At 65.3% G+C, this 57,671-nt stretch carries 51 protein-coding genes (1 of these 51 running past the window's edge); 12 read left to right on the top strand and 39 right to left on the bottom strand.

Annotated elements, in window-relative coordinates; translation table 11 throughout:
* The 11 genes from dprA to rpsP all read right to left on the bottom strand — a co-directional run.
* Positions 1-941: the 5' portion of a DNA-processing protein DprA gene (gene dprA, locus VVR41_RS00255; RefSeq protein WP_368523118.1), read on the bottom strand. The gene continues 241 nt to the left of window position 1, outside the view; only the first 941 of its 1,182 coding nucleotides appear in the window; it begins with the start codon at positions 939-941; the stop codon falls past the left edge of the window.
* A complete protein-coding gene (locus tag VVR41_RS00250) occupies positions 938-2,461 on the bottom strand; it encodes a YifB family Mg chelatase-like AAA ATPase (protein WP_368523117.1) in 1,524 nt (507 codons plus the stop codon). The genes dprA and VVR41_RS00250 overlap by 4 nt, the downstream gene beginning before the upstream one ends.
* Positions 2,448-2,822, bottom strand: coding sequence for a YraN family protein (locus VVR41_RS00245; protein ID WP_368523116.1), 375 nt, complete (start codon positions 2,820-2,822; stop codon positions 2,448-2,450). Before VVR41_RS00245 ends, VVR41_RS00250 begins: the two co-directional genes overlap by 14 nt.
* Positions 2,823-2,973: 151 nt before the next feature.
* Positions 2,974-3,282 (bottom strand): DUF2469 domain-containing protein, encoded by a 309-nt coding sequence (locus VVR41_RS00240; RefSeq protein WP_321103900.1) that lies wholly within the window; start codon positions 3,280-3,282, stop codon positions 2,974-2,976.
* Positions 3,279-3,926, bottom strand: a complete 648-nt coding sequence (locus VVR41_RS00235) for a ribonuclease HII (protein WP_368523331.1) — start codon at positions 3,924-3,926, stop codon at positions 3,279-3,281. The genes VVR41_RS00240 and VVR41_RS00235 overlap by 4 nt, the downstream gene beginning before the upstream one ends.
* A gap of 10 nt (positions 3,927-3,936) precedes the next feature.
* Positions 3,937-4,686 carry a signal peptidase I gene (gene lepB, locus VVR41_RS00230; protein WP_368523330.1) on the bottom strand — a complete coding sequence of 250 codons (750 nt, stop codon included), beginning with the start codon at positions 4,684-4,686 and terminating at the stop codon, positions 3,937-3,939.
* A gap of 216 nt (positions 4,687-4,902) precedes the next feature.
* Complete coding sequence (gene rplS, locus VVR41_RS00225) at positions 4,903-5,250, bottom strand: 50S ribosomal protein L19 (protein ID WP_321104014.1); 348 nt, start codon at positions 5,248-5,250, stop codon at positions 4,903-4,905.
* 116 nt (positions 5,251-5,366) lie between these two features.
* Positions 5,367-7,694 (bottom strand): Tex family protein, encoded by a 2,328-nt coding sequence (locus tag VVR41_RS00220; protein WP_368523115.1) that lies wholly within the window; start codon positions 7,692-7,694, stop codon positions 5,367-5,369.
* Positions 7,695-7,704: 10 nt separating this feature from the next.
* A complete protein-coding gene (gene trmD / locus VVR41_RS00215; RefSeq protein WP_368523114.1) occupies positions 7,705-8,796 on the bottom strand; it encodes a tRNA (guanosine(37)-N1)-methyltransferase TrmD in 1,092 nt (363 codons plus the stop codon).
* The gene (rimM, locus tag VVR41_RS00210) at positions 8,789-9,289 is read right to left on the bottom strand and encodes a ribosome maturation factor RimM (RefSeq protein ID WP_368523113.1); all 501 of its coding nucleotides are present in this window, start codon (positions 9,287-9,289) and stop codon (positions 8,789-8,791) included. The genes trmD and rimM overlap by 8 nt, the downstream gene beginning before the upstream one ends.
* 169 nt (positions 9,290-9,458) lie before the next feature.
* Positions 9,459-9,983, bottom strand: a complete 525-nt coding sequence (gene rpsP / locus VVR41_RS00205; protein ID WP_368523112.1) for a 30S ribosomal protein S16 — start codon at positions 9,981-9,983, stop codon at positions 9,459-9,461.
* Positions 9,984-10,341: 358 nt separating this feature from the next.
* Between rpsP and VVR41_RS00200 the strand changes: the two genes are divergently transcribed.
* On the top strand, positions 10,342-12,474 hold the full coding sequence (locus VVR41_RS00200; protein WP_321104019.1) for an acyltransferase family protein: 2,133 nt from the start codon (positions 10,342-10,344) through the stop codon (positions 12,472-12,474).
* 32 nt (positions 12,475-12,506) lie between these two features.
* Here the strand turns inward: VVR41_RS00200 and ffh are convergent, their stop codons facing one another.
* The 12 genes from ffh to gdhA all read right to left on the bottom strand — a co-directional run bounded on the left by ffh (position 12,507) and on the right by gdhA (position 27,727).
* A complete protein-coding gene (ffh, locus tag VVR41_RS00195) occupies positions 12,507-14,144 on the bottom strand; it encodes a signal recognition particle protein (RefSeq protein WP_368523111.1) in 1,638 nt (545 codons plus the stop codon).
* 83 nt (positions 14,145-14,227) lie between these two features.
* Positions 14,228-14,572 (bottom strand): P-II family nitrogen regulator, encoded by a 345-nt coding sequence (locus VVR41_RS00190; RefSeq protein WP_321103904.1) that lies wholly within the window; start codon positions 14,570-14,572, stop codon positions 14,228-14,230.
* A gap of 2 nt (positions 14,573-14,574) precedes the next feature.
* Entirely contained in the window at positions 14,575-16,011 is a 1,437-nt protein-coding gene (locus VVR41_RS00185) for an ammonium transporter (protein WP_368523110.1), read from the bottom strand.
* A gap of 160 nt (positions 16,012-16,171) precedes the next feature.
* The gene (gene ftsY, locus VVR41_RS00180; protein WP_368523109.1) at positions 16,172-17,812 is read right to left on the bottom strand and encodes a signal recognition particle-docking protein FtsY; all 1,641 of its coding nucleotides are present in this window, start codon (positions 17,810-17,812) and stop codon (positions 16,172-16,174) included.
* A gap of 45 nt (positions 17,813-17,857) precedes the next feature.
* Positions 17,858-21,325, bottom strand: coding sequence for a chromosome segregation protein SMC (gene smc, locus VVR41_RS00175; RefSeq protein WP_368523108.1), 3,468 nt, complete (start codon positions 21,323-21,325; stop codon positions 17,858-17,860).
* Between the two features lie 48 nt (positions 21,326-21,373).
* Positions 21,374-21,658, bottom strand: a complete 285-nt coding sequence (locus VVR41_RS00170; RefSeq protein WP_321100773.1) for an acylphosphatase — start codon at positions 21,656-21,658, stop codon at positions 21,374-21,376.
* Between the two features lie 136 nt (positions 21,659-21,794).
* Entirely contained in the window at positions 21,795-23,291 is a 1,497-nt protein-coding gene (locus tag VVR41_RS00165; RefSeq protein WP_368523107.1) for an alanine/glycine:cation symporter family protein, read from the bottom strand.
* A gap of 50 nt (positions 23,292-23,341) precedes the next feature.
* Positions 23,342-24,166, bottom strand: a complete 825-nt coding sequence (mutM, locus tag VVR41_RS00160) for a bifunctional DNA-formamidopyrimidine glycosylase/DNA-(apurinic or apyrimidinic site) lyase (RefSeq protein WP_368523106.1) — start codon at positions 24,164-24,166, stop codon at positions 23,342-23,344.
* 3 nt (positions 24,167-24,169) lie between these two features.
* Positions 24,170-24,943 (bottom strand): ribonuclease III, encoded by a 774-nt coding sequence (rnc, locus tag VVR41_RS00155; RefSeq protein WP_321100777.1) that lies wholly within the window; start codon positions 24,941-24,943, stop codon positions 24,170-24,172.
* Positions 24,940-25,476 carry a YceD family protein gene (locus tag VVR41_RS00150; protein ID WP_321100779.1) on the bottom strand — a complete coding sequence of 179 codons (537 nt, stop codon included), beginning with the start codon at positions 25,474-25,476 and terminating at the stop codon, positions 24,940-24,942. Before VVR41_RS00150 ends, rnc begins: the two co-directional genes overlap by 4 nt.
* A gap of 32 nt (positions 25,477-25,508) precedes the next feature.
* On the bottom strand, positions 25,509-26,276 hold the full coding sequence (locus tag VVR41_RS00145) for a DivIVA domain-containing protein (RefSeq protein ID WP_368523105.1): 768 nt from the start codon (positions 26,274-26,276) through the stop codon (positions 25,509-25,511).
* Positions 26,277-26,380: 104 nt separating this feature from the next.
* Positions 26,381-27,727, bottom strand: coding sequence for an NADP-specific glutamate dehydrogenase (gene gdhA / locus VVR41_RS00140; RefSeq protein ID WP_368523104.1), 1,347 nt, complete (start codon positions 27,725-27,727; stop codon positions 26,381-26,383).
* Positions 27,728-27,973: 246 nt separating this feature from the next.
* Between gdhA and VVR41_RS00135 the strand changes: the two genes are divergently transcribed.
* Positions 27,974-29,101: a glycerate kinase gene (locus tag VVR41_RS00135; RefSeq protein ID WP_368523103.1), complete on the top strand. Its 1,128-nt coding sequence runs from the start codon at positions 27,974-27,976 to the stop codon at positions 29,099-29,101.
* Here the strand turns inward: VVR41_RS00135 and VVR41_RS00130 are convergent.
* Positions 29,071-29,469 carry a hypothetical protein gene (locus VVR41_RS00130; RefSeq protein ID WP_368523102.1) on the bottom strand — a complete coding sequence of 133 codons (399 nt, stop codon included), beginning with the start codon at positions 29,467-29,469 and terminating at the stop codon, positions 29,071-29,073. The two genes, VVR41_RS00135 and VVR41_RS00130, sit on opposite strands and share 31 nt — an antisense overlap.
* A 31-nt stretch (positions 29,470-29,500) precedes the next feature.
* On the opposite strand from VVR41_RS00130, the gene VVR41_RS00125 reads away from it, so the two are divergent.
* From VVR41_RS00125 to VVR41_RS00105, 5 genes are all read left to right on the top strand, one after another.
* Positions 29,501-30,817 carry a DUF4921 family protein gene (locus tag VVR41_RS00125; protein ID WP_368523101.1) on the top strand — a complete coding sequence of 439 codons (1,317 nt, stop codon included), beginning with the start codon at positions 29,501-29,503 and terminating at the stop codon, positions 30,815-30,817.
* A gap of 154 nt (positions 30,818-30,971) precedes the next feature.
* Complete coding sequence (locus tag VVR41_RS00120; protein ID WP_368523100.1) at positions 30,972-32,237, top strand: amidohydrolase; 1,266 nt, start codon at positions 30,972-30,974, stop codon at positions 32,235-32,237.
* Positions 32,238-32,459: 222 nt separating this feature from the next.
* The gene (locus tag VVR41_RS00115) at positions 32,460-34,853 is read left to right on the top strand and encodes a glycogen/starch/alpha-glucan phosphorylase (RefSeq protein WP_368523099.1); all 2,394 of its coding nucleotides are present in this window, start codon (positions 32,460-32,462) and stop codon (positions 34,851-34,853) included.
* Positions 34,850-36,886, top strand: a complete 2,037-nt coding sequence (gene pabB, locus VVR41_RS00110) for an aminodeoxychorismate synthase component I (protein WP_368523329.1) — start codon at positions 34,850-34,852, stop codon at positions 36,884-36,886. The genes VVR41_RS00115 and pabB overlap by 4 nt, the downstream gene beginning before the upstream one ends.
* A complete protein-coding gene (locus tag VVR41_RS00105; protein WP_368523098.1) occupies positions 36,883-37,623 on the top strand; it encodes an aminotransferase class IV in 741 nt (246 codons plus the stop codon). Before pabB ends, VVR41_RS00105 begins: the two co-directional genes overlap by 4 nt.
* Here the strand turns inward: VVR41_RS00105 and pyk are convergent.
* The 13 genes from pyk to hisD form a co-directional block, all read right to left on the bottom strand.
* Positions 37,620-39,062 (bottom strand): pyruvate kinase, encoded by a 1,443-nt coding sequence (gene pyk / locus VVR41_RS00100; RefSeq protein WP_368523097.1) that lies wholly within the window; start codon positions 39,060-39,062, stop codon positions 37,620-37,622. The genes VVR41_RS00105 and pyk overlap by 4 nt on opposite strands.
* Before the next feature lie 15 nt (positions 39,063-39,077).
* Positions 39,078-40,031 carry a prolipoprotein diacylglyceryl transferase gene (gene lgt / locus VVR41_RS00095; protein ID WP_368523328.1) on the bottom strand — a complete coding sequence of 318 codons (954 nt, stop codon included), beginning with the start codon at positions 40,029-40,031 and terminating at the stop codon, positions 39,078-39,080.
* A gap of 74 nt (positions 40,032-40,105) precedes the next feature.
* Positions 40,106-40,933, bottom strand: coding sequence for an indole-3-glycerol-phosphate synthase (locus VVR41_RS00090; RefSeq protein WP_368523096.1), 828 nt, complete (start codon positions 40,931-40,933; stop codon positions 40,106-40,108).
* Between the two features lie 105 nt (positions 40,934-41,038).
* The gene (locus VVR41_RS00085; RefSeq protein ID WP_368523095.1) at positions 41,039-41,776 is read right to left on the bottom strand and encodes a TIGR02234 family membrane protein; all 738 of its coding nucleotides are present in this window, start codon (positions 41,774-41,776) and stop codon (positions 41,039-41,041) included.
* Entirely contained in the window at positions 41,769-42,140 is a 372-nt protein-coding gene (hisI, locus tag VVR41_RS00080) for a phosphoribosyl-AMP cyclohydrolase (protein ID WP_368523094.1), read from the bottom strand. The genes VVR41_RS00085 and hisI overlap by 8 nt, the downstream gene beginning before the upstream one ends.
* Positions 42,137-42,910: an imidazole glycerol phosphate synthase subunit HisF gene (gene hisF, locus VVR41_RS00075; protein WP_368523093.1), complete on the bottom strand. Its 774-nt coding sequence runs from the start codon at positions 42,908-42,910 to the stop codon at positions 42,137-42,139. The genes hisI and hisF overlap by 4 nt, the downstream gene beginning before the upstream one ends.
* Before the next feature lie 54 nt (positions 42,911-42,964).
* Positions 42,965-43,756, bottom strand: coding sequence for an inositol monophosphatase family protein (locus VVR41_RS00070; protein WP_321101663.1), 792 nt, complete (start codon positions 43,754-43,756; stop codon positions 42,965-42,967).
* Positions 43,757-43,809: 53 nt separating this feature from the next.
* A complete protein-coding gene (gene priA, locus VVR41_RS00065) occupies positions 43,810-44,565 on the bottom strand; it encodes a bifunctional 1-(5-phosphoribosyl)-5-((5-phosphoribosylamino)methylideneamino)imidazole-4-carboxamide isomerase/phosphoribosylanthranilate isomerase PriA (protein ID WP_368523092.1) in 756 nt (251 codons plus the stop codon).
* Between the two features lie 10 nt (positions 44,566-44,575).
* Entirely contained in the window at positions 44,576-45,229 is a 654-nt protein-coding gene (hisH, locus tag VVR41_RS00060; RefSeq protein WP_368523091.1) for an imidazole glycerol phosphate synthase subunit HisH, read from the bottom strand.
* A gap of 10 nt (positions 45,230-45,239) precedes the next feature.
* On the bottom strand, positions 45,240-46,547 hold the full coding sequence (locus tag VVR41_RS00055; protein ID WP_368523090.1) for an MFS transporter: 1,308 nt from the start codon (positions 46,545-46,547) through the stop codon (positions 45,240-45,242).
* 45 nt (positions 46,548-46,592) lie between these two features.
* Entirely contained in the window at positions 46,593-47,195 is a 603-nt protein-coding gene (hisB, locus tag VVR41_RS00050) for an imidazoleglycerol-phosphate dehydratase HisB (protein ID WP_368523089.1), read from the bottom strand.
* Positions 47,188-48,306 (bottom strand): histidinol-phosphate transaminase, encoded by a 1,119-nt coding sequence (locus VVR41_RS00045; protein WP_368523088.1) that lies wholly within the window; start codon positions 48,304-48,306, stop codon positions 47,188-47,190. The genes hisB and VVR41_RS00045 overlap by 8 nt, the downstream gene beginning before the upstream one ends.
* Positions 48,307-49,632 (bottom strand): histidinol dehydrogenase, encoded by a 1,326-nt coding sequence (hisD, locus tag VVR41_RS00040; protein WP_368523327.1) that lies wholly within the window; start codon positions 49,630-49,632, stop codon positions 48,307-48,309. It lies immediately after the preceding gene.
* Positions 49,633-49,874: 242 nt separating this feature from the next.
* On the opposite strand from hisD, the gene VVR41_RS00035 reads away from it, so the two are divergent.
* Positions 49,875-50,954: a YbjN domain-containing protein gene (locus VVR41_RS00035; protein ID WP_368523087.1), complete on the top strand. Its 1,080-nt coding sequence runs from the start codon at positions 49,875-49,877 to the stop codon at positions 50,952-50,954.
* Here VVR41_RS00035 and VVR41_RS00030 read toward each other — a convergent pair.
* Positions 50,932-51,594, bottom strand: a complete 663-nt coding sequence (locus tag VVR41_RS00030; protein WP_368523086.1) for a hypothetical protein — start codon at positions 51,592-51,594, stop codon at positions 50,932-50,934. The genes VVR41_RS00035 and VVR41_RS00030 overlap by 23 nt on opposite strands.
* A gap of 70 nt (positions 51,595-51,664) precedes the next feature.
* Positions 51,665-52,354, bottom strand: coding sequence for a hypothetical protein (locus VVR41_RS00025; protein WP_368523085.1), 690 nt, complete (start codon positions 52,352-52,354; stop codon positions 51,665-51,667).
* 169 nt (positions 52,355-52,523) lie between these two features.
* Between VVR41_RS00025 and VVR41_RS00020 the strand changes: the two genes are divergently transcribed.
* From VVR41_RS00020 to VVR41_RS00005, 4 genes are all read left to right on the top strand, one after another.
* Positions 52,524-53,078 (top strand): TetR family transcriptional regulator, encoded by a 555-nt coding sequence (locus tag VVR41_RS00020; RefSeq protein ID WP_368523084.1) that lies wholly within the window; start codon positions 52,524-52,526, stop codon positions 53,076-53,078.
* A gap of 71 nt (positions 53,079-53,149) precedes the next feature.
* Positions 53,150-55,321, top strand: a complete 2,172-nt coding sequence (glgX, locus tag VVR41_RS00015) for a glycogen debranching protein GlgX (protein WP_368523083.1) — start codon at positions 53,150-53,152, stop codon at positions 55,319-55,321.
* Positions 55,322-55,493: 172 nt separating this feature from the next.
* Positions 55,494-56,999, top strand: a complete 1,506-nt coding sequence (locus VVR41_RS00010; protein ID WP_368523082.1) for an exonuclease domain-containing protein — start codon at positions 55,494-55,496, stop codon at positions 56,997-56,999.
* Between the two features lie 76 nt (positions 57,000-57,075).
* The coding region (locus tag VVR41_RS00005; protein ID WP_368523081.1) for a hypothetical protein at positions 57,076-57,671 on the top strand (596 nt) is incomplete at its 3' end.

Raw genomic sequence — 57,671 nt, 5'->3', positions numbered from 1 at the left:
TCGACGTCGGTGTCGCCGATGCTGGAGAGCATCTCGTGGATGTCGTCTGCGCTCAACGCCATGGCGGCCTTGCCGTCGCGGATAGCTAAGTTCGTCCCCAGCGAGGCGGGCCCGAGGATCGGCCCCGGCACGGCAAACGCGGTCCGCGCGTAATAGTTTGCCCAGTTCAGAGTGTTCAAAGCTCCCGAGCGAAACGCCGCCTCGACGACCACCGTGCCCTGCGTCAGTGCCGCCACGAGGCGGTTGCGAGTAAGGAAACGGTGCCGGTCGGGTGCGACGTTGGGCGGATACTCCGTCACAATCGCGCCGTTGTTCGAGACAATTCGGTCGAACAGGCCCGCGTTGCGTCGCGGGTAGACCACCCCCGGCCCGCAGGCGGCCACCACCACGGTGGGCGCGGCGTTTGCCAGCGCCGCCTCGTGCGCGACCGAGTCGATTCCAAGGGCTCCGCCAGAGACCATCGCGTACTGGCGCTGTGCCAAGCCCCTCGCCAAATCCGCAGTGGCGTGGTGTCCGTAGGCGGACGCGGCGCGCGTGCCGACGACGCCGACCGCGTTGGCGAACAAGGCTCCCAGATCTGTGCGCCCGCGCACCCACAACGCGTGGGGCGCGACCCCGTGTTCGCGGAACGTCTCCATGTTCGCGGTGCTGGCACGGACTCCTATGTCGAAGGCCTGCTCAATCTCTGCGGCGGGCCACCCGGGGTGCCCGGGGTGGATGAGGGCGAATCCCTGTTCGGCGGCATCGTGAAGGTCGGTTTCCGCCCGCTCCCAGGTGTGTCGCGCTTCCGTCTCCGGGCCCAGGCGCCCGAGCCAGCTCGCGCGGGCGCGTACCCCTGCGGCGATCTCGTCGGCGTCGCGCCCGGCGCGCAGCAGCTGCTGCAGTGCGTGGCTGGGCCCTTCCACGACCCGGCTCAGGTATGCCCAGGACGTGGCGCTCATACCGCCACCCCCACTGCCCCGAACGAGCGCAGCTCCACAGCGCGCGCGACGTGGTCGAGGTCGGGCCGCGCTGCCCCATCGAGGTCAGCCAACGTCCAGCACAGTTTCAAAACGCGGTCGATGCCCCGCTGGGTCACCTCCCCGTCAGCCAGAAGCGCCGACAGGTACGCCATGGCGTCCTCGGTGGCCGGGTAGTCCCGGCGCAACAGCGGAGCTTCGACCCGCGCGTTGGTGCTCGCGGTGGTTTCTGCACCCGCCCACCTGTGCTGAGCACGCTCGCGGGCCTCGGAGACGCGCTGAGCGATCGAGGCCGAGCTCTCAGCGTTGTCCGGGGTGAGCACGGCATCGTGTGTGCTCGTGGCCAAGCGAATATCGATGCGGTCGCGCAACGGTCCCGAGATGTTGCGCAAGTGAGATGCCCTCTCGTGTGCCCGGCACACGCACTGAGAGGGAACGGGTGCCGCGCACTTGCAGGAGTTTGCGGCGAGCACGAGCTGGAAGCGCGCCGGGTAGACGACCTCCCGGCGCGCGCGAGTGATCCTGACTTCGCCGGTCTCGAGCGGGATCCGCAATGCGTCCAGAACTGACGCGGAAATCTCCGAGGCTTCGTCGAGGAAGAGCACTCCGTGGTGTGCGTGGCTGACCGCGCCGGGGCGAGGGACGCCGGAGCCTCCGCCGATCAGCGCGGCTTGCGTGAGGGACGGGTGCGGCGCAACGAACGGGCGGTGCGCGATGACACCGCCGGAACGGGCAGCCCCCGTGGCGGAGACGGAGTGGATCGCGGTGGCGTCGACAGTTTCTGCCAAGCTCATCTCCGGCAGGATGGACGGCAACCGCTCCGCCAGCATGGACTTACCGCTGCCAGGTGGGCCGACCATGAGGACGTGATGCCCGCCGGCTGCCGCGACTTCGAGGGCGAAGCGCTCCCGCGCTTGGCCGGCGATGTCGCTGAAATCCGGGCCCGCCGGCGACGGCGCAGCGGGTGACTCCTGCGGCCGCGACAGCTCCCCCGCCCCGATCAACCAGTTCCACACCTCGCTCAAGCTGTGCGCCACGCGGATTCGGTCAGACCCCAGCAGCGCCGCCTCGGCAGCGTTGTCAGCCGGGATAACGATGTGCTCTATGTGCGCGGGCGCTGCCAGGAGCATGGGTAGCACTCCGTCAACCCGGCGCAGCCTCCCGCCGAGGCCTAGCTCTCCGAGTGCAAGGACCGACTCGAGGCGCCGCTGCGCGAGCGGGTGCATTCCCGCAATGACCGCGAGGGCCACCGGCAGGTCAAACTGCGATCCGGATTTCGGCACGTGGGCCGGGGAAAGCGAGACCATCACCTTGGTGCGCGGCCACGGTAGCGAGGCGTTGGCGACGGCAGTGCGGATCCGGTCGCGGGATTCTTTCACAGCGGCGTCACCAAGACCCACCATGTACATCCCGGGCAGCCCTGGACCGATGTTCGCCTCCACCGTCACGACGCGGGCACTGATGCCCTCGAGTGTCGCGGAGGACGTGCTAGCGAGCGCCATTGTCCACATCCTCGAAGATCTCGATTTGCACGTCTTCAGGGCGGAAGATGACCTCAGCGACATCGAAACGCACAGCCTTCCATTCCTGTCCATCGAGCCACTCGGCAGCGCAGCGGCGCATGGTGGTCAGCTTCTTCTGCGTCACGGCCTCAGCTGCTCCGAAGGCGCGGCTCCGCCTAGCTTTCACCTCGACGAACACGACCGTTCCGTCCGGCGCTTCCAGGATCAGGTCCAGCTCACCGGAGCGGGTGCGAACCCGGGAACCGAGCAGCTCGAAGCCTGCGCCCTCATAGAACCCCAGCGCGAAGCTCTCGCCCGCTATCCCCAGCAAACTGTTGTGTGTGTCGGTTGCGTGTGTCATTCCATCCCCCCGAACGGTTGTCGTCACTCGTGTGGACGTATTAGACGCCCACACCACCGCGCAGGTTCCCGGGTGGGATGCTTACCGCATGAAAAACGGGGCGTGGCTACCAAGCGCACGCCCCGTGTCACGGCCGGGAAAGCCCGGGAGCTTAAGGCTCCGGGAAGGTCAACTCCGGCTTGTCCAGCTCCTCGATGTTGACGTCCTTGTAGGTGATGACGCGGACGTAGCGCACGAAACGCACGGCGCGGTACATGTCCCACACCCAGCAGTCCGACATGCGGACCTCGTAGTAGACGTCCTTGCCCTCGGTGTGCGGGATGAGCTCCACGGCATTGGCGAGGTAGAACCGGCGATCGGTCTCGACGACGTAGGAGAACTGGCTGACCACGTCCCGGTACTCCCGGTACAGGGAGAGTTCAACTTCGGCCTCGTAGTTGTCCAGATCTTCTGCGCTCATTGTGACCTCTCGAAATGCTCGTGGGCGGTTCTCACGTTGGCATAACTATAACGATGTTCCCGGCTCGCGCCGTGGCGGCGCACCGCGTCCATGTGCGCCGCCGTTCCGTAGCCTTTGTGACCGGTCAGCCCGTATTCGGGATAGGTGCGCGCCAGCTCGACGATGAGCCGGTCACGGCTGACTTTCGCCAGGATGCTCGCGGCCGCGATGCAGCGCGCTGTGTAATCCCCGCCGATAATCGGCAGCTGCGGCACGCTCAGGCCGGGAACGCGGAAGGCGTCGACGAGGACGTATCCGGGTTGCGTCGATAAGCGGGCGATCGCCCTGCGTGCCCCGTCGAGGTTGGCGTGCTGGATTCCGCGGTGGTCAATCTCCGCAGCCGGGATATGCACGACCGCGTAGCTCACCGCATCTGCCGTGATCGCTTCAAACAAAGCCTCTCTGCGCCGCGGGGTGACTTGCTTGGAATCTGTCAACCCCTCCAGGCTGGGAAGCGGGTTCGGCGGCAGGATGCACGCCGCGACCGTCACAGGCCCGAAACAGGCTCCGCGACCTGCCTCGTCGATGCCCGCGACAGGACCGAGCCCCGCCTTGTGCAGCGCCACCTCGTAGGTGCGCAGCTGCTTGAGACGTCTCACTGTCAGGTGTCTGCCCTTACCCGCCAGCCTGGATTGCGGGAGATTCCACTGTGCCCATCCGGCTCAGCGGGAAGACGATGGCGGCGACCTTGCCACGGATGTTGTCTTCGGGGATCGCACCCTGGTACTCGTCGCCAAGGTGGTAGCGCGAGTCGAGCGAGTTGGTACGGTTGTCGCCCATCATGAAGTACGTGTTCTCGGGGACCTGGACTGGGCCGAAGTAGTCGCCGCCGCAGGCCTCGGAGCCGGTATCCGGGTTGACCGGGTAGAAGTTCGGGGACAAAACGTAGGACTGGTCGATCGGTTCGCCGTCGACCATGATTGCCGGGTCGCCCGCCTGGCAGGAGACCGTCTGACCTCCGGTGGCGATGATTCGCTTGACCAGGTTGTTCTGGTCCGGAGGGACGAGGCCCGCCCAGGATCCGACCTCTTGGATGCCAGCGATGACGGGGTTGGCGGAGCGGTTGGAGACGTACTGCGTGTTCCACGAGTCGGTGCCCTGGAACACGATGACGTCGCCCGGCTCCGGGTCAGTGAAGTAGTAGCTGATCTTCTCCACCGCGATGCGGTCGCCCTTGCCATCCTGGCCGTGCAGGGTCGGTTCCATGGAGGCGGAGGGAATGACATAGACGCGCCCGATGAACGTCTGGATCACAAGCATGAAGAACAGGGTCAACACGATGACGAGCGGAATCTCGAAGTACCAGGGCATCGTCTTCACCTCTGGCTCGGCAGCGGGGGCCGCGTTCACAGCAGGTGAAGTCATTGCGCCGCGCACGGAAGCCGAACCTCCGCGCACAGTGTTTGCGCGGCGGGTGCTGTCCGGTTGCTGTCCGGAGCGTCCACCGGGGGTCATTTCTGGATTCGGATTCGTCACCCGCAACACTCTAGCACTGCGCTGCAACACGCCCGGAACAGGCGAAAGCCCCGCCTGCCGGGGTATGGCGGGCGGGGCGAAGCGCTACTCGGAACGAGCCCGAAACTAGCGGCGCTCCTTGATGCGGGCAGCCTTGCCGCGCAGCTCGCGCATGTAGTAAAGCTTCGCGCGACGGACGCGGCCCTTGCGCAGAACCTCGATCTTCTCGATGTTCGGGGAGTGCACCGGGAAGGTACGCTCGACGCCGATACCGAAGGAGACCTTGCGGACGGTGAAGGTCTCGCGGATTCCGGAGCCCTGACGGCGGACGACGAAGCCCTCGAAGAGCTGGGTACGGGTGACGGAGCCCTCGATAACCTTGACGTGAACGCCGAGGGTGTCGCCGGGGCGGAAGTCGGGAATGTCGTCGCGCAGCTGGCCTGCGTCAACAAGATCAATAATGCCGTTGCTCATGAAAGCAATCCTTTACGTTTAAGGACAGAGGACCCTAGCGGCTACTCCCCATTCACGGGGCGCTCGGCTGGTTCATGTCTCCTACAACAACCTGAGCAATTCTACATACCCGCCGGTCACTCACCAAATCCAGCCTTCTTCAGAGCGTCCGCCATCGAGCCGCTTGCTTGACGACGCCCACCGGCCCCGCCCCGGCCATTACGATCACCCCGGCCACTACGGCTGCCTCGGGTGTCGCCCGCGCCCTCGCGCCGCCCGCGCTTCTTTCCCGCGCTGCGGCCCTGGGCCTTAGCTCCGGATTCGTCATCAAGCCGCAGGGTCAGCCCGATGCGCTGGCGCTCCACGTCGACATCGACAACTTTGACCTTGACCACCTGGCCAGAGCGCACGACGTCGTGCGGATCGGAGACGAACGTGTTGCTCATCGCGGAGACGTGCACGAGTCCGTCCTGGTGCACCCCGACGTCGACGAACGCACCGAAGGCCGCGACGTTGGTGACGGTTCCCTCCAGGATCATCCCGGGGACGAGGTCGGCGACCTTGTTCACGCCTTCCTTGAACGTCGCGGTGACGAACTCCGGGCGCGGGTCACGGCCAGGCTTGTCCAGCTCGGCAATGATGTCGGTGACGGTGGGGACGCCGAACGTGTCGTCGGCGAAGTCGGCGGGGTTGAGCGCGGCAAGTGCGCCGGAGTTGCCGATCAGCTCGCGCGTCGCCGTGCCTGTGGCCTGTGCTATGCGCTCGACGACCGGGTAGGCCTCCGGGTGCACCGCCGAGGCGTCGAGGGGGTTGTCCCCGCCCCGGATGCGCAAGAAGCCCGCTGCCTGCTCGAACGCTTTCGGCCCGAGGCGCGCGACCTTGTTCAGCTCTTTGCGGGAGGCGAACGAGCCGTGCTCGTCACGGTAGGCCACGATGTTGCGCGCGATGGTCGGCGAGAGCCCGGAGACACGCTCGAGCAGCGGCACCGAAGCGGTATTGAGGTCCACGCCGACGGAGTTGACCGCATCCTCGACCACGGCATCGAGCGAGTTGGCAAGGGCCACCTGATTCACGTCGTGCTGGTACTGGCCCACGCCGATCGACTTCGGGTCGACCTTGACCAGCTCCGCCAGCGGGTCCTGCAGGCGACGTGCGATCGAGACCGCGGAACGCAGCGAGACATCCATGTCCGGAAACTCTGCCGCAGCGATCTCGGAAGCGGAATAGACAGAGGCACCGGATTCGGACACGACCACCGGGGTCGGGCGCGCTCCCCCGGCCTGGGCGATGAGGTCGGCGACCTCCCCGGCGAGCTTCTCCGATTCGCGCGACGCGGTGCCGTTGCCGATTGCGATCAGCTCAACGCCGTGGGTTGCGGCCAGCGAGGACAGCTCGCGGACGGCTTCCGCCCAGCGGTTCTGGGGCTGGTGCGGGTAGACGATCGTGGTGTCGAGGACCTTGCCGGTGCTGTCGACCACGGCACACTTGACGCCATTGCGGTAGCCGGGGTCCAGCGCGAGGGTTGCGCGCTGTCCGGCGGGCGCGGCGAGTAACACGTCGCGCAGGTTCGCGGTGAACACCTCGAGTGCGCCCTGTTCGGCCTTCTCGCGCAGGCGGGTGCGCGTGTCCAGGTTGGATGAGACCTGCAGCTTGGTGCGCCAGCCCCACCGCACGGCCTTGGCCAGCCACGGGCTGTCCTTGACGGCGAGCCCAAAACGCGCGGCGATCATCCCTTCGTAGAAGTCCTCCTCGCCCGGGTCGAGCTCGAGAGAGAGCACACCCTCGGATTCCCCTCGGAACAGCGCGAGGATGCGGTGGCTGGGAAGGGTGCGGAACGGCTCCGAAAAGCCGAAGTAGTCGCGGTACTTAGCGCCCTCTTGTTCCTTGACCTCGACTGCCTGGGCGTTCATTGTTCCGACAGTGAAGAAACGCTCGCGCACCTCACCGACGAGGTCTGCGTCAGTGGTGAAGCGGTCGACCAGAATGGCGCGAGCGCCGTCGAGCACGGCCTTGGTGTCGGTGAATCCTTCGGTGATGAACTGCTCGGCGGCCGCCTCCGGATCGGCCGAGGGAGTGGTGACGAGCAGATCGGTGAGCTCCTCGAGCCCTGCCTGGCGCGCAATGTCTGCCTTGGTGGTGCGGCGCTTCTTGTAGGGCAGGTAAAGGTCTTCGACGCGCGCCTTGGTCTCGGCGTCGGCGATTGCGCGGCGTAGATCGTCGTTAAGCTTGCCCTGCTCCTCGATGGCGGCGATGACCGCATCCTTGCGCTCCGCCAGCTCCACCAGGTACGCGTTGCGTTCCTCGATGTGACGCAGCTGGGCGTCGTCAAGCCCGCCGGTGGCCTCTTTGCGGTAGCGCGCGATGAACGGGACGGTGTTGCCCGCCGCCAGAAGCTCAAGCGCCGCGGAGACCTGCGTCGGGGCAACCCCTAGTTCGGTCGCGATGGTGTCTGCGATGAATCTCATTGGCGCAATTCTAGTTTGCGCGGGTTTCGCCTTCCCAGGCACTACCCATGCGCGCCGCCTTTGCGACGGCCGCAGTCGCCGCCTCCAACGGCATCGCGGTGCGCCCGCGCACCTGAATCACGCTCTCACCTACAACGATCTCGGGCTCGCGGTAGCCAGCCTTTTTGAGCTCTCGACGCATGCGCTTTGCCGCGTCCCCGCCGCGTGGCACAGACCCGCGGACAACAGTCTCCACCGCGCGGCCGTTGAAGGCGAACTCGTCGTCGGCGTCCAGGTCGACGCCAGCGAGGAGGTCGGGGCGCACCTTACGGGTGCGAAGCAGCGCCTGGTCCCGGCGCCATCGTTCGACCTTGGCGTGGTCGCCGGAGAAAAGAACGTCGGGAGCATCCAGGCCGCGCCATGTACGCGGCTTCGTGTAGGACGGCCCCTCGAGCAGCCCGTCGGAGAAGCTGTCCTCCTCGTGGCTTTCGGTATTACCCAGCACACCCGGGATCAGGCGCGTGACGGCTTCGGCGATGACGAGCGCCGCCACCTCACCACCGATCAAGACGTAGTCACCGATGGACACCTCGCGGACCCGGTAGCGGTTGCGCGCGTCCTCAAAAACGCGCTGGTCGATACCCTCGTAGCGCCCGCAGGCGACGACGATGTGGCGCTCACGAGAAAACGCTTGGGCGTCGGCTTGGGTAAACGGCGTTCCGGCCGGGGTGGGAACGATCAGCAGCGGCGCGGACGAGTCCTCGCTCGGCGCCCCGTCGTGTTCTGCGTCGTAGGGGCGCGCCGCGACGTTGGCGACATCGTCGTGGCGCAGTCTGTCGTTGCGGTGGGGTGCCGCCGAATCCAGGGTGGCGCCGGCGCGGCCCGCGGCGACGTCGTCAAGCGCAGGTCCCCACACCTCCGGCTTCATCACCATGCCGGGCCCGCCACCCAGCGGGGGCGCATCCACCGACTTGTGGCCGCCGACGGCCCAATCGCGCAGGTTGTGCACGCCGACTTCGATAATGCCCTGCTCGATCGCCTTTCCCAGAAGCGCGTGGCGCAACGGCTCGAGGTACTCGGGGAAAATGGTGACGATGTCGAGTCGCAGCTGCGGATCAGACATCCAACAGACCCTCCGGCGGGGTGATGGTCAACGTCTGCGCGTCCAGGTCAATGTCCGGCACGAAGTTCATGACGAAGGGAACGAGCACCTCGCGCCCGGAGTAGTCGATCTCGAGGATCTTGCGGTTCGGGGTATCCATCACGCCGGTCACTTCCCCGACCTCGGCACCGTCGTGGATGACTTTCAGCCCGATGAGCTCGTGGTCGAAGTACTCATCGCTGTCGTCGTCGCGCTCGAGTGGCTCGGCGAAAAACTTCATGCCCCGCAGCGTGTCGGCCTCGGTGCGGTCTGCTACCTCGCGGAACTTCACCAGAAGCCGGCCTTTGTGGGGGCGTGACGACCCGACAGTCAGGGTGCGCTCCTTACCGGCCTGGGTGCCGTTGAGCACCGCACCGTCAGCGAATCGCACCTCCGGAACGTCGGTCATGACATCGACGACAACCTCCCCGCGGATGCCGTGCGACTTTGTTACCCGGCCTACTTGCACCTTCATGGAGCACGATTCTACCTGGGCGCCGCTGGCTGACACTCGACTGCCACTCTGGGACGCTCAGCGGACTTTCAAGGGCGCAGTTCGGTGTTCTGGGGCGCACGCGGTGGCGAGCATATCGCGCAAAAACGCCCGCAGACCGGTGGGTGTGCGGGCGCGTAAGCGGGAGAGATTAGTTCTCCTCGTTCTCCTCAGCCTTGTCCTCGGTTGCCTCGTCGGCAGACTCGGACTCAGCCTCAGCGGCCTCGGCGGCCTCAGCAGCAGCCTGTGCCTCAGCCTCAGCAGCGGCCTTGGCCTCGGCCTCTTCCTTGGCCTTCTTGCGCTTCTCGGTGATGGCCTCGGCGGACGGGCCGTTGTTGGCCTCCTCGAGAGCCTGGTTGAACAGCTCGAGCTTGGACGGCTTCGGCTCAGCAACCTTCAGGGTGCCCTCTGCACCCTCGAGGCCCTTGTGCTTCTGCCAGTCACCGGTGATCTTCAGCAGTGCGAGGACCGGCTCGGTCGGCTGTGCGCCGACGCCGAGCCAGTACTGGGCGCGCTCGGAGTCGATGCGGATGAGCGACGGCTCTTCCTTCGGGTGGTAGATACCGATGTTCTCAATAACCTTGCCGTCGCGGCGAGCGCGGGCGTCGGCGATGACGACGCGATACTGTGCGTTGCGGATCTTACCGAGACGCTGGAGCTTGATCTTTACAGCCATGGAATGTCCTTAGCGAGTCACTGGGCAGTTCAGACACCCGCCGCGGTTCGGCGGGCCGGTTCAACCCTTCTTCTTTAACCTGCGTGTGACGGGCCGGCCGACCGTTCACGGCACATCGCTTGACGACGCCACCGCGAATCAGACGAACACGACGCTAACGCAGAATGATTGCGCGAAGCGTACGCGACCTTGCCAGGCCGGTACACAACCGCAACTACATTACCGGTTGCACCACTGCCGTCCAAAACCGCCATTCGTAATTATTTGCTGTGGTCGCTGCATGGGTAAGGTTTTGTGGACCATAGCTCCATTGCGTGAGCTGATACAAAGGGGAAAAGGACACAAGGGGTTGAAACTTATGGGCGGCGTCGCTCCCCAAAATCTGGCATCTTCCCATCGCCTTGACCTCGACGGACTGCGCGGTGTGGCCATCGCGCTTGTGGTTGTCTTCCACGTGTTCGTGGGCCGGGTTTCCGGCGGCGTGGATGTCTTCTTGCTCCTGTCGGGATACTTTTTCCTCGGATCCCAGCTGCGCTACGCGCTGCGCCCGGATCCCAGCCTGAATCCGTGGTGGCCTCTGTGGCGAACTGCCCGCCGCCTCGTGCCGGCTCTCGCGATCGTGCTCATCAGCGTGTACGTGCTGGTGCGCACGCTGACACCGCCTCTGATGACCGGCGATCTCGCCCGCCAGTTCACCGCGTCGATGTTCTACTTCCAGAACTGGGAGTTAATGTTCCAGGACGCGGACTACGCAGCTGCCGGTGTGGATACCTCGCCTCTGCAGCATTTGTGGTCGATGAGTGTGCAGGGGCAGTTCTACCTCGTTGCCATCCTTTTCGGTATCGCTGCCGCTGCGCTTTCGTCCCTCACGCGGATCTCCACCCACGCCGTTCGTACCACGGTGATTGTGGTTCTCGCCGCCGCCACCGTTGTTTCTTTCGCCTGGGCGTCGCGCTTCGGGTTGATGGGGACCCCGGAGAACTATTATTCAAGCTTCTCGCGCGCGTGGGAGATGACTCTCGGTGCGCTGCTCGCCCTTGCCCCCGCATGGTTGCGCGTTCCCGCACGCTACTCGGCCGCCTCGGCCGCGGGTGGTTTGCTGCTGATCGGGTCGACGGGTTTCCTGATCGCAGATTCGCTTGCGTTCCCCGGCCCCCTTTCTCTTCTTCCTCTCAGCGGCGCGATTCTGGTGATCTTGTCCGACCCCGGCAATCTGTTCTCCCGGGTCTTAGCTTCACGTCCCGCGACGTGGCTGGGTGATACCGCGTACTCGCTGTACCTGTGGCACTGGCCGCTGTTGATCATCGCCACACAACTTGGCGGGTTCGAGGTTCCTCCGGCGTGGGTCGGGGCGACAGTCATCGCCGTATCGCTTGCCCTCGCACACATCACGCATCAAGTCATCGAACGTCCGCTGCGCCAGCACAACAGGCGGCTCAAAAGGACTGACTCGCCCGTCAAAAGCGCGATCGCATCCTTGCGCACGGCACCCGGAGCTGGCCGCGCGGCTGGCGGTGTAGCCGTTACCTGCGTGGTTGCCGCAGTCGCCGCTGTCCAACCGATGTGGGTGCTCAAGGTCGATGAGGCCTCGGGCCCGCTGGATCCGAACCGCTATCCGGGAGCGATGGCAATGCGCGGCGCGCAGGTCCCCGATCTAAGTCCCATGCCCTCACTCGAGCTCGTTTCCAGCATCTACCCGCCCATCGGCTCGGACGGATGCATGATTTTCATGAACCAGGATCCCACTGACATGCCCGGCCCAGAGTGCGTGTACGGAGACCCGGAGGCCGAAACCACGGTGGTTCTGCTTGGCGGCTCTCACGCGGAACCGCTCGGTATTCCCCTCGACACCCTCGGGCGCGAGCACGGATTCAAGGTTGTGCCGTTCGTCCGGCAGGAATGCCCGATGGTGTTGAGCCTCGACGGAGTTGTTTCCCCTGAATGCGCCGAGTGGTCGAATCGTGTGATGGATATGCTCCCCGACCTCAACCCGGATCTTGTGGTTTCTAATTCGACCCGACCGGGCGGCAGTGCCGGCGGCGCCGAGATGAGCGTCGATCTCGTTCCCGACAGTTATCTCGAGGTCTGGCAGCGCCTTGCCAACATGGGCATTCCATTCGTGGGGCTACGAGACAACCCCTGGATCTTCACGCCCGAGGGCGATCTCATGGATCCTAACCTGTGTCTTCTGGGCGGGGGTTCTTTCGAGGAATGCTCCATGAGCGCCTCCGACGCCTACGGCCCGGTCGATCCTTCGGCGGCTTACTTGGACGGAACGAACCAGATGTGGAGCGTGGACACATCGTCGTGGTACTGCACAGACGAGGTCTGCCCGCCGACGGTCGGCAACGTTCCCGTCTACCGCGACCAAAACCATATCTCTAATGCTTATGCCGCCAGCCTTACTCCCCTGATGTGGGAGGCATTGCGCCCGATCTTCGACGAACTGGAAATCCCCCACAACGACGAACCCGCCGCCGAGACCAGCTAGGTCGTCGGGGGCGGGTGGCTTATGGCGGGAAGCTACTTGCGCTTCTTGCCCAAGTTCTTCATCGCCTGATCGAAGTCCAGGTTATTCAGGTCCAACCCGTCCATGCCGGGCGGAAGCTGCTCCTGCAGCTTCTTCAGCTCATTCATGTCCGGCATGCCGCCGCCCATTCCCGGCATCCCCGGCATTCCACCCATGCCGGGCATGCCCGGCATCTGCGGGGAACCGCCGGGACGACGCTTCGCCGGCTTGCGCTTACCACTCTTGGTCTTGCGGCCCTTCGGCTTCTTCTTCGTGGCGGAACGACCGCCGCCCATGCCGGGCATACCGGGCATGCCGAACTGGTTGGCCATCTGCCCCATCATCTTCTTCGCCTCGAAGAAACGCTCGACGAGCTGGTTGACCTCAGAGACGGCGACACCGGAACCGTTAGCGATGCGCTTACGGCGAGACGCATTGAGGATCTTCGGATCCTCGCGCTCAGCCGGCGTCATACCGCGAATGATGGCCTGGATGCGGTCGAGCTGCTTCTCATCGACCATGTCCGCCATCTCGTTCATGGCTTTGCCACCCGGCATCATCTTAAGCAAATTGCCGATCGGTCCCATACGGCGAACCATGAGCAGCTGGTTGAGGAAGTCCTCGAGAGTCAGCTCGCCCGAACCGAGGCGCGATGCAGCCTCCTCGGCTTCCTTTTCATCAAAGAGCGTCTCGGCCTGCTCGATGAGGGAGAGCAGGTCGCCCATACCGAGGATGCGGCTGGACATGCGATCCGGGTGGAAAACATCAAAGTCATCCAGCTTCTCGCCGGAGGAGGCGAACATGATGGGTTTTCCGGTGACCTCGCGGATGGACAGCGCGGCACCGCCGCGGGCGTCACCGTCAAGTTTGGTCAAGACCACACCGGTGAAGTCGACTCCCTCGGCGAAGGCTTGGGCCGTGGACACGGCGTCCTGACCGATCATGGCATCGATGACGAAAAGCACTTCGTCGGGGTTGACAGCGTCGCGAATGTTGCGCGCCTGCGTCATGAGCGTCTCGTCGATGCCGAGGCGACCTGCGGTATCGATGATGACAACGTCATTCTTGTTCTGTCGCGCGTGTTCCACACCGCGGCGGGCGACCTCGACGGGGTCTCCGTGGGAGGTACCCATCTCATGCTCAAAAGAGTCGGTGGAGGTTCCTGGATCCGGGGCGAACGTGGGAACACCGGCGCGCTCGCCGACGATCTGCAGCTGCTGGACCGCGCCCGGGCGCTGGAGGTCGCACGCGACAAGCATGGGGGTATGCCCCTGCTTGGACAGGTGGTTGGCCAACTTGCCGGCCAGGGTGGTCTTACCTGCACCCTGCAGACCGGCGAGCATGATGACGGTCGGCGGATTCTTCGCCAAGTTGAGTCGGCGGGTCTCGCCGCCGAGGATGGCGGTGAGCTCCTCGTCGACGATCTTGACCACTTGTTGGGCCGGGTTGAGCGCCTCCGAGACGTCCGCGCCCAGCGCGCGTTCCTTCACACGCTGGATAAATGCGCGGACGACAGTCAGAGAGACGTCGGCCTCAAGGAGGGCAACGCGGATCTCGCGGGCGGTTGCGTTAATGTCCGCCTCGGTGAGCTTGCCCTTGCCGCGCAGGCCACCGAGGGCTGTTTGTAGGCGGTCGGACAGTGACTCGAACACGATGGGCACACTCCTTGAGGGTGGGATACTGCGGTTAGCTCGTTACAGCCTAGCGTGTAGCGCTGGGGAGCCGAACTTACCGCCTATCCCAGGATGGCGGCGTCGCCAGTCTCCTTGGTCCGCACGCGCACCGCTCGTTCGACCGCGGTGACCCAGACTTTCCCGTCCCCAATCTCGCCTGTGTAGGCGGTTCGCACGATCGTGTCGATGGCCTCGTCGAGCTGGGCATCAGTGACGACAGCTTCGAGCTTGGCTTTGGAGACGAACGGCGACGAGTATTTTGCCCCGCGGTAGTACTCCACCTGGGCGCCCTGGCGGCCGCGGCCTTGGGCTTCGGTGACGGTGATACCCTGCACTCCGATTTCCTCGAGCGCCTCAATAATGTTGGTGAGGGTGAACGGTTTAACTACTGCCGTGATGAGCTTCATGTCTAGTTCTCCTCTCCTACTGGTGCATTACGTGTCGACTGTGCCACAGGCGCACTTTCCCAAACAGGCGCACTTTGGCGGTCGACACGAGCCTCATTGAGTCCGAGTTCGGCTGCGGACCGGTTGCCCGCGGGGACACCGCCCGGCCGCATGCCCGGACCGCCGAGGTCGTAGCCGGTCTCACGGTGCTGAGAGTAGTCGATTCCGTCGAACTCCTCTTCGCTGGTAATCCTCCAGCCCATGGTGAACTTGATGGCCAGGGCGATGATCAGGGTCACGATGCCGGCGAAGATCATGGAGACGACTGCGATGACGGTCTGGACCGCCAACAGGCGCCATCCATCTGCTCCACCGCCAGTGAAGATGCCACCGTCGACTGCGAAGAACGCAAGGCCGATGGTGCCCCACAGACCGGCGACGAGGTGTACGCCGACCACGTCGAGCGAGTCGTCGTACTTGAACACGTACTTCAATCCAACACCGAAGCAGGCGAGGATACCGGAGATGAAACCGAGGATCAGCGACGTGACCGGGGAGAGATCACCTGCGGCCGGGGTGATGGCGACCAGACCTGCGACGACGCCTGAGGAGGCGCCGAGGGAGGTTGCGGAGCCATCGCGGAAACGCTCAATCATGAGCCATCCGAGCATCGCGGCGGCGGTGGCAGCGGTCGTGTTGAGCCACGCCAAACCAGCGAGCCCGTCCGCCGCGAAAGCGGAACCACCGTTGAATCCGAACCAGCCAAACCACAACAGTGCCGCGCCGATCATGACCAGCGGGAGGTTGTGCGGCCTCGAGTTCGAGTTCGGGAATCCTTGGCGCTGACCGATCAGGAGAGCCAGAACCAGTGCGGCGGTACCGGCGGAGATGTGAACGACGGTTCCTCCCGCGAAGTCGATCGGGGCGATTGCCGCTTCACCGTCGACAACTCCGAACATCCAAGAGGCGATGGAGAACTCAGCGTGGCTGAGGATGCCGCCGCCCCACACCATGTGTGCCAGCGGGAAGTAGACCAGGGTGGACCATGCGCCGGCGAAGACCATCCACGCGCTGATCTTGACTCGGCTCGCGATGGCTCCCGAGATGATCGCGGTGGAGATCACCGCGAATGTGAGCTGGAAGGCAATGTCGATGACGTTGGCGTATCCGCCGGCGCCTTCGATGTAGGTGCCGTCGGCATCCGCGATCGAGTCGCGCAATCCGAAGAATTCAAAGGGGCTGGCGAAGATTCCGCCGAAGGACTGGCTTCCGTACGACATGGACCAGCCCCACAACACGTAGATGACGCTGACGACGCCTAGGGCCGTAAACGACATCAACATCATGTTCAGCACGCTGCGACGAGAGGACATTCCTCCGTAAAACAGCGCCAGAGCAGGGGTCATGAGAAGGACCAGGGATGCCGACATGAGCATCCAGGCCGCGTTTCCCGCATCCATGGAGATCACCTTCCTATTTCTATTGGTCGATAGTTCGACTGTGGACGACCTTATAACAACCTGAACTGCGGGAAAATAATTGACGAGATTTTGCGATACACGTCACAGAAAAACCCGCCTTCCCCGATAGTCGGGAAGGCGGGTCGAGAGGGAGGCAGTCTTAGCCGAGCAACGCGTCGACGAAGCTCTCTACCTCAAAGGGAGCGAGGTCATCGGCACCCTCACCCAGGCCGACGAGTTTGACCGGTACGCCAAGCTCCTCCTGGACTTGGAAGACGATGCCACCCTTGGCCGTGCCGTCGAGCTTGGTCAAGACCACACCGGTGATGTTGACAACGTCGCGGAACACCCGCGCCTGGGTAATGCCGTTTTGTCCAACCGTGGCGTCGAGGACAAGGAGAACCTCGTCGACGTGGGACTTCTTTTCCACCACGCGCTTGACCTTGCCCAGCTGGTCCATCAGGCCGGTCGCGGTGTGGAGGCGTCCTGCGGTGTCGACGAGCACAACGTCTGCCCCCTGGTCCACACCGGTGGCCACGGCATCGAAAGCGACGGACGCAGGGTCGGCTCCCTCCTTGCCGCGCACGGTCGACGCGCCCACGCGGCGGCCCCAGGTTTCGAGCTGGTCCGCGGCGGCGGCGCGGAAGGTGTCGGCGGCACCGAGGACGACCGAGTGGCCCATGGACACCAGCACGCGCGCGAGCTTGCCCGTCGTGGTGGTCTTACCGGTGCCGTTGACGCCCACGACCAGGATGACGGCGGGCTTGCCCTCGTTAGGCATGGCCTTAATCGAACGATCCATCTCGGGACGCGCGGCCTCGACGAGGGTCTCGCGCAGCATTGCGCGGGCCTCGGCTTCACTTCCGACGCCACGCTCGGCGATCTTCTCGCGCAGACTGTCGGTGATCCTCATGGTCAGCTGGGCGCCGAGATCCGCCATGATCAGCGTGTCCTCGATCTCCTCCCAGGCGTCCTCGTCGAGATCACCGGCGGTGAGGATGCCCAGCAGCCCCTGGCCGATAGCATTCTGGGACCGCGACAGGCGCCCGCGTAGCTTGCCGATGCGCCCGGCGGCAGGTTCGATCTCGTCAAGCTTCTCGCCGTCCTGCGGGTGGGAGACAATCGCGTCGTCGGATACGGCGGCGCCGTCCTTGCGGGCCTCTTCCGCAACCTCAGCGGTCACCGCAGCGATGCCGGCGGCCTCCTCAGCCTCCTCTTCAACGGCGCGGTGCTTCTCGACGAGCTCCTCGAGCGTGCTCGCAGACTCGTTGGCTTCCGCGGGCTCCGCAACCTCAGGGGTTTCGGTGTTTTCGGCGAAGTCGGCTGCCTCGTGGCTGACCTCCACGTCCTGCTCCCCCGCTGTTTCCGGGGGAAGAACTACGGCTGCTTCGTCGCCGTCGTTCTCAGTCGCAGCCTGCGCTTCGAACTCCGGATCGTCCGGGGCGGCGGCAGTCGTATCGGTTGCACGGCGGACCATGTCGTCGACAGATTCGACCGGCTCGACAGTCTCCGTCGGCTCAACCGGTGCGACGGACTCGGCACGTGCGGAAGACTCAGTAGTGTCGCGGCGGACGAGATCCGGCTGGGCCTCGGCCGGGGCGAAAGAAAACCCACCGGTGGCCTGATAGTTTCCGGATTTCTCCTGCTGGGTGAGTTCCTTCGGCTCCTCCGACTTCTCAAACGAAACCGTCTTCGCCTTCTTGCGGCGGTTGCCAGCGACGATGATCCCCACCAGCACAAGAAGGACCACCACAACGGCGGCAATGATCAACAAAAGCGTCACATCTGTCATGGCGTCCATAGTGCCAGCAGTACGCCCTGTCGCGCAGGTTCGGGCATCGCGAAACTACGAGGTCTCCTCCGGTGAGGCAGGTGTGGCCCCTGCCGGGCTCATCCGCTGCGAGATAACACGGGTCACGCCGTCGCCGCGCATCGTCACACCGTAGAGCACGTTGGCGACGTCCATCGTCGGCTTCTGGTGGGTAATGACGATCAGCTGGGAGTCCTGGCGCAGCTCCTCCAGCAGGGCGATGAGGCGTCGCAGGTTGACGTCGTCAAGCGCTGCCTCCACCTCGTCGAGGACGTAGAACGGGCTGGGGCGAGCGCGGAAGATGGCCACGAGAAACGCGAGCGCTGTGAGCGACTTCTCGCCGCCGGAGAGCAGGGACAGGCGCTTGACGCGCTTGCCGGGCGGGCGCGCCTCGATCTCGATGCCCGTGGCGAGCAGATCATCGGGCGCGGTGAGGACCAAGCGCGCCTCGCCGCCGGGAAACAGCGTGTGGAACACATTGGGGAACTCGGCCTGGACGTCGTGCCAGGCGTCGGTGAACAGCTGGAGGATGTGGTCGTCGACGTCCTCGATCACGCCGAGGAGGTCGCGGCGGGCCTGGATGACGTCGTCAAGCTGCGTCGACAAAAAGCTGTAGCGCTCCTCCAACGCCTTGTATTCCTCAAGCGCGAGCGGATTGACCTTGCCCAGGGAGCGCAAGTCCTTCTCCGCCTGGGCGAGGCGTTGCTGTTCGCTCGCGCGGTCGAAGTCGTCTCCCGGCGTGTAGCTTTCGAGCAGATCGGTGACCGAAATGCCGAGGGACTCGGTGATCTTCGCCTCCGCCTCGTCAATGCGCACCTGTGCCTGTGAGCGGGCAATGTCGGAGTTGTGTGCGTTCTGCGTCAGGCGCTCGAGTTGCTGACGGGCGGCGCTGACCGCGCTGCGCGCCTGCTGGTGCTGGGCCCGCAGACTGTTGACGCGCGCGGTGAGCGCGTCGCGCTGCGCCGTGGCCCGCTCGAGCGCATCGGTGGCACGGGCGACGATGTCGCGCGCGTGCTGCGCAACGACGACCGCGAGCTCCGCCTCCGCCTTCCGCTTCGCCATCGCCGCCTCATGGCGCGCCTTCGCCTGACGTTCGTGATCAGCCTGACGGCGCAGCGCCGGTCCCCGCCCGGCTGTAGCTTCTGCCTCCTGCTGCGCCGAGCGCGCGGCAAGTGCTGCCTCCATCTCGGCCGCGCGCGCCTGCTTCAACGCGGCGTTCGCGGCGTCGCGCGCGCCTGTCGAGGGCTCATCGGAGCGGTCCTCGCTCTCCACTCGCGCCAGGCGGTCCTGGGTTTCGGCAAGTTCCTCACGCAGCCGCACGAGCCGCGCTTCCGCCTCGGTGGCGCGTTCACTCGCGCGGTCGTGCTCAGCGCGGTTCGCCTCATACTGCTTGACCAGGCGCTCGTAGTCGCGGCGCCAGGCGGCGAGGTTCGCGTCGTGCTCACGAAGCGCGGCCTTGGCGCCGGCGGCGGCAACGCGCGCGTCCTCGGCGGCGATCTTCGCCCCTTCGAACGTGCCGGAGAGCTCCTCAAGTTGGGCACGCGCCTGCTCGAGTTCCTCGGTCGCACGCTCAATCTGGCCGCTGAGTTCCACCGCGGTCGGGTGCCCCGAACCAGCGGCGACCCAGCCTTCTCCCACTAACACGCCGTCGCGCGTGACCGCCCGCAGACGCGGGTCCGCGTCCACGAGAGCACGGGCCGCCTCGGGTGAATCCGCTAGGGCGACATCCACCAACAGGCGGGTCACCGGCCCGCGCAGCTCTGCCGCAATGGTCAGGTGGTCGAGCAGCCAGTCCACCGGCTGATCCGTCTCCAGGCGCCATTCCTCGCCGCCGGACGGGTAAAACACCACGGCGCGCTCGGCACCCGCCAGCTTCTCGACGACCCCCTCACCCGCACCGACGAGCGCCTCCGCATACGGGCCAAGCGCCGCCGCGGCCGCGGTATCGACCCCGTCACGGGCGGAAATCTTCGTGGCCACGGCGTCGAAGCCGTCGCCGAGCGCGTCGGCCGCCGGCACGGTCGGGGTCTGCTCCTCAAGCGTGCTGATGCGCGACTCGAGGGAGAACACAGCCCGCTCACGGTCGCGCTGCGCGGCACGCAACTGCTCCAGGCGCTTTTCCGCCGCGTCCGATTCCGTGTGGGCGCGCACGTGTGCCTCGTCAAGCGGGTCCCGCTCCGCCTGGAGCGAGGCTAACCGGTCAGCGACCTCACCGGCTTCCGCGTGCGACGCCGTGCTGCGCTCGCGGGTTTCCCCAAGCGTCTCACCAAGCCGCGCGATCTCGTTTTCGGCGGCCGCCACGGCAGCCTTGTGGGATTCCTCCTGAGCCAGCAGGCGCACCACGCCCTCGCGGCGGTCCGCGATCGCGCGCACCTGGGCGAGGTGCTCGCGTTCGGCGTCGTCGAACGCCTCCTGCAGCTCGGCGACTTCTTCACGGACTGTTTCTAAGCGCTCCGCGGCCTCCTCGGCCTTCTCCAACGCGTCCGCGTGCTGCTCATCGGCGACATTGGCGCGCGCGAGAAGGTCGTCGGGGTCTTGGCCGTGGTAGGCCACATCCACCCGCGCGTTGCCGGCGCGCTCTGTCGCGATGCGCACCGTGGCACTCGCACGCTCGGCGAGGGTTGACAGCTCGAACCACACCTGCTGCGCCTCCTCGGCCTGCGGCTGGGTCTCGCTCTGCTCCCGCTCAATCGCCTCAAGGCGCCCGCTTGCCTCCTCGAGCGTTTCGGTAGCCGTTTCCACCTGCTCGGCGATCATTTCGGCGGCGCGGGTGGCGTCGGAAAGCTTGGCGCGCAGCGTGACCACTTGGTCCCCGGCGAGGGTGAGGCGGGCGTCGCGAAGCGTGGCTTGGACGGTGGCCGCGCGCTTGGCGGCATCCGCCTGGCGGGCGAGCGGTTTGAGCTGCTTGCCGAGCTCGTCAGTCAGGTCCTGGAGGCGGTCGAGGTTCGCCTGCATTCCGGCGAGCTTGCGCTGCGCTTTCTCCTTGCGCCGGCGGTGCTTGAGCACGCCCGCGGCTTCCTCGATAAACGCGCGGCGCTCCTCAGGCCGGGACTCGAGGATTTCCGCGAGTTTTCCCTGGCCGACGATGATGTGCATCTCCCGGCCGATGCCGGAATCCGACAACAGCTCCTGGATGTCCATCAGGCGCGCCTTGGAGCCGTTGATTTCGTACTCAGAGGCACCATCGCGGAACATGCGGCGGGTGATCGCCACCTCGGTGTACTCGATGGGCAGGTGCTTGTCCGAGTTGTCGAAGGTCAGCGTCACCTCGGCGCGGCCGAGCGGCTTGCGGTCCCCGGCGCCGGCGAAGATGACGTCCTCCATCTTCCCGCCGCGGAGATTCTTCGCACCCTGCTCCCCCATCACCCAGGCAAGCGCGTCAACCACGTTGGATTTGCCCGAGCCGTTGGGCCCGACCACCGCGCAGATGCCAGGCTCGAACTTCATCGTGGTCGCCGAAGCGAAGGACTTGAAGCCCTTGAGCGTCAGCGATTTGAGGTGCATTGTTCGGATTCTATCGGGTCGTAGCTTTAACGCATCCGTGCCGCGCTCTTAGCGCTCGTCAAAGCCTTGCGCGCCCTTCGGCTCGGCAAACTGCTCGACGACAGTGTCGACACGTCCCGGGCGCCGCGCGCTCGACGGCTGTTCTCGCAGCAACTCGAGGAGCTTCTCGACGTCACCTCGCTCCCCCTCTGCAACAACCTCGACCCGGCCGTCCGCGAGGTTTGTTGCGTGGCCGGCCAGCCCGAGTTCGAGGGCGCGGGACCGCGTCCACCAGCGGAAGCCGACACCTTGAACGTGGCCGTGGACGAAAGCTGTCATGCGCGTATCTGCCATAGGACTCAGCCTAGCGGCCGATCAAGCACACGATCGACGATGTTCCATGCGAACGCCGGTCCGGACCACACCTGCCACCCACGAAAATGAGGCGGCCCCCGGAAGGACCGCCTCATCGAGCTAGAGTGCTCAGGTTTTATGCGTCGCGCAGCGTCTGCTTGTCTTCGATGCTGCGGCGGGTGACGGGATCAGAGCCGTCCCAGAACTCGACGTTCTTCAGCTCCGGAAGCATGTCGCGGTGGAAGACCGGGTCGACGCCCTGGCGGCGCTGCTCGTTGAAGTTGCGCAGCAGCTTGATGGCCACGCCGCCGAGCGGGATGATCGCGATGATGTTGATGATCGCGAGCGAGCCCGCCATGGTGTCGCCAAGCGCCCACACCAACGGGAGGGAGCCGAAGGCACCGAAGATGACGAAGCCAATTACGACAACGCGGAAGATAGTCATGACCAGCTTGGAGTTAGTCAGGTACTCGACGTTCGCCTGCGCGAGGTAGTAGTTACCGATAACGGAGGAAAACGCCAGGAAGAACAAAATGAACGTGATGGCGTGAGCACCCCACGCGCCGACAGAGTCGGCGAGCGCGGACTGGGTCAGGGCTGCACCCTGGATATCCTCCATGCCGTAGGTGATCGGCGGGCCAAGCAGCACGATGAACGCGGTGATCGAGCACACGAGCAGGGTGTCGAAGTACACGCCGAGGGTCTGCACGAGACCCTGCTTGACGGGGTGGGACACCGTCGCGGTCGCGGCAGCGTTCGGAGCGGAACCCATACCGGCCTCGTTGGAGAACAGGCCACGGCGCATGCCGTGCATGAACGCCATGGCCAGGGTTGCACCGGCAACCTCGCGCAAGCCGAGGGCGTTGGAGACGATCAGCGTAATCATGCCCGGGACTTCCTGGATGTTGAGCACAACCACGATCACACCGATGATGATGTAGGCACCGGCCATGAACGGCACGATGATCTGCGTCGCGGAGGCGATGCGGGTCACACCGCCGAAGATGATGAGCGCGGTCAGGCCCGCCACGAAGAGAGCGACAATAGCCTTGAGCGTGGTGGAATCGTTGTTCAGCGAACCACCGACGGCCTCAACAATGGAGTTGGTCTGGATCGCGTTGTAGACGAAGCCGTAGGTAAACGCCAGGAAGACAGAGAAGACAATCGCGACGGGCCTCCAGCCCAGACCGCGTGTCATGTAGTACGCCGGGCCACCGTGGTAGTTGCCCTGGTCGTCCTTCGTCTTCCACAGCTGGGCGAGGGTCGCCTCGATGAACGAGGTTGCACCGCCGATCAGGGCGATCATCCACATCCAGAACACCGCACCGGGGCCACCGATCGAGATCGCAAGTGCCACACCGGCGATATTGCCCGTGCCGACTCGCGACGCCGCGGAGATCGTGAACGCCTTGAAAGCGGAGATCCCGCCGTACTCGGAGTCGAGGTCGCGTCCCTCGCGGTCCTTGCCCTTCGGGGTCTCGACCACAGCGCGGAACATGTCGGGCAGAAGGCGAATCTGGACGAACAGTGTGCGCAGGCCGAAGTAGAGGCCCGCCGCCACAAGGAACCAGGGAACAATCTGCCAGATGAACCCGTTAATCGTCCCGTCGACGAAATCGTAGAGTTTTTCCATGCGGGGGATTCTAATATTAATCTGGGAGTTTCGTGGAACCGATCACAGGTTCAGAGCGTCTGGCAGCCGGGGCAAAACGTGCTCGAGCGGCCGTTGACCACAACTTTTCGCATCTTTGCCCCGCAGCGCAGGCACGGCGAGCCAGCGCGACCGTAGGCGTTAAGCGACCGGGAAAAGTATCCGCTGGAGCCGTTGACGTTGACATAGAGAGAATCGAAGCTCGTTCCGCCTTGGTCGAGGGCGCGCGCCATTACGTCGCGAGACTCCTCGAGCACCCGCACCGCGTCCGACGCCCTCAACGACCGGGCCCGCCGCGTTGGCTTCACGCCCGCGGCCCACAGAGCCTCGTCCGCGTAAATGGATCCGATTCCGCTGACAATGGCCTGGTTGAGCAAAACGGTCTTGATTGCGGAACTCTTCGTGCGGATGAAACGCGCCCGCTCGACGAGATCGAAGGAGGGCTCGAAGGGGTCGGGGGCGATGTGACCGATGGTGTCCGGGATGCCGTCCGCGCCCAGCGCGACGTACTGCCAGGAACCGAAGGTGCGCTGGTCCACGAAGGAAAGCTCGGTCTCCCCCAACTGCGCGCGGATACGCAGGTGCGGGCTCGTCACGGTTCCGGGTGCGCCGACGAGCATCTGCCCACTCATGCGCAGGTGGACGAGCAGCGCGGCAGAGTCGGACAGTGTCAGCCACATGAACTTGCCCCGCCTGCCGGTACCGGTCACCGTCAGACCGGGCAGGACCTGTTCGAGGTCAGCGTCATTGCCACGCACCGCACGAGGGTGGAGCACCACCACCCGAGAAAACGTATTCCCGACGAGGTGGCGGTCAAGGCCGCGACGCACCACCTCGACTTCGGGGAGCTCGGGCACGTACTATCCCTTGTCCGCCAAAGCGATCACTTCGGGGTGTTCGCGCAGGTAGAACACAGCCTCACGCGCGGCGTTCTGCTCGGCGGTCTTCTTATTCTGGCCGCGACCCCGCCCGCGAGATGCGGAACCGATAATTACATCGGCTGTGAAGATCTGTTCGTGCTCCGGTCCCTCGACGCTGCTTACGTATTCGGGAGCCTGCCCGCCCAGTTCGGCGACGCGCTCCTGGAGGACGGTCTTCCAATCGTGGTTGACCTTCGCCTCGTCGAGCTTTGCCCTGAACAGTTTGAGAACGACGTCGCGCGTGGTGTCGAAACCGTGCTGGCGGTAGATCGCACCGAGCAGCGCCTCCATGGTGTCCGCGAGGATGGAATCCTTGTCGCGGCCCCCCGTGACTTCTTCACCGCGGCCGAGCAACACGTGCTCACCGAGGCCGATGGTGCGGGCGACGTCAGCGAGCGCGTAGCGCGACACAACGCGCGAGCGCATCGGAGACAGGTCAGACTCTGGCCGCGACGGGTGGCGCTCGAACAGCTCGTTGGCAACAGACAGACCCAGCACCGCGTCGCCGACGAACTCGAGGCGCTCGTTGTTGGGCAGATTGTCGTGCTCGTTGGCGAAGGACCGGTGGGTCAAGGCAAGGCGCAGCAGTTCGCTGTCGACGTCCACGCCCACCTCAGCCAGCAAGGGCGCGTGGTCGACGGCTCCAAAACCTGCCGCCCACGCCTCTTCGCCGGTCAAACGGTTCTTGCGGGATTTGCGCGAACCGCGGCTCATAGGAACTTCTCCAACGCAGCCCAGCGCGGATCCACGGAATCACCGGCCTCACCGGAGACTCCATCCGGCTCGGGAACATCCGACGCATCGACGCACTCGGGCTCGCAGACCGGATTGAAAGGCAGGTTCATTCCCAGCTCATCCACGAACGCCTGCTCGAGGTTGACCGTGGTCCCTTCGATCTCGGGGATTTCGTCCCCGGAGCCGGCGTCGTCGTCGCTCTCCGGATCGCCGTGAATGAAGTCGTCACCGGAGGAAAACACCTGGTTGACGGTGGCGGAAAACTCCGGGGTGAGGGTGGACAGGCAGCGAACACACTGCCCCTCCAAGGTGCCAGTCGCGGTCGCATCGACCATGATGCCGGACCCGAGCGGGGTCACGACGGCCTCCACCGTCACGGTGGACCCCTTCGGCACGGCGATCATCTCGGGCCCGATCCGCGAGGGCGACGGCCCTTCCTGGGTCATGCTCACCGGCATACCGCCGCCGTTGAGGACATCGGCGACATCAAAAACAAAGGGATTAGTAGCCATAACAGCCACCAGACTACAACGAATGGCAGGGGTTAGTAATCCTGGTCCGTCTCACCCTGGCGCGAGTAGTTTCCAGCCTGAGCAGAACGACCGCGGCCCGCATACCCGTCGCCGGAAATCCCGGCGCCACGGCGCAGGGCAGAACGGTCGGACGAGACAGTGCGCAGCACGGTATTGAGGGTCTCCTCGAACTCGGCGAGCTTCGCGTCAACGTAATCGTCGCACTCGGTGCGCATACGCGACGAGTCCGCGCGTGCCTCGTCGACAACCCGGCGCGCCTCATCATCGGCGCGGCGAACGACCTCGGACTCGCTGACGAGCCGCTGCTGCTCGGCGAGACCCTCATCCACGCTGCGGCGGTACTCCTGGTTTCCGTTCTCGATGAGCCGGTCGGCCTCGTTGCGCGCAGAGGTCACAGTGGCGTCCGCGTCCTCGTTGGCGCGGGTGAGGATGCGATCGGCGTCCTCTTCGGCGTTGGCGACGAGCAGGGTTGCGCGCGACTGGGCGTCGGAAAGCATGCTCTCGGTCTGGGAGTGCACGTCCTGCATGATGCGATCAGCCTGATCCTCAGCGTCGGTGACGAGCTCGTCAGCGCGCTCCTGGGCCCCGCGAAGAATCTCGTCCTTTTGGTCGAGCACGTCCTGGGCGTCGTCGATTTCGACGGGAAGCGCGTTGCGCAATTCGTCGAGAAGCGCGAGCATCTCATTGCGGGGAACCATGCAATTGGAGGTCATCGGCACGCCGTAGGCCTGCTCCACAGTCTGGACGAGTTCATCGAGAGCTTCAAAAACGCGGTACATGAGTCCCTAGCGTACCGATGAAAACGCCCCACCCCCGACGGCACACGGGTAAAAGCTCCTCGTGTGCGCTCGTCTGCGGGGATGGGGCGCATTCGTGGGTGGAGTTAGATCACACCCTGGGCGAGCATTGCGTCAGCAACCTTCTTGAAGCCGGCGATGTTCGCACCGACGACGTAGTCGCCATCGCGGTCGTATTCCTTCGCGGTCGCCTCGGTGACCTTGAAGATGTTCGACATGATCGCGTGCAGACGCTCGTCGGTGTAGTCGAAGGACCAGGAGTCGCGGGAGGCGTTCTGCTGCATCTCGAGAGCGGAGGTAGCCACGCCACCGGCGTTGGCTGCCTTGCCCGGGCCGAAGCTGATCTTCTTCTCGCGGAAGTGCTCGACTGCCTCCGGGGTCGACGGCATGTTCGCGCCCTCGGCGACGTACTTCACGCCGTTGGAGACGAGCATCTTGGCGTGCTCGCCGTCGAGCTCGTTCTGGGTGGCGCACGGCAGGGCAACGTCGGCGCTGAGGCTCCAGATGCTGCCGGAGTCGTGGAAGGTCGCACCGGTGGCCTCTTCGACGTACGCAGAGACGCGCTCGCGGCGGTTTTCCTTGATGTCCTTGAGCAGATCCACGTCGACGCCGTTCGGGGTCTCGACCCAGCCGGAGGAGTCCGAGAAGCCGACGACGGTCGCGCCGAGCTCCTGGGCCTTCTGGATGGCGTAGATTGCCACGTTGCCGGAGCCGGAGACGATGACGCGGGCACCGTCGAGCGACTCACCCTTGGTCTTCATCATTTCGCTGGTGAAGTAGACGCAGCCGTAGCCGGTGGCCTCGGTACGCACCAGGGAACCGCCCCAGGTCAGGCCCTTGCCGGTGAGGACGCCGGACTCGTGCTGGTTGGCGAGCCTGCGGTACTGGCCGAACAGGTAGCCGATCTCGCGGCCGCCCACGCCGATGTCGCCGGCGGGGACGTCGCGGTACTCACCGATGTGGCGCCACAGCTCAGTCATGAAGGACTGGCAGAAGCGCATGATCTCGGCGTCGGACTTGCCCTTGGGGTCGAAGTCGGAGCCACCCTTGCCGCCGCCGATGGGCAGGCCGGTCAGGGAGTTCTTGAAGATCTGCTCGAAGCCGAGGAACTTGATGATGCCCAGGTTCACAGACGGGTGGAAGCGCAGGCCGCCCTTGTACGGGCCGAGCGCAGAGTTGAACTGCACGCGGAAGCCGCGGTTGACGCGGATCTGGTTGTTGTCGTCCATCCAGGGGACACGGAAGATGATCTGGCGCTCCGGCTCACAGAGGCGCTCGATGAGGCCGTAGTCGGCGTAGTGCGGGTCCTTTTCGAGGACGATCTTGAGGGAGTCAAGAACCTCAGCGACAGCCTGGTGGAACTCCGGTTCCCCGGCGTTGCGCTTCAGCAGCTTGTCGTAGTAGCCGGCTACTTCCTGATCGATGGAAGTCATGGTTTTCACCTTCCTATAGGGCGACGATAGTTGCGCATGGGTGCAAGCCCGTGGTCTGCAAACAAATACCTAACGAGCGGCAGGTTTGCAACGCCCTCCACAATACGCCGGATGGGGTGCAACCCATAAAAATCTGTGAAGACAGTGAAATATCTCTCTCCCATGGAGCGTTACGGCAGGCCAGCCATATCGCCTTACAATTCTCATTACACCGAATTAACGCACCCGAAAGGCTCCGCCCCGATTATGACCACTACCGCACCCGAGACAGCCGCCTCCCCAACCATCGTCATCGCGGGGGGCGTTCTCACCCTCGATGTCAGCGCCGACGACGCCGCCCAATGGCTTGCCGACGGGCTGCGTTCGGTGATCCACGACGCTGACGTGGTTTTCGCTCCGATGGCTGGTGGCGGCCCCGGCACGTCGGCGATGTTCGGCGGTGAGACTATTACCTTGCCCACGACCGATGCCGCAGGGCGGCTGACGGACGCCACCTACGTCTACGACAGCGCATCGGCGACTGCGTTTATCGACCTCGCCGCTGCCTCTGGGTGGGATCGCGTCCGCGACACTCCCGTCCCGCTCACCGGAGACACCTACGGCACCGGAGTTCTCATCGCGGACGCCCAGACCCGCGGGGCCAGCCGCATTGTCTTGTCCACCGGCGGCGCCGCGACCTTGGACGGTGGCACGGGCATCTTGGTCGCTCTCGGCGCGAACCCGCTCGCCCCCAACGGGCGCAACCTCGTCCCCGGCGCGACCGGCTTGGCGGAGTGCGCCGACCTCGACACCGCCGTGACCAATATCCCGGCCGCGTCACTCGACTTCCTCGTGCTTGCCGACGCCCCCGTGGCTGCAACCGGAGACAACGGCGCCGCCCGCGTGTACGGACCGCACATCGGCGCGAGCGAGGACGAGGTCGTTCGGGCGGACCAGGGTCTGGCTCGCCTGTGCGAGGTGGCCGGCGTCGACCCCTCCACTCCAGGAATCGGCGCAGGCGGGGCGGTCGCGGTGGGGATCACCTGGCTCTCATCGATCCTCCACGGCACGGCAGATCACGTCACCGTCGCCCCCGGCGCGCACGTCATCGCCCAGCTGCACGACCTCCCGGCGCTGCTCGATAGAGCGTCACTGGTCATCACGAGTGGCACCAACGGGACTTCGTCGGACGAAAGCGTAGCGGCCACCGTGCTGGGGCTTGCGGCCGCGCGCGAGACCACGGCGGCAGTCATCGATATCGCGGCTACCGACGCCGCCTCGGCAGCGGACATCAGCGTCCAACTACCCACCACCGGCGACCCACGCGAGGAGCTCGAAGCCGCAGGTGCGCGCATCGCGGTGGACTACCTGCGGATCTCCACGGTCCACGGGTAGATCGACGCGACCTCGAAGCGCTCCTCCATCATCAGCGCGACAGGGTCATTGGGAAGGTCCGCCTTCGGAGTCAAAATCCGCGACAGGCCCATCGCGAGCCGGTTGTAGCTATCCACTCCGTGGGCCTGAATGAGAAAGCGGTGCACCCGCGCGCCGTCGTCGGCAGGTTCAGACCCGCGATCCGTGCGGTAGACCTGTTCGAGTTGGGCGGTCGTGGAGGCGTCGACAAGCGGGGGCTCGGCGTGCTCGGCGCTGCCGGAATCGAGCAGGCCGCGCTTGACCAAGATGTCCAATGCGCGCTGGAAGGCCGCGGCTACCTCTGAGGCTTGCGCGTCAGGGACGAGGACATCGAACTGAATGATCGGCATAGATTCAGGCTAACCAATACTGTTGAACCCCATGACATCTCATCTCCATTCGCATCACGAGACGCTGACAACGATGGCCGACGGAACCATCAAGCAGATCAATCCGTTCTCGGGGACCGAGGTGTGGACCGTTCCCGGCCGCGGTGACCGGCCCCTCAGCGCCCCGGCCGCCGCTCCCCAGCCGCTTAGCCCCGGTGCTGCGACGTCGACCTGCGCGTTCTGCGAAGACAATCAGCTTCAGACCCCACCGGAAAAATCACGCATCGTGCGCCGCAACGGTTGGGAGATTTTGCGCGGACTCACCCCGGACGAGCTCGGCCAGACCCAGGCGGAGTTTCGCCGCGTGCCCAACCTGTTCGAGATCGTCTCCTACGACTACTGGAACAAAAACTACGGCTTCGAGATGTCGCCTCAGCAGCGCGAGCGCATGGAGTCCTACCTCTCCATCGACGTTGGGCGCAGCCACGTCATGGAAATCGTGCGCAAGCGCCTCGGTGCTGCGGGAAAACAGGCTACCGATACCGAACTGCTCGCGCTCGCCCCGGCCTACTTCGCAGGCGGGCACGACGTGATCATCGCCAGACGGCACTACATCGACGGGGCGACTGACACCTCGCAGCTCGCGTCCTCGGGCACACTCACGCCGGAGGAGCACCACGCGTTTATCACCCTGACCATCGACTCAATGCGCGATCTGTACTTCTCCAACCGCTACGTGCCTTACGTCGTGGTATTCCAGAACTGGCTCTCCCCTGCAGGCGCGTCGTTCGAGCACCTGCACAAGCAGCTCGTTGCTATCGACGAGCGCGGGGTGAACAACGACGAAGAAATAGCCAAACTGCGCCACAACCCGAACATGTACAACGAGTTCGGCGTCAACTACGCCTTCTACAACAACCTCGTCATCGCGGAGAACGACACCGCGATCCTCGTCGCGGGCATCGGCCACCGTTTCCCCACCGTGACGGTCTACTCCAAGTCCGCCGCTTTAGAGCCCTGGGACATGAGTCCCGAGGAAGCGCGCGACTTCTCCGACATGCTCCACGCCGCCCACGCCGCAACGGGCCCGGAGGTGGCGACCAATGAGGAGTGGCACCACAAACCCATCGACCTCGACATTCCGATGCCTCTGCGCGTGAACCTGAAGTGGCGCGTCTCCACCCTTGCTGGCTTCGAGGGCGGCACGAAGATATATGTCAACACGCTCTCCCCACACGCCATCCGCGACCGCATGGTGGCAAACCTGCACCAGCAGCGCGCACTCGGTGCGATTGCGCCGTCTATTCGCATCGCTACGGAGTGTTCTCCAGCGCGCAATTGCCTGCGCTACAACCCGTCGCTGCAGTAGTTCGTGGACCGGAGCTCCTACAGTGGAGCGCAGAACCTACAGCATGGGGCCACGACTCACCATGACTAACCCCGATGAACCATGACGAACCGAGATCGCACACGAGATTAAAACCTCACTCGATCCACGCTTGAGAAAGGAGCCGACACACACGATGAGCGAGACCCCGGATTTCCAGTCCATCCTCGACAGCTACCAGATCGACCCGGTGTGGCAGCGCCGCTTATACGAGATTTTGCACGCCAACCCCGAGTTATCGATGCAGGAAACTGAAACGCATCGGCGCATCATGGTCGAGCTCGGTCGCTTCGACTGTGAGATCATCGCCCCCATTGGCAAGCACGGGATCGTCGCAGTTTTCCGCAACGGCGACGGACCGACTGTCTTGTACCGCGCAGACTTCGACGGGTTGCCCGTGACCGAGGAAACCGGAGTGTCCTACGCCTCGCACAAACTCGTTCCCGGCGCTGACGGCACTCCGGTGGGCACCATGCACGCCTGTGGCCACGACATCCACACGTCAGCACTTCTGGGCCTGTGCGACTTCATGGATCACACCCGCGAAGCATGGTCAGGAACGTTTATCGCCCTGTTCCAGCCCGGTGAAGAAATTGGCGCCGGCGCCAATGCGATGATCGACGACGACCTTGTCGACCGGATCCCGCGCCCCGACGTCTGCTTCGGAATGCACGTCATGCCCGGGCGCGCTGGGCAGGTGATGAGCAAGGCTGGCCCACAGTTCGCCGCGTGTGACTCGATCCGCATCCGCATCCCCGGCCGCAGCGCCCACGGATCCATGCCGCACAACGCCATCGATCCGACGTATACGGCGGCGATGATCATTACCCGCGTGCAGGGTTTGGTCGGCCGCGAAGTCGACCCCAGCGATTTCGCCGTGATCACGGTCGCGCAGATGCGGGCCGGATCCACCAACAACATCATTCCTGGTGAGGCCGAGCTGACGCTGAACTGCCGGTTCTACAGCGACAAGACCAAGGCACGGCTCTACGCCTCCCTCGAGCGCGTCGTCCACGCCGAGGTGTTTGCCTCCGGCAGCACGGAGAAGCCGACGATTGAGTATTTCGCCCACGGCGAGCTGCTCGACAACGACGCGATCGTCTACAACCGCGTCCGCGCCAACTTCGACGCCGTCTTCGGCACCGATTCCGTCAACGCGCCGCGCAAGACGGTGTCGGAGGACTTCCCCAACATCCCCATGGCCTTCGGGGTGCCGTACTTTTTCTGGCTCATCGGTTGCACCCCGCACGAACAGTGGGACGCCGCGGTGCGTGCCGACCGGGTCAATGAGGATGTCCCGGTCAACCACATGTCCACGTTCCTCCCCGAGTACGAACCAACTATCGACGCAGCCAACCGCGCCGCCGTGGTCGCGGTGATGACGTACCTCGCTCGCCACTGAGTAACCACTGAGTAACCACCGAGTCGCTTTTGAGCCGCATCCCTGACGCACCCCGGCTGCACCCGCGCGACCGTAGGGGGCGTTGTAGTCTCGTACACCAGTAACACTCTCCCACTTCGGCGGCCGAGCTCAGCCTTTCTGAGCCTGCCGAGGGCACACCAATCAGGCCAACCACCCCCGCTATTGCTCGCCGCGAGCCTTCACACAACGAGGATGAACACCATGAATGCAAAGACACCCACCCCTGACTTCGCATCCACTGTCCCCGGTCACGTCCGCGGTTTCTCCGGGGCGCGCCCGGAAAACTCCACGGTAAAGAAGTTCTGGACAGGCATGTCCGCCGCTGTCGTAGACCAGCTCGCCGAGGACTGGGACGCAACAAAGAAGGCCTACGCCGCGACTCGGCAGCAGGCTTACTTCTCAGCGGAGTTCCTCCAGGGACGCGCGCTGCTGAACAACCTCACCAACTTGGGCCTGGTCGAGGACGCGGTGAAGGTGGCGCAGGAAAACGGGCTGGAGCTAAGCGACATCATGGAGGCGGAGCACGACGCAGCTCTGGGCAACGGCGGCCTCGGCCGTCTCGCCGCGTGCTTCCTCGACTCCGCGGTCACCCAGGACTACCCCGTGACCGGCTACGGCCTGCTCTACCGTTACGGGCTGTTCCGCCAAGAGTTTGTTGACGGGTTCCAAAAGGAACACCCCGATGCGTGGAAAGAGTCGTTCTACCCGTTCATCGTGCGCCGCGGCTCCCAGCAGCGCATCGTGTGCTTCGATGACATGAGCGTGCGCGCGGTACCTTACGACATGCCGATTACCGGCTACGGCACCCGCAACGTCGGAACCCTGCGTTTGTGGGACGCGAAACCGATCAATGAGTTCGATTACGACGCGTTCAACCACCAGCGCTTTACCGACGCGATCCTCGAGCGCGAGGCAGTGCACGACCTGACCCGCGTGCTTTACCCGAACGATTCCTCCTTCGCCGGCAAGGTGCTGCGCGTGCGCCAGCAGTACTTCTTCGTCTCCGCGTCGCTGCAGGAGATGATCGACAACTACATCGCCCACCACGGCGACGACCTGACCGGGTTCCACACCTACAACTCGGTTCAGCTCAACGACACCCACCCGGTGCTCGGGATCCCTGAGCTGATGCGCCTGCTCATGGACGAGCACGGCCTCGGTTGGGAGGAGGCGTGGGAGGTAACCTCGGCGACCTTCGCCTACACCAACCACACCGTGTTACAGGAAGCCCTGGAGACCTGGGACGTGGCCATCTTCAAGCAGCTGTTCTGGCGCATCTGGGAAATCATCGTCGAAATCGACCGCCGCTACCGCCTCGATATGGAAGCCCGCGGCGTCGCGCCGGAGACCGCCGAACACCACGCCCCCGTCCACGACGGCCAGGTGCACATGGCGTGGATTGCTGCGTACGCCTCGTACTCGATCAACGGTGTCGCAGCTCTACACACCGACATCATCAAACGCGACACCCTGAGCTTCTGGCACGACCTCTACCCGGAGAAGTTCAACAACAAGACCAACGGTGTCACCCCGCGCCGCTGGCTGCGCATGTGCAACCCGAAGCTCTCTGCCCTACTCGACCGCCTCGCCGGCAACGACGAGTGGGCCACGGATCTGAGCAAGCTCACGGAGCTGCGCCACTTCGCCGAGGACGACTCGGTGATGGAGGAACTGCAGGCGATCAAGGCAGCCAACAAAGCTGACTTCGCTGCGTGGCTGGCCGACCACCAGGGCGACGAGATCGACACCGATTCGATCTTCGACACCCAGATCAAGCGCCTTCACGAGTACAAGCGCCAGCTAATGAACGCGCTCTACATTCTCGACCTGTACTTCCGCATCAAGGAAGACGGCGAAACCGACATTCCGAAGCGAACCTTCATCTTCGGTGCGAAGGCTGCTCCCGGCTACACGCGCGCAAAGGGCATCATCAAACTCATCAACGCCATCGGCGAGGTGGTCAACAACGACCCGCAGGTTTCCTCGGTTATCCGCGTGGTTTTCGTGGAGAACTACAACGTCTCCCCGGCCGAGCGCATCATCCCCGCAACGGACGTCTCCGAGCAGATCTCCACCGCTGGCAAGGAAGCATCCGGTACCTCGAACATGAAGTTCATGATGAACGGCGCGCTCACCCTCGGCACCATGGACGGCGCGAACGTCGAGATCGTCGACGCCGTGGGCGAGGACAACGCCTACATCTTCGGCGCCCGCGAGGAGCAGCTGCCCGGACTGCGCGAAATGTACATCCCGCAGGCCGCCTACGACCAGGTCCCCGGTCTCAAGAGAGCCCTGGATGCGCTTGTCGACGGCACCCTCGACGACGCCGGCACCGGCGCGTTCCACGACATCCGCGGCTCGCTTCTCGACGGCAACGGCTGGGAGACCCCCGACCTGTACTACGTTCTCGGCGATTTCGCGGACTACCGCGATACCCGTGACCGGATGGCCCGCGACTACGAGGAGGACCCGCTGGCCTGGGCGCGGATGTGCTGGACCAGCATCTGCGAATCCGGCCGCTTCTCCTCCGACCGCACCATCCGCGACTACGCCACCGAGGTGTGGAAGATCGAGCCCACTCCGATCTCGCGGTGATTCTGCTCGTCGACAATCGCGACTCCTACACGCACAACCTGGCGCACCTCATCGCCTCCGCGGCGGGGTCCGCGCCACTGGTCGTGCGTGCCGACGACGTCGCAGCACTCGGCATCGATTCCCGCGTGCGCGGCGGGGAGTTCACTCACGTGGTGATCTCCCCTGGCCCCGGCACCCCGGCCAGCCCGGCGGATTTCGCCGGATCGCGCCTGGTGATCGAAGCGGCCAGTGACCTCCCCGTGCTCGGTGTGTGTTTGGGACACCAAGGGCTCGCGCTGCTCGCCGGCGGCAGCATCGGTGCGACACAACCGCACCACGGGCAGGTATCGACCATCACCCACAGCGGGCAGGGCATCTTCAATGGATTGCCCCAAGGTTTCGCGGCGGTGCGCTACCACTCGCTGCGTGTCGCCGAGCCGACTGAACCACACCGCATCGAGGTCCACGCCCGCAGCGAGGATGGGGTGATTCAAGCCCTGCGCATCGCCGGGACGAATCACTGGGGAGTGCAGTTTCACCCGGAGTCCGTCCTCAGCGACCACGGCGAACAACTCATCCGCAACTTCCTCGGGCTCGCTTCGCTTTCCGACGCCTCAGACGCACCCGCGTCCACCTCACCTCGGGCGAAACGCACACCTCGAACCACGTGGCGGGTGCTGCACCGCAGCGAGAGCATCGACCTCGACTGCGAACGCACCATCGCAGAGCTTCGCGACGCAGCCCCGGACTCCGATGTTTTCTGGCTCGATTCCGCCACCGGGGAGGGGTTCAGCATCCTCGGCACGACCCGCGGCTCCCAGGCCCGTACGCTCTCCTACCGCCTCGGGGACGCAGGCCCGGACATCCTCGCCCAACTGGACGCGCAGCTCGATGACGCAATCGACACCACAGGCGTGCCTGCTCTGCCGTTTATCGGCGGCTGGCTGGGCTACCTCGGGTACGAGTGCGCGGCGCTGACGCTGCCCGGTTTTCGTCCTAGCCACCAGGCAGAAGGCCCGGACGCATACTTCGTGCGACCACAGGCGTTCGTCGTCTACGACCACTCCGCCAGCGTCGCCCACTGCCTCGCGCTGCACGACGCGGCAGAGTCCGACGCCGAAGCAATCGCGCTCGTGGATGAGCTGCGCGGTTGTCTGCGTTGCGTCGTCAAGCATGCACCCGGCGAGGCGGCGGATCCAGCGTCGCTCATGCCCGGATCCTGGCGCATGACGCGGGCGGAGTACCGCGACAGGTTCGACCGGATCAAAACTGCGCTGGCGCGGGGTGACTCCTACGAGGTGTGCCTGACCGACGCCGTCTCCACCCACTGCGAAAGCGACGCTGCCGCAGACGGATTCAGTGTGTATCGCAGCCTACGCCGCGGAAATCCCGCGCCCTACGCCGCCTACCTTTCGTTCGGCGCCCGCGAGATCCTGTGCAGCTCCCCCGAGCGCTTCCTCACCGTTCGCGGACGCCGCGTGGAGACCAAACCCATCAAAGGCACAATCTCTCGTAGCGCCGAGCCGCATTCGCTTTACGACGACCCCAAGACCCGCGCCGAAAACCTCATGATCGTCGATCTTGTGCGCAACGACCTTGGCCGGGTGTGCGAGTTCGGCTCGGTCGCGGTGCCGAAGCTGATGGCGGTGGAGAGCTTCGCTACCGTGCACCAGCTCGTCTCCACCGTCACGGGGACGCTGCGCCGCGACGTGAGTCTCGTCGATCTCATCCGCGCCACGTTCCCCGGAGGTTCCATGACGGGTGCACCGAAGGAGCGCACCTGCGCGATCATCGACGAGCTCGAGGCCGGCCCCCGCGGGGTGTATTCGGGAACGATCGGTTACCTCGGCTTCGACGGCTCGGCGGACCTCAACATTGTCATCCGCACCGCGGTCAAGGACGGCCGAACTCTGACCGTCGGCGCCGGCGGCGCAATTGTGTGGGATTCCGAGGCGGACGCCGAATACGCCGAGATGCATCTCAAGGCAGACGCGGTCCTAGCAGCTTTGTCGGGCCCGGCGCCGGGCATGCCCTCACCGGGGGCAACCCAGTGACTCGCTACGTATGGGACAACGCCTGGGTTCCTCACACCGAACCCGCACTCGATGCGAAGCACTGGGACGAGGTTGCGTGCGTGGATTCGTGGCGCCACCGCAACGGCACACTCAGCGGCTTCGACGCACACCGCGCCCGGTTCGAGCACACCGCAGGGCAGCTTCCCGACGCCCTGTGGGCCCAGGCGTTGGAACTGCTGGATCAGCCCGGCGATCTCTTCCCGCGGATTATGCTCGCCGCCTGCCGGATCTACCTGGAAATCCGCCCCGCCCCTGCGCTCCGCACCACGACAGCGCTCACGCTGCCGCAGCAGGGTTGGCCGGAACCTCGCACGGCACCGTTGGTGAAGGGTCCCGACCTGCAGCGCCTCGCGAGCCACCGCGCTGCATACTGCGCGCCTGGGACCGACGACGTGGCCTTGGATCACCTCGCCGAGACGACCACAGGCGCACTCGTTGGCTGGCGCGGGGACACTCTCGTGGTTCCCACTGCTACGGCCTTGCCTTCCATTACGCGTTCACAGGTGGTGCGCCGTGCGATCGAAACCGGAGTCGCAATCGAGCACGGCCAGCTCAGCCCTACCCGCCCGCTGTGGTTCCTCAACGCCTTGCACGGCATCAGTCCGGTCGATCAGGTATGGGTGAATGGTGCAGAAATGACTGTGCCCCACCACCCAGAAACCCAAGGCTGGGTTGACTGGTGGTGGGGCACGTTTGCCAGGCCTGATCTGGTTTAGATCTCCCGCGACTGGGCGGAGCTGCGCGTGGTGTCTTCTCCCAACTGGTGGACCAGGATGGTGTTCGTGGTACCGGGGATTCCCGGCGGGGTGCCGGCGACGATGACCATCGTGTCGCCCTCGTTGTACTGATCCATCGCGAGAAGGTACTCATCGACAGCGCGCACCATGTCATCGGTTCCGGTGACATCCGGGCACAGGAAGGTCTCTGCACCCCAGGTCAGCGCGAGTTGGGAACGCACTTGCTGGATCGGCGTGAACACGAGCAGTGGCAGATCGGGGTGCAAACGTGCGACGCGGCGCGCCGTATCGCCGGAAGTCGTAAACGTCACGATCGCGCGGGCGTGCAGGCGGTTGGCGATGTCGTTCGCCGAGTACGAGATCACGCCGCGCTTCGTGCGCGGAATGTGGTTCAGCGGCGGCACGCTACCCATGGACTCTGCGACAGCAACGATGCGGCTCATGGTGCGCACGACGTTGTGCGGGTCCACGCCCACCGAGGTCTCGCCGGAGAGCATGACGGCGTCCGCGCCGTCGAGCACCGCGTTGGCCACGTCGGAGGCCTCCGCACGGGTCGGCCGGGAGTTCTCAATCATGGAGTCGAGCATCTGCGTGGCGACAATGACAGGCTTGGCGTTCTCGCGCGCAATCTGGATCACGCGCTTCTGCACCAGCGGGACCTGCTCCAAGGGGATTTCCACACCCAGGTCACCGCGGGCGACCATGACCGCGTCGAAGGCGAGGATGATCGATTCGAGAGCTTCGACAGCCTCGGGCTTTTCCAGCTTTGCGATGACGGGAACGCGGCGCCCCACCTCGTCCATGATCTCGTGGACCAGATCGATATCCGACGGCGAGCGCACGAACGACAGCGCGACGACGTCGACGCCGAGGCGCAGCGCGAAGCGGAGGTCGTCCTTGTCCTTGTCCGACAATGCCGGCACGGAGATGTCCATGCCCGGCAGGGAGACACCCTTGTTGTTGGAGACCGGGCCGCCTTCGGTGACCTTGGCAACGACGTCGTTGCCGTCGACGGAGGTGACCACGAGGGCGACCTTACCGTCGTCGACAAGCAAGCGATCGCCCGGCTTGGCGTCCTTAGCGAGGTTCTTGTACGTCGTCGAAACGCGGTCGTGCGTGCCAGGGACGCCCTCGACGGTGATCCGGACTTCCTCCCCTGTCTCCCAGTACGTCGGCCCCTCTGCAAAACGGCCGAGGCGAATCTTCGGGCCTTGCAGGTCGGCGAGAATGCCGACGGCGCGGCCGGTCTGGTCGGTGGCCTTGCGCACCCAGCGGTAGTTCTGCTCGTGATCCGCGTGGTCGCCGTGCGAGAAGTTCAGGCGGGCCACATCCATGCCGTCGCGAACGAGGCCGAGGATCGCGTCCGCGCTTGCGACAGCGGGACCGAGAGTGCAGACAATCTTGGTTTTTCTATCCACGTTCTACCAACCTATTTACCTATCGGGGCTGCTCGGGGTGTGAATCGTTACGCCACTACGGTACTCCCCCGTGGCCGGTGCCGCTGCACTGTCTGGCTCAGTGCCTTCCCCGGCGTTGAACTCCGGGTCAACCTCGCGGGGCGTCTCCCGGCCGCGGGAGAGAGTGAAGAAGATAACCAGCGCAACGACGAACCAGATGGCGCTGACCCACGTGTTGACCCGCAGTCCCAGGATGAGGTTCGCTTCGTCGGCACGCATGAGTTCCACGATCGAACGGCCGAAGGAGTAACCCGCAACGTAGAGGGCGAACACCCTTCCGTGGCCGAGACGGAACCGGCGGTCCGCCCACAGCAGCAGTGCGAACACAAAAAGGTTCCAGATGAGCTCGTAGAGGAACGTCGGGTGCACGCTCGCGATGACTTCTCCCGTCGACCGGCCCGTCAGCGGAGCGAAATTGCCCTCGGGGTCTGCGCGGTAGTAGATGTCGAGCGCCCACGGCACGTCCGTCGGGCGGCCGTAGAGTTCTTGGTTGAACCAGTTGCCGAGCCGCCCGATGCCTTGGGCCAGGATGACCGCGGGCGCGGCGGCATCCGCAAACGGAGCAAGGGGCAGGCCCTTGTGACGAAACAGCAGCCAGACCGCCAGGGTGCCCAGCGCGATCGCGCCCCAGATGCCCAGCCCGCCGCCGCTGACGTTGAGCGCCTGCCACGGGTTTTTGCCCTCGCCGAAATACTTGTCGTAGTCCGTGATGACGTGGTACAAACGCCCACCAATGATGCCGGCGGGGATGGCCACGATCGCCGCATCCCACACCACGTCCGGATTTCCACCGCGTGCGGTATAGCGTCGGTTGGTCAACCACAGCGCCACGATCACCCCGGTGATGATGCATAGCGCGTAGGCCCGGATCGGGATCGGCCCGAGGTGCCACACGCCCTGCGGCGGGGACGGAATATTAGCCAGAATCATCGTTTCCACGCCCCATAGTGTGCCCTATCGCCCGGGATATGGGGATGAGTGCCCCGCAGACAGGGGATGAGACGTCAGGAGCGCGACGGGCACGCCGGGTGTTGGCCCGCCGCGGCGAGGCGGCGCGTCGCGGCGAAGATATCGCCTTGGCTCATCACGGCCTCGGCTGCGAGGACGGCATCGGCACCGCATGCGGCGGCGTCGATAAGGTCGCGCGGACTGCGCACACCACCCAGGCTGATCTTGATCACCTCCGTGGGCAGACCCGGGGCGATCTCGGCGAATGCGTCGCGGTTGAGCGCGTTGGTGTCGAAACTCCACGAGTTCACGGCGATAATGCGGGCACCCGCCTTCAGCGCGCGGTCGGCGTCTTCGGGGCTGCGCACCTCGGCCATGACTGCCATTCCTAGGCTTTCCGCGCGGTCGAGCAGCGCCTCAAGGCGAGCCTGCTCGAGGATGCCCACCTGGAGCGGAATCATGTCGGCGCCGTAGCAGCGTGCCTCATGAATCTGGTACGGGTCGACGATGACGTCACGGCACACCATAGGAAGCTGAACGGCCTCGCGTGCCGCCGCCATGTCCAGCAGTGACCCGCCAAAGCGCAACCGCTCTGTTTGGCAGGCGATCAGGTGGGCGCCGCCACTTTCAATGGCGCCGGCGACATCTTCGACGGAGTGGCCCGAGGCGGAAAACGGCGCGGTTGGCCCGTAGACGGGAGAAGTGCGCTTGATCTCGACGATGACGCCGCATCCGGAGCGCAGCAGGGCACCCGTGGCATCGCGAGTAGGTGCCATAGCGCGCGAGCGCGCCTTGATGTCTTGGAAGGGGATGACGGCCTCGCGCCGCTCGACGTCGCGAAGCACGCCGGATACGACACTGACGGCAGATTCCATCGTGCCCATCCCCACCACCCCTCTCGTCGGAGTACCGGCAAAGTAAAACTCACCTGGCTCAAGGGTATAGCCACGTGTGTGGGCTGCGAAATTAGGCGGGGGTATCTGGTGTACTTATATGTTCCGCGGCTGGGTGCCGCCCGCGACGCCACCGTGTCGATCGGTGGGATCGGCGGAACCGGCTGGATCAGTGGGATCGAGGTCGGCGTCGATCGCGTCCCACATCACGCGACCGGAGTCTGGACTCGACACCAAGTCATCTTCGATCTTCGCGCGGCGCACCGATTCCTTCTCGTACTTGTTCATTGTCGCGGCGTCGCCGCCCGGGCGCAGCGCGACCAGCGCACCGCCGATTGCGGCGAGAGCGAAGCCGAGCAGCACCAGCGAGGGGTACAGCGGGTCAACGGTGACGCCCGTGATCTCAGCCCAGCTGGCAATGGCATCGGAGCGCGACCCGGAGGCCGCCTGCATGTCGTCGTATCCCGCTGTAAGCAGCGCATGCACGCGGCCGTAGTCGGCGCCGGACACCAGCAACCTGGCGGGCACGAAGGCGGCAGCGGCGGCAGCGACGGCGGCGATGACGCCAACGATGCGGCGCCCGAGGCGTCGCAAAGCAACCGCCGCAACAGCGGCCGCAATCAGCAGGAGCGCAACCGCAGTTGCCTCCGTTGACCAGTCAGAACCGGTGAGCACCCTCGAGCCGGCGCCGGCGCGGTCGTCGAAGTACTGCACCGTCATCCAGGTCGCGCGCGACGTACCCGCAACAACCAGCCCGCCGAGCGCCATAAGCAGTGCACCGAGGTCGGACAACCGAGAAGAACGCGGCCGCCGGGTGTCGGGAGCATCAGTCATTGTCGCTGCCCTCCAGCAACGTCGTGACATCGAAGCAGGAGTGCGCACCCGTGTGGCACGCCGCGCCCGTCTGTCTGACGCTGAGCAGGATCGTGTCGCCATCGCAATCGAGCCGCACGGACTCAACATGCTGGGTATGCCCGCTGGTCAGCCCTTTGACCCAGTATTCGTTACGCGAGCGGGAAAAATAGGTGGCGCGGCGAGTTGCCAGCGTGTGCGCGAGCGCATGGTCATCCATCCACGCCATCATGAGAACCTCTCCGGTGCCCTCCTCCTGGACGATCGCGGGCACGAGGCCTGCGGCGTTGCGCTTGAGCAGGGCTGCGACGCCGGGATCGAGCTCGAACTCCTCAATCGCGGTCACCTAACCACCTCTCCTGCCGCGCGCAAAGCGTCCTTGACCTCGCCGATAGTAACTTCACCGAAGTGGAAGATCGATGCTGCAAGCACCGCGTCCGCGCCCGCCTTAACCGCCGGCGGGAAGTGCTCCACTGCTCCGGCACCGCCGGAAGCAATCACCGGGATCGAGACCGCCTCGCGCACCGCGCGCACCAGTTCGAGGTCGAACCCCGCCTTGGTGCCGTCGCCGTCCATGGAGTTGAGCAAGATCTCACCCACGCCCAGGTCTTGTCCCGTGCGGGCCCACTCGATGGCATCGATGCCTGCGGAGCGGCGCCCGCCGTGAGTGGTGACCTCGAACCCGGACGGCTGCGGGCGCCCGCCCTCGGGCACGCGGCGCGCGTCGACGGACAACACAATGCACTGCGCGCCGAACTCCTCGGAGAGCGAGCGCAGCAGGCTGGGCTGTGCGATTGCTGCGGTGTTAACGCTGACTTTGTCGGCGCCGGCGCGCAGCAACTCGCGGACGTCGTCAGCCGTGCGCACGCCGCCGCCGACGGTGAGCGGGATGAACACTTGGTCGGCGGTGCGGCGCACCACCTCGAGCATCGTGCCGCGCCCCTGGGAGGAGGCGGTGACGTCGAGGAACGTCAGTTCGTCGGCGCCAAGATCGTTGTAGCGTTTGGCCAACTCGACGGGGTCGCCGGCGTCGCGCAGGTTCTCGAAGTTGACGCCCTTGACCACCCGGCCGTCATCGACGTCGAGGCAAGGAATGACGCGAACGGAGACTCCCATGACAGGCACCGCACCCTTCTGTGTTGTCCCGGCCGTGCTCGCGGCACCGGCCCGTTAGTTGGAGCTGACTGATTTCATCGTACTGAGGGCGATGCGATGCGCCCTGCGGGTCCCGGCGATCGCTCCGACGGAACCGATCTTCCACGGCTCCCCGTCGGGACCGGTCACCACGGCGCCGGCGCAGCGGGACAGCAGGATCCCGGAGCAATTGTCCCACAGGTGGGGCGAGAAACTCACGGCGGCCTGGTAGATGCCCTGCGCGACGAACGCGAAGTCCACCCCGACAGAACCGGAGATACGCGGACGCAGATCGGTCTCAGCGAGCGTGCCCATTACATTGAGGCGCACTCCTGCCGGGAAGCGTTCGGAGGCGGGCGAGCGCACCGAGCCGACACCGACCTGGGAGGCGGCAACATTTTCGTCACTCACCGGCGGCAGCGCGCTGCCGTTGAGGTGCACGGGGTGGCCCTCGATGGCGGTCAGGCGCATGTCCATGAGCGGGATGTCGGTGATCGCGATGACCGGTTGGCCGTTCTCGACGAGCGAGACGAGGATCGAGCAGTTCGGGTTACCCGAGGAATAGTTCGAGGTCCCGTCGATGGGGTCGACCACCCAGCAGGCGTCAGTGTTGAGGGTTCCGCCCTGTTCCTCGCCGTAGACCGGGATGCCGGTGGCGGCAGTCAGCTTCTGGCGCAACAGCGATTCGATGGCCACGTCGGCGGCGGTGGCAAAAGCACCGTCGCTCTTAAACAGCGCGGGTGCAGCCCCGAGGTGGGAGACGAACAACGTACGCGCTTCGTCGACAATCTCCTCGGCCAGTGCAAGGTTGCGACTCCGGGAATCCATATTCGTCACCCTAACGCGTCCTGTCCGATGGTTGGTCGAGCGTGCAGATCACGTTAGAGACCCTCCTCCGCGCCGCCTCGGGCGACGGCGTCGAGCGCTTCGCGCAGGGTGAACCGGTGCTCGTAGAGTGCCTTGCCGATGATGGCCGAATCGATGCCCTCGTCGACGAACTCGGCGAGCGACGTGACGTCGGCAAGCGTGGCGATGCCGCCGGAGGCGGTGACGAAAGCGTCTGTCGCCGCCGAGACCTCGCGCAGCAATTCGACGTTCGGCCCGGTCAGCGCGCCGTCACGGCTGACGTCGGTGACCACGAAGCGGGTGCAGCCGGCCTGGTCGAAAAACTCAATCGTCTCCCACAGGTCACCACCGTCGGTGGTCCACCCGTTGCCCTTGACCCGCCACTGGCCGTCCTCCTGGCGCACTGCGATGTCGAGCGCGATTTTGTCGCCGTAGCGCTTGAGCACGTCCACGGTCCAATCGGGGTTGGCCAAGGCGGCCGTGCCGATGTTCACGCGGCGCGCGCCGGTGCCCAGGGCGCGCTCGAGAGACGCGTCATCGCGGATGCCGCCGGTGAGCTCGACGTCGATATCAAGCTGGCGGGTGATCTCCGCCATCATCTCGTGGTTGGAACCGCGGCCAAACGCGGCGTCCAAGTCCACGAAGTGCAGCCACTGCGCGCCCTGCTCCTGCCACTGCAGAGCCGCCTCGAGTGGCGCGCCGTAGACCTTTTCAGTCCCGGCCTCACCCTGGTCCAGGCGCACGGCCTGGCCGTCGACGACATCAACAGCGGGAAGAAGTGTGAAATCCATAGTGGCCATTCTATCCAAGCGTCCGGCACCAATTTCGCATCAGCTCGAGGCCGGCCTCGCCTGACTTTTCGGGGTGGAACTGGGTCGCCCACAGCGGGCCGTTTTCCACGGCCGCCACGAACCTGCTGCGATCGTGCTGCGCCCATGAGACTCGGGGGGCGGCGATGAACTCGTCAGCGGGCAGCGTCCAGTCACGCACGCCGTAGGAGTGCACGAAGTAGAAACGCGTCTGCGGATCGAGCCCGGCAAACATCTCCGAGCCGTCGGCGATCTCCACGGTGTTCCACCCCATGTGGGGCAGCACATCCGCATCGAGCTTCTCGACGACCCCGGGCCACTCCCCCAGCCCTTGCGTGGTCACGCCGTGCTCGACACCACGCTCGAACATGACCTGGAGCCCGACGCAGATCCCCAGGACCGGCCGCCCGCCAGCGAGGCGCTGGCCGACAATGCGGGGGCCGTTCACCGCGCGCAATCCGCGCATGCAGGCGTCGTACGCACCCACGCCCGGGACCACGAGGCCGTCCGCCTCGACGGCTACCGCGGCGTCTTGGGTGATGGTGACCTGCGCCCCGACGTGCTCGAGGGCGCGTTGGGCTGAGCGGAGGTTTCCGGCGCCGTAGTCGAGCAGCGCAACGTGGGGCTGTGCAAGCGGTGACGTCATAGCTGATACTTTAGCGCCCGTCCCGCCGGCGGAATCCGGGGGCGTGCACAGAGCGCAGGCGCACGCGCAGGTTGTCCACGTCGGCCACGCGGTTGCGGCCCAGGCTACGGTCAGTCAGCGTCACGGCCACTCCGATCAGAATGACAGCTGTGGCAAGCGTGTACATCTGCCCCAGTGTCACGTAAACCAGCACCAGCCCGTAGGCCATTGATCCGATTCCGGTGCCGGAATCGAAGGCGATGTTCCACATCGCCGACGCTTCCGAGACCTTCGATTTGGGCAGGCGGTAGAACAGCTGGGTCAGCGCCTCGTTTTGCACCGCTCCGAACCCGGCGCCGTAGAGCAGGGCAGCAAGCACGAGCCACCACTGCGATGCACCCGTGAACAGGACGGCGGCGATGACGGCGATACCGGCGGCAGCGGTGACCTGGAACGGGATCATGACCGTGCCCGGTACGCCGCGGCGGTCGAGCACCACGCCGGCGAAGTAGCGCCCCACCATGGCTGCGAAATTGAGCACGGCTAGCAGCACGCCAGCGAGCGTCGCCCCAGCCGCCGCGTCGAGCTCGCGGACGCTAACGGGCAGGAAGGTTGCCACCGCGCCGTACGCGGTAGTGACAAACATCAGCGCCAACATCGGCACCGCCACAAGCCGCCACATTGGCACGCGCACGGTGGTCAGGTCTGCGTCGACTACGGCGTGGCGTGCAATGGTCGGAATGAAGATGCAGGCCACCAGGCTGAGCAGCCCGATCAGTGTGGCCAGGAAAAAGACCGGCGGGTAGCCCACTGATTCGGCAAGCCACAGCCCCAGCGGCAAACACACCATTTGCGCGGCACCGACGCACACGCCGAAGATGCCAGCCGTGCGCCCCAGCAGGCGTTTGGGAACCAGCTCCGCGATGATGGCGGCTTCTGCCACGCTCAGTGCTCCGAAACCGACGCCGCGGACCAGGCTGACGGCGAGCACGATCGGGGCGTCCAACCCGATGGCGAGGAACAGCGCGGGCACTCCCAGCAGCACTGAGGACACCGCGATCACCACGCGGTAGCCAAGCCGGCGCAAGACGGCGGGGATGAACACTTGGGTGATCACCGTCGCCAGCATGAACACTCCTGTGCTGGCACCGGCGAGTCGTTCGGATCCGCCCTCGTCCAAAACCGCGGTCGGCACGACGGGCAAAAGCAGCGACCACGCGCCGAAGGCGGCGGCAACGGCGACCAGAGTGGCAATGAGCCCTCGGGCTTTCCACGGGCTCGTAACAGCCTCAACCTCGTCTGGGGTAAGCACCTTTGCGGTGCGGGAACGCGCCAACACGCGCGGCTCCTTCCCGATTGTGTCAGTCTGGCAATCTCCCTTGTTCTACAGCGCGCCCTTGGTGGAGGGAACGCCCGTGACTCTGGGGTCGGACTCTACTGCAGCGCGCAGCGCCCGGGCCACGGCCTTGTACTCAGCTTCCGTGATGTGGTGCGGGTCGCGGCCGTAGCGGACGTTGACGTGCAGCGTCAGCCGCGCGTTCTGCGCGAGCGTCTCGAAGAAGTGCTCGTTGATCACGGTGGCGTAGTGAGCACCGATGATCTGGTGGATCATGTGGTCGGGCTCTCCGTTCATAACGAAGTAGGGTCGGCCTGAGATGTCCACCACCGATTCGACGAGGGTCTCGTCCATCGGCAGCAGGCACGAGCCGAAGCGACGGATGCCGCGCTTGTCCCCGAGGGCGTCGAGAAGCGCCCAGCCCAAGGTGATGGCGGTGTCCTCGATGGTGTGGTGCGCGTCGATGTGGGTGTCCCCGGAGGCACGCACCACGAGGTCGAATGAACCGTGGGTGCCGAAGGCGGTGAGCATGTGGTCGAAAAACGGCAGGCCTGTGGCGATTTCGACGACACCGGAGCCGTCGAGGTTGATCTCCACGTGGATATCGGACTCAGAGGTGGTCCGTGTGGCGGTTCCGATTCGCTTAGTCATGGGCTACGTCCTTTGCTACGTCGAGAAATGCATCGTTCTCGTGGTCGAGACCGATCGTGACACGCAGGCGCCCCGGCACCCCGACGTCGCGGATGAGTACCCCGCGGTCGAGGAACGCCTGCCATGCCTCGTGTGAGTCGGCAAAGTTCCCGAAGAACAGGAAGTTCGACTCGCTGTGCGCGACCTCGTACCCTATGTCCTCGAGCCCGGCGCGCACCCTGTCGCGCTCGCGCGCAAGCTTGTCGACGGTCGCCAGAGTCTCATCAGCGTGCCGCAGCGCAACCCGCGCCGCCGCCTGAGAGAGCACCGACAGGTGGTAGGGCAGGCGCACGAGCATGACGGCCTCGACAAATGCGGGGGCGGCCACAAAGTAACCGAGCCGGCCGCCCGCGAAATCGAATGCCTTCGACATCGTGCGCGAGACGACGAGCTTGTCCGGGTACCGCTCGATGAGCTGGACAGCCGAGGGCGACGGGGAGAACTCCGCGTAGGCCTCGTCGACGATGACAATGCCTTCGGTGGCCTCGATCAACCGCTCAATGTCAGCGAGCTCGGTGACATCGCCGGTGGGGTTGTTCGGCGTGGTGACGAAGACAATGTCGGGACGCTGCTGCGCGATCTGTTCGAGCGCGACCTCCATGTCGATGGTGAAGTCCGCGCCGCGCTCGACGGCGAGAAACTCCGTCTGCGTGCCAGCGGAGAGAATCGGGTGCATGGAATAGCTGGGGGCGAATCCCATAGCGCTGCGCCCCGGGCCGCCGAATGCCTGCAGCAGCTGCTGGAGGATCTCGTTCGATCCGTTCGCCGCCCACAGATTGTCCCGGCTCACGCGCACGCCGGTCTGCTTCGACACGTACGCGGCAAGGTCTTCGCGCAGCTCGACGGAATCGCGCTCCGGGTAGCGGTTGAGAGATTCAGCAAGGCGCTTGGTCTCCGCAACGAGATCTGCGATCAGCGCCGGGGACGGCGGGTACGGGTTCTCGTTCGTGTTCAGTGCCACGGGCACCGAGAGCTGGGGCGCGCCGTACGCGGACTTTCCACGCAGTTCGCCGCGCAGCGGGAGGGCATCAATGCTTGTCGACGCCGCCAGGGTCCCTTCTGAGAATTGCATCTACTCCCCTCTTCCTGCCGTGCCGATTCCGCGCACCGTGATCGACTCACCGTGGGCGGGCAGCTGCTCCGCTGCCGCGAGGGTGACGATGTGCGGGCCGATCTCGGCGAGCGCGGCACGGTCGTACTCAATGAGGTTGACCGGCTTGAGGAATGTGTGCGTGGTCAGACCCGCAGTGAAGCGCGCCGTGCCGGAGGTGGGCAACACGTGGTTGGATCCGGCGGCGTAATCGCCCAGGGGCACCGGGGAGTACGGGCCGACGAAGATCGCGCCGGCGTTAGCGATGCGGCGGGCGAGCTCCCGGGCGTTGCGGGTGTGGATCTCCAGGTGCTCCGCGGCATAGGCGTCGGCGACGGCGACGGCTGTGTCCATGTCGTCGACAAGCACAACGCCGGACTGCGGGCCACCGAGCGCGGAGGTGGCACGCCCGGAGTTGAGCGTGAGTCCGGCGAGGCGGTCGACCTCGGCGGCGACGCGCTCGGCGAGCTCCGGCGAATCGGTGATCAGCACCGACGCCGCCTGCTCATCGTGCTCCGCCTGCGAGACGAGGTCGGCGGCGACGAAGGTGGCGTCCGCGGAGTCGTCCGCGATGACCGCGATCTCGCTCGGACCAGCCTCCGCATCGATCCCGACCACTCCATTGACCAGGCGCTTCGCCGCGGCGACGAAGATGTTTCCGGGACCAGTGACCTTGTCCACGGGCTCGAGCTCGTGCGCGTCATCACCGTAGGCCATGAGAGCGATCGCCTGCGCACCACCAACAGCCCACATCTCCTCGATACCCAAAAGCGCGCACGCCGCCAGCGTCGTCGGGTGCGGCCAGCCGTCGAACTCCTCCTGCGGCGGCGAGCACACGACCATGGACTCCACTCCGGCCTCCTGGGCAGGAATGACGTTCATGAGCACGCTGGAAGGGTAGACGGCCTTGCCGCCAGGGACGTACAGGCCGACGCGGCGCACCGGCACGAAGACCTCGGTGACCTCCGCGCCCGGCGCGAGCGTGGTCGTGTGGCTATCCGGCACCTGGTCGCGGTGCACGGCGCGGATGCGCGTGATCGACTCCTCGAGTGCGGCACGGACGTCGGCGTCCAGGGTCTCAATCGCGCGGCGCACGATCTCGTCCGGCACCCGCACCGCGGGCGGGCGGATCCGGTCGAATTGCTCCCCGTATTCGAGCGCGGCCTCGGCGCCGCGCTCGCGCACGGCGTCGATGATCGGGCCGACAGTGCCGAGGACGGAAGCGACGTCGACGCCCCCGCGCGGCAGCACGCGGCGCAGCTCGCTCGTCGTGGGAGTGTGTCCGCGCAAGTCGGTCACAGTGAGCAAATTCTCCATGGTCGATGTCGCCTCTCGCCGAAGTCGGGTAATACCCGTTCATTGTAGGGTTTCTCCTCCCGCGGGCTGGGAATGGGTACCGCCCGTCGCCGCGGCCGGAGCCGTGCAAAGGTGGGTGCCCTTTACCGCTGATGATGGTGTTGCTTATGCTCGAAGTGACAGATGGTTCTCCCTGGGCGCACCGGGGGTGCACACCGCTGCGGTACGACTGCTGAAGGAGGGTGCGAGCGCACATGGCCAAACACCGAGCCCAGGGCATCCCCGCGGGGGTGGGACTGCGCCCCGCTGAGGTCACACTCGAGCGTGTCGCCCGTGCCGCAAGAACGTTGGGTTTTGAGATTTCATCGCGCCCGGACAGGGTGGTCGTATCGACCCACACCTTCATCGCCACCGCGTGGATCAGCTACGAAAAGCCGCTCATGCTGGTTATCGACTGCACCCAGCGCATCCCCATCGACTTCGGGTTCAGCCCGGCGTTGGCCACGTTCCTCAACACGTGGAACCACGACCGGGTGGGGCCGACGGCGTCGTACAGGCTCAACGATTCCGGCGACATCGACGTGCACCTGCGCTCCGGGATCCGCACCCGGCACGGGCTGACGGACGAGCAGCTCCTGGAGGAGCTGTGCGACGCGTTCGAGCACATGGCGGCTTTTTCCCTCCAGCTGCGCGAGGGTTTCCTCCCGGTCGAGTTTGACCAGCCGCTGCCGCCGACGCTCATCCGCGCCCAGGACGCCGACGCTTTGCTTGGGCGCCACCCGTCGTCGCGGCACCTGCCGCGCGGCCAGCAGCTCGACGTCGACGGCGCCCCGGACTACTACGCGGCCGACGAGGTGGGTGATGACGACGATAGCGACCCCGGTATCGCCGCTCGCGAGACCCGCACCCAACCGGTGAGTATGGCAGAGCTTGAGGACGTCTTCGAGACGTTGGATTTCGCGTACTCCGTCACCGACGACGACGTCGTGGCAACCGGTGTCAACGGCATTCCGTTTGCGGCGTGCATTGATGCGGACGATTACGCGCGCATCACCGCGATGTGGGACACCGGCCGCACCGAGGGATTCCTCCCGCTGTGGCTGATGTGCAACTCCGTCAACGAGCGCTGCGCCGGGCTGCGCGCCTACCTCCACACGTTCGACGGTGCCTATCACCTGCATGTTGAAACGACGTGTTTGATCAACCGCGGAATGACGTCGAGCCAACTGCACAACTTCGTGCTGTCGTCGCTCGTGGCGATCCTCGGCGCCGTCGACGCCGTCAGCACTCAGTGCAACGGCCACTCAGTGGTCAACTGGCCGCGGGGGCGTTAGCTGCACCAGCGCGACTGTCGTCATCTTCGCGCTCGTCCAGATCGCGCTCGTCCGCGTCGGGCGCCGGGCTCACCACGGCGAGGATCCAGTACGCCAGTGATGCAGTAAAAGGCCCGGTAAGCCACGCAACTCCCGGCCGCAGCGGCGGCACGACGTGGAAGACGGCGCCCTCGATTAGTTCGCCGTGACCGGGCTGGGCGGAGATCACGCCTGCCGACCACACACCGAAGGTGAACACCGCGAACGCCCCCGCGCCCGCTGTGACAATCACCCACGCGAGTACCTGTGGCGATACCATCCCATCGCGCATGGCGAACGCCGCGAGCGCGATGATCAACCCCATCGCGGCAGTAATCAGCGCGAACCCCCCGTAGGAGGCGAACTCGACATTGCTCGGGCTGGCCACCATATCGACAACGGCCTCGCCCTCGCGAACCGCGACCTCGTATGCCGGCCTCAGGACACCCCACACCGCCCCGACGAGGCTACCGAGGACCAGTGCCAGCACAAGCAGCCCAGCGCCCGCCCCGACGCCGGCGCTCGTCCTGCGGCGGACGCTGGCGGATGCGTGCGATGCAGGTGCGGACGTGTCGGGCTCGGGTGTGGGGTGCGCTCCCGAAGCCGTGGTCACAGTCGTCATGGCTCCTAACGCTACCGGCCCCGCTGAATAATTCCTCAGCGGGGCCGGTGTGCGTCAGGTGCGCAACGCGCTAGTTGCAGATCTTCCAGCGGCCGTCCTCGCGCTCGAAGATCTGGGTGTTGGTCTCGGTTCCGTTGGCACTAGCCGCCGTAATCGAGGCAGAGGCGCGGTTGCCGTCAACGCGGACGTCGTCGATCGAGACCTCTGTACGCGGCAGCTCGACACCCTGGCCAGCCTGCTCCTGGGCGCGCGCGGCCTGCTCAATCTGCTCGAGCGTCATGCCGCTTCGGTTCAGCTGCTCCATGGTCGCATCGTTGACCTTGCGGCAGGAGTTCTCCAGGAGCGTGCGGGTCCACTTTTCGTAGCTGCCCGGGTTCAAGGATGCCTCGACCGCGCGCCGCATTTCCTCGCGGTCGGCGTCGTTCGCCGGGTTGCCGCTCTCCAGCGGCTCGAAGGAGGGCACTGCCTGGCCCGGGTTTTCAAACGGGTTCGCCAGCGTCGGGACGGTGGCGCCGTCGGCGTTGTTGGCGTCCGCGCCGTTGTCACCGTTCTCGCGGTCTGCGGCGCTGCTCGTCGACTCTGCCGCCGACTCAGCCTGGGACTGCTCCCCGCTCGTCGCTGCCGTCGGTGCGCTGGCTGCTGTCGAGAGCCCCCCAGAAGCGGTCTCTTCGCTGGAGCCACAGGCCGCGAGCCCGAAAGACAGGCCAGCAACTGCGGCAGCCGCAGCGGCGGAGCGAATGGTACGGGAAGCTAAAAGCACGGTGAATCTCCTCTAGGACCGAATACGTGGACAGTTCCACCAAAACGTACAGACCAGTTAATCGGGTGAATCTAACGTCCAAGTGAGCGCACCATGACAATCAACTGGGCACTTCCTGTGGGCTCGGCGGGAACGAGGGCCGTGCACCCGACCGGTAAACTTGCCCGACATGCAGTTAACCCGGGCAACCATTAGCCACGCCGCCCTCGCCATTCTCGACGAGTACGGGCTCGCCGACGTTTCCATGCGCCGAGTCGCCACCTCGCTCGGCGTCGCCCCGGGCGCCCTCTACTGGCACATCAAGAATAAGCAGGAGCTCATCTCCAACTTGGCTGAGCTCATCATTGCCCCGCTTATCGACGCTCCCTCTACCAGCCCCGAGGCAACGTGCGCACAGGTGCGTTCGGCCCTTCTAGCCCACCGCGACGGCGCCGAGGTGGTGCTCTCCGCCGTCAGCCAGCCCGACTCCCCCGTCGGTGCCCGGCTCGATGCAATCGTCGCCGAGTCTCTGCGGAGCGCCGACAATGAGACGTCGGAAAGCGATGTTCTCGCCGCGGCTGAAGGATTGATCTTCCTCACCCTCGGCGCGACCTACGTGCAGCAATCCTCCACCCAGCTCGCCGAGGCCACGGGTGACAACCCCGGTGGCAGCGACCGGCCTGCCAACGCCGAGCGCGCGATCGCATTTCTGCTGCAGGGCTTGCGCGACGACGAGCGCGAATAGCTCGGCGTTCTCACTGCGGCTCGCTGGCTGTGCTCAGGAACCAGGCGACGTCCTCATATACGATTGGCGCCATGACTGATCAACAATCTGCCCCCGCACCCGCCCCGCTGGTGTGGCCCGGATCCGCCTACCCCCTGGGATCCACCTACGACGGTGCAGGAACCAACTTCGCCCTCTTCTCCGCCGTCGCGGAGAAGGTGGAACTGTGCCTCATCGACGACGCTGGCGAGGAAACCCGCGTGGCGCTCGAAGAGGTCGACAACTTTGTCTGGCACGCCTATCTTCCCGGCATCACGCCTGGTCAGCGCTACGGCTACCGCATCCACGGACCGTGGGACCCCCACAACGGCAAGCGGTGCGACCCGTCCAAGATCCTGGTCGATCCCTACGCGCGCGCATTCGACGGAGACTTCGACCAGCACTCCTCGTTGTTCTCCTACGACATCTACGCCGAGGAACCGGGCACGGGCCGCAACGAGGAGGACTCACTCGGACACACGATGCTGTCTGTGGTGATCAACCCGTTCTTCGACTGGGGCGACGACCGCAACCCCAACATTCCGGACGAGGAAACCATCATCTACGAGTGCCACGTCAAGGGCATGACGCAGACCCACCCGGACATCCCCGAAATCCTGCGCGGAACCTACGCCGGCATGGCACACCCGGCGATGATTGACTACCTCACCGACCTCGGTGTGACCTCGATCGAGCTGCTGCCGGTGCACCAGTTCCTCCAGGACGACCGGCTGCGCGATCTCGGCCTGCGCAACTACTGGGGCTACAACACCTTCGGATTCTTCGCTCCGGAGAACCACTACGCCTTCTCGCCCAACCCGGGCGACGCCGTGGCGGAGTTCAAGGGCATGGTCCGCTCGTACCACGAGGCCGGCATCGAAGTCATTCTCGATGTGGTGTACAACCACACCGCCGAGGGCAACCACCTCGGCCCGACGATCGCCTTCCGCGGTATCGATAACGAGGCTTACTACCGCCTGGTCGAAGACGACAAGTTCCACTACATGGACTACACGGGCACTGGAAACTCCCTCAACGTCCGTGACCCGCACTCGCTGCAGCTCATCATGGATTCACTGCGCTACTGGGTCACCGAGATGCACGTCGACGGGTTCCGCTTCGATCTGGCGTCCACGCTGGCGCGCGAGTTCTCCGACGTCGACCGCCTGGCCACGTTCTTCGACCTGTGCCAGCAGGACCCGGTTGTCTCCCAAGTCAAGCTCATCGCCGAGCCGTGGGACGTGGGCGAAGGCGGCTACCAGGTGGGCAACTTCCCGGCGCTGTGGAGCGAGTGGAACGGCAAGTACCGCGACACTGTGCGCGACTTCTGGCGCGGCGAGCCTTCCACCCTCGGCGAGTTCGCCTCCCGCCTGACGGGTTCGTCCGACCTCTACCAGCACAACGGCCGCCGCCCGACGGCGTCGATCAACTTCATCACCGCGCACGACGGGTTCACCCTCAACGATCTCGTGTCCTACAACGAGAAGCACAACGAGGCCAACGGCGAGGACAACCGCGACGGCGAAAGCCACAACCGTTCCTGGAACTGCGGTGTGGAAGGCCCCACGGACGACCCTGAAGTTCTCCAGCTGCGCGCCCAACAACGCCGCAACTTCCTCACCACATTGCTCTTGTCCCAGGGCACCCCGATGATCGCGCACGGCGATGAATTTGCCCGCACTCAAAACGGCAATAACAACGTCTACTGCCAGGACAACGAGTTGGCATGGATGAACTGGGAGCACCTGGACATTGCCGACGAGCTGCACGACTTCACTCGCCGGTTGATTGCCATCCGCAAGCAGCACCCGGTGTTCCGCCGCCGCCGCTTCCTCGAGGGCGGCGCGCTCGGCGCCGACGGCAGCGAGCGCGAGATTGCGTGGCTGGTTCCGGACGGCCGGTTGATGACGCAGGAGGACTGGGACTTCGCCTTCGGTAAGGCGTTGATGGCCTACTTCAACGGCGCCGCCATCACGGAGGTCGACCGCCGCGGGCAGCGCATCGAGGACGACTCCTTCATCCTCATGTTCAACGCCCACTTCGAAGACATCGAGTTCACGCTTCCCGACGCCACCCTGGGTGCCGAGTGGGAGGTCCTCATCGACACCACCGAACCGCTCGGCTACCCCGCCGAGAAGGAGAACATCCCTGCCGGCGGCACGAAGACCGTCCCGGCACGCTCCACTGTGGTGCTGAAGCAGATTGAGCCGCCCATCGTGGACTAAAAGTGGATGAGCGCGGTCTAGCGCGGACGAGCACAGCGAGTGCTGGTGAAAGCGCCTGAGTTCGCGACGCACCTGTTCGTTCGACACCCGCTGAGTCGGTGTCGGAGCCGCGGGTAGGATGAGCCAAGACGGCCGTTCCTACCCGCGCTTTTTGAGTTCAGGAGATGTCTGCGTGATTTCCGCCCACGGTGCAACCGTCACGGTGTCCAACACCGCCCTCGTCATTCAGCCCTCGCCTTTGTCCGAGGCGCTGACGGGCGGCGACGGCCGCACCGACGCTGGGGACGGCACGGACGGCTCAACCTCGGCGGTGAGCATCCCGATCGAGGCCATTACCGAGGTCACGGTGACGCGGCACGCCGACGCGTGGGACATCGGAGCAGTCGAGATCGGCACCTCTACGATGGCCCGGGGTGTGACGCTAAGGTTCAGCCCGAACAGCGAGCGCGCGCAAGAGGAGTTTCTCGCGCTTGTCGACGCCGCCCGGCGCGGTGAGGCCCCCGAAACTTCGGCGGTATCGCCTGATCAGGCATTGGGGACCGATCCGGCCGAGGCACTTAGGGGATTCAGCTTCGTGGGCTTCGACGTGGAAACAGCGAACCAGCGCTGGGGCTCGATCTGCCAGATTGGCCTGGTCAAAATTATCGACGGTGTTGAGGTCGACCGCGCCAGCTGGCTGTGCACCCCGCCGAAGTCTTTGGGCGAGTTCGACCCCTACAACGTCGGCATCCACGGCATCTCGGCTGAGGACGTCGCGGGGCAGCCTTCTGTGGCAGAGCGCGTCGATCAACTCACGGAGTTCGTTGGTGATCTGCCGCTGGTCGCCCACAACGCCCAATTCGACGCCAGCGCGCTGCGTGATGCGTGCGTGGCAACAAACCACGACGTCCCCGCTCTGCTGTTCGCCTGCACGCTGGCGCAGGCCCGCGCCGCACGCCTGAAGGTGGACAACCACCGTTTGCCGACGCTTGCCGCACACTACGGTGTGGCACTCGACAACCACCACGACGCCTGCGCGGACGCCGCGGCGTGCGCCGGGATCATGCTGGGGCTCGCTCGCGACGCCCACCACTCCGGCGACCTAATGAGCTACGTCCACGGCACCGGTTTTGTGCTCGGCTCCATCGCGCCGGAGCGGGTCACCCCCGTGCTGCGCGATCGCTCCGGCGCTGCCCGCGCGCTTCAGGCCGAGGCCGCGCGCTCCTCGGACCCTGCCGCCGCCGTTGCGGCAGCGACGGCCCCACGCGGCAGCAACCAGCACGGCCCGGATGCGGGTGCGCCCGGCGGTGAAGCTGGTCTTGCCGGCTCCGCAGCGCCGGAATCGTCCGGCGGGTCCCGCAGGCCAGCTCCGTGGCAGTCCGTCGCCACGCCGGACACCGTCCCGGAGCCCAACCCCACGGCGGACCCGGCCTCCCCGCTGTACGGGCAGCACGTGACACTGACCGGCGAGTTCGGCCCCTTTGACAAGGGTCTGCTGTGGAACGGCATTGCCGAGCAAGGCGCGACCGTGGGCAAGAACGTGACCAAGAAAACGACGATCCTGGTCGCCGGTGAGTGGGCCACGATGACCTCGAAGGAAAAGCGGGCCCGCGAGCTCAAAGACAAGGGCCAAGAGATCGAGATCTGGGATTCGTCGCAGTTGTTCGACGCCCTCGGCCTCGATCCCGCAAGCGCCTAACCTCATCCACGCACGACGTGCCCCCGGTACCCGTTGAGAGGGAACCGCAACGCGGGCGGAGCAGTCTAATGAGTGCATGACTGTCGCTGTCTCACCCGCCCGGCTGCTTCACGATGTCCGCCCGCAACCCGCATCCGCATGGACTTTGCGCCTGGCGCATCGAACCTCCCCCTCACGCGTGCGCGTTCGCCGCGAGGTGTCGTCGCTCAGCCCGTCGGCAGCCTATGTCACGCTCTCTCCCGGGCTCGTCGCTGTCATCGAGCGCTCAGGGTCCCAGGTTCTCGCCCACCAGGTGCTCACCCACCAGGAAGTCGGGGCCGCAGGCATGACAGTGCACCAGGCGTGGAACGAGACCGCACGGTCGATGCGGGACGCCGCCTGTGTGGGTGGTGAGGTGGAGTTCTGGGTCCGGGAGGCGTCGACAAGCATGGGTAGCCTCACTATCAGCGGACTCGAGGTGGGAGGAGCTGCGGCGCGCTGGTGCGCCCACCCGATGCTGTTTCGCACGCTGCACGAACATTTTGAGCGGGTGTTCGCCCCCGCTGGTGAACTGACCTACCTCACGCGAGACTTCAATGACTTGTTCGTCTTCCGCGCGCCGGCGCGCGACGTCGCTCGCGCCCTGCCTGCACCGGGCGGCGGGCTAATCATGCGCTACTCGCTCGGTTTCCC

The organism is Corynebacterium sp. LK2510 (assembly GCF_040946405.1).
Classification (GTDB): Bacteria; Actinomycetota; Actinomycetes; order Mycobacteriales; family Mycobacteriaceae; genus Corynebacterium.
Note: the sequence above shows the minus strand (reverse complement) of the source record. Positions and strands in the feature narration are given on the sequence as shown.

Bases quoted from the DNA above. Each gene is read 5' to 3' on its own strand.
- VVR41_RS00250 (WP_368523117.1), bottom strand. From the start codon at position 2,461: ATGGCGCTCGCTAGCACGTCCTCCGCGACACTCGAGGGCATCAGTGCC.
- VVR41_RS00245 (WP_368523116.1), bottom strand. From the start codon at position 2,822: ATGACACACGCAACCGACACACACAACAGTTTGCTGGGGATAGCGGGC.
- VVR41_RS00240 (WP_321103900.1), bottom strand. From the start codon at position 3,282: ATGAGCGCAGAAGATCTGGACAACTACGAGGCCGAAGTTGAACTCTCC.
- lepB (WP_368523330.1), bottom strand. From the start codon at position 4,686: ATGACTTCACCTGCTGTGAACGCGGCCCCCGCTGCCGAGCCAGAGGTG.
- rplS (WP_321104014.1), bottom strand. From the start codon at position 5,250: ATGAGCAACGGCATTATTGATCTTGTTGACGCAGGCCAGCTGCGCGAC.
- VVR41_RS00220 (WP_368523115.1), bottom strand. From the start codon at position 7,694: ATGAGATTCATCGCAGACACCATCGCGACCGAACTAGGGGTTGCCCCG.
- trmD (WP_368523114.1), bottom strand. From the start codon at position 8,796: ATGTCTGATCCGCAGCTGCGACTCGACATCGTCACCATTTTCCCCGAG.
- rimM (WP_368523113.1), bottom strand. From the start codon at position 9,289: ATGAAGGTGCAAGTAGGCCGGGTAACAAAGTCGCACGGCATCCGCGGG.
- rpsP (WP_368523112.1), bottom strand. From the start codon at position 9,983: ATGGCTGTAAAGATCAAGCTCCAGCGTCTCGGTAAGATCCGCAACGCA.
- VVR41_RS00200 (WP_321104019.1), top strand. From the start codon at position 10,342: ATGGGCGGCGTCGCTCCCCAAAATCTGGCATCTTCCCATCGCCTTGAC.
- VVR41_RS00190 (WP_321103904.1), bottom strand. From the start codon at position 14,572: ATGAAGCTCATCACGGCAGTAGTTAAACCGTTCACCCTCACCAACATT.
- VVR41_RS00185 (WP_368523110.1), bottom strand. From the start codon at position 16,011: ATGGATGCGGGAAACGCGGCCTGGATGCTCATGTCGGCATCCCTGGTC.
- ftsY (WP_368523109.1), bottom strand. From the start codon at position 17,812: ATGGACGCCATGACAGATGTGACGCTTTTGTTGATCATTGCCGCCGTT.
- smc (WP_368523108.1), bottom strand. From the start codon at position 21,325: ATGCACCTCAAATCGCTGACGCTCAAGGGCTTCAAGTCCTTCGCTTCG.
- VVR41_RS00170 (WP_321100773.1), bottom strand. From the start codon at position 21,658: ATGGCAGATACGCGCATGACAGCTTTCGTCCACGGCCACGTTCAAGGT.
- VVR41_RS00165 (WP_368523107.1), bottom strand. From the start codon at position 23,291: ATGGAAAAACTCTACGATTTCGTCGACGGGACGATTAACGGGTTCATC.
- rnc (WP_321100777.1), bottom strand. From the start codon at position 24,943: ATGAGCCGCGGTTCGCGCAAATCCCGCAAGAACCGTTTGACCGGCGAA.
- VVR41_RS00150 (WP_321100779.1), bottom strand. From the start codon at position 25,476: ATGGCTACTAATCCCTTTGTTTTTGATGTCGCCGATGTCCTCAACGGC.
- VVR41_RS00145 (WP_368523105.1), bottom strand. From the start codon at position 26,276: ATGTACCGCGTTTTTGAAGCTCTCGATGAACTCGTCCAGACTGTGGAG.
- gdhA (WP_368523104.1), bottom strand. From the start codon at position 27,727: ATGACTTCCATCGATCAGGAAGTAGCCGGCTACTACGACAAGCTGCTG.
- VVR41_RS00135 (WP_368523103.1), top strand. From the start codon at position 27,974: ATGACCACTACCGCACCCGAGACAGCCGCCTCCCCAACCATCGTCATC.
- VVR41_RS00130 (WP_368523102.1), bottom strand. From the start codon at position 29,469: ATGCCGATCATTCAGTTCGATGTCCTCGTCCCTGACGCGCAAGCCTCA.
- VVR41_RS00125 (WP_368523101.1), top strand. From the start codon at position 29,501: ATGACATCTCATCTCCATTCGCATCACGAGACGCTGACAACGATGGCC.
- VVR41_RS00120 (WP_368523100.1), top strand. From the start codon at position 30,972: ATGAGCGAGACCCCGGATTTCCAGTCCATCCTCGACAGCTACCAGATC.
- VVR41_RS00115 (WP_368523099.1), top strand. From the start codon at position 32,460: ATGAATGCAAAGACACCCACCCCTGACTTCGCATCCACTGTCCCCGGT.
- lgt (WP_368523328.1), bottom strand. From the start codon at position 40,031: ATGATTCTGGCTAATATTCCGTCCCCGCCGCAGGGCGTGTGGCACCTC.
- VVR41_RS00090 (WP_368523096.1), bottom strand. From the start codon at position 40,933: ATGGGCACGATGGAATCTGCCGTCAGTGTCGTATCCGGCGTGCTTCGC.
- VVR41_RS00085 (WP_368523095.1), bottom strand. From the start codon at position 41,776: ATGACTGATGCTCCCGACACCCGGCGGCCGCGTTCTTCTCGGTTGTCC.
- hisF (WP_368523093.1), bottom strand. From the start codon at position 42,910: ATGGGAGTCTCCGTTCGCGTCATTCCTTGCCTCGACGTCGATGACGGC.
- VVR41_RS00070 (WP_321101663.1), bottom strand. From the start codon at position 43,756: ATGGATTCCCGGAGTCGCAACCTTGCACTGGCCGAGGAGATTGTCGAC.
- priA (WP_368523092.1), bottom strand. From the start codon at position 44,565: ATGGATTTCACACTTCTTCCCGCTGTTGATGTCGTCGACGGCCAGGCC.
- hisH (WP_368523091.1), bottom strand. From the start codon at position 45,229: ATGACGTCACCGCTTGCACAGCCCCACGTTGCGCTGCTCGACTACGGC.
- hisB (WP_368523089.1), bottom strand. From the start codon at position 47,195: ATGACTAAGCGAATCGGAACCGCCACACGGACCACCTCTGAGTCCGAT.
- VVR41_RS00045 (WP_368523088.1), bottom strand. From the start codon at position 48,306: ATGCAATTCTCAGAAGGGACCCTGGCGGCGTCGACAAGCATTGATGCC.
- VVR41_RS00035 (WP_368523087.1), top strand. From the start codon at position 49,875: ATGGCCAAACACCGAGCCCAGGGCATCCCCGCGGGGGTGGGACTGCGC.
- VVR41_RS00030 (WP_368523086.1), bottom strand. From the start codon at position 51,594: ATGACGACTGTGACCACGGCTTCGGGAGCGCACCCCACACCCGAGCCC.
- VVR41_RS00020 (WP_368523084.1), top strand. From the start codon at position 52,524: ATGCAGTTAACCCGGGCAACCATTAGCCACGCCGCCCTCGCCATTCTC.
- glgX (WP_368523083.1), top strand. From the start codon at position 53,150: ATGACTGATCAACAATCTGCCCCCGCACCCGCCCCGCTGGTGTGGCCC.